The 56,583-nt window shown below is 68.3% G+C and carries 52 protein-coding genes, 9 pseudogenes and 1 other annotated feature (1 of these 62 only partly in view); of the genes and pseudogenes, 35 read left to right on the forward strand and 26 right to left on the reverse strand.

What is annotated here, in order from left to right:
• Nucleotides 1–593 precede the first annotated feature (593 nt).
• The 4 genes from OG936_RS00005 (at nt 594) to tpg (ending at nt 5,401) form a co-directional block, all read left to right on the forward strand.
• Nucleotides 594–2,981: a Helicase associated domain protein gene (locus tag OG936_RS00005; RefSeq protein WP_331755419.1), complete on the forward strand. Its 2,388-nt coding sequence runs from the start codon at nt 594–596 to the stop codon at nt 2,979–2,981.
• Between the two features lie 274 nt (nt 2,982–3,255).
• Nucleotides 3,256–4,176 (forward strand): hypothetical protein, encoded by a 921-nt coding sequence (locus tag OG936_RS00010; protein WP_331755194.1) that lies wholly within the window; start codon nt 3,256–3,258, stop codon nt 4,174–4,176.
• A 24-nt stretch (nt 4,177–4,200) separates the two neighbouring features.
• Nucleotides 4,201–4,752, forward strand: a complete 552-nt coding sequence (locus OG936_RS00015; protein WP_331755195.1) for a hypothetical protein — start codon at nt 4,201–4,203, stop codon at nt 4,750–4,752.
• Between the two features lie 220 nt (nt 4,753–4,972).
• Nucleotides 4,973–5,401: a telomere-protecting terminal protein Tpg gene (tpg, locus tag OG936_RS00020; protein WP_406491600.1), complete on the forward strand. Its 429-nt coding sequence runs from the start codon at nt 4,973–4,975 to the stop codon at nt 5,399–5,401.
• A 17-nt stretch (nt 5,402–5,418) separates the two neighbouring features.
• Here the strand turns inward: tpg and OG936_RS00025 are convergent, their stop codons facing one another.
• Together OG936_RS00025 and OG936_RS00030 are read right to left on the reverse strand one after the other, a co-directional pair.
• A complete protein-coding gene (locus OG936_RS00025; RefSeq protein WP_405680132.1) occupies nt 5,419–6,708 on the reverse strand; it encodes an IS256 family transposase in 1,290 nt (429 codons plus the stop codon).
• Between the two features lie 100 nt (nt 6,709–6,808).
• Nucleotides 6,809–6,952, reverse strand: a pseudogene (locus tag OG936_RS00030) (IS256 family transposase); the annotation flags it as partial.
• Here OG936_RS00030 and OG936_RS00035 point away from each other — a divergent pair.
• Nucleotides 6,942–7,160, forward strand: coding sequence for a hypothetical protein (locus OG936_RS00035; RefSeq protein WP_406491601.1), 219 nt, complete (start codon nt 6,942–6,944; stop codon nt 7,158–7,160). The pseudogene OG936_RS00030 and the gene OG936_RS00035 sit on opposite strands and share 11 nt — an antisense overlap.
• A 1,323-nt stretch (nt 7,161–8,483) precedes the next feature.
• On the opposite strand, the gene OG936_RS00040 is transcribed toward OG936_RS00035, so the two are convergent.
• A complete protein-coding gene (locus OG936_RS00040) occupies nt 8,484–8,909 on the reverse strand; it encodes a hypothetical protein (RefSeq protein WP_406491603.1) in 426 nt (141 codons plus the stop codon).
• A 54-nt stretch (nt 8,910–8,963) separates the two neighbouring features.
• Between OG936_RS00040 and OG936_RS00045 the strand changes: the two genes are divergently transcribed.
• The 3 genes from OG936_RS00045 to OG936_RS00055 all read left to right on the forward strand — a co-directional run bounded on the left by OG936_RS00045 (nt 8,964) and on the right by OG936_RS00055 (nt 12,368).
• Nucleotides 8,964–9,308 (forward strand): hypothetical protein, encoded by a 345-nt coding sequence (locus OG936_RS00045; RefSeq protein ID WP_406491604.1) that lies wholly within the window; start codon nt 8,964–8,966, stop codon nt 9,306–9,308.
• Nucleotides 9,305–11,008, forward strand: coding sequence for a leucine-rich repeat domain-containing protein (locus OG936_RS00050; protein ID WP_406491606.1), 1,704 nt, complete (start codon nt 9,305–9,307; stop codon nt 11,006–11,008). Before OG936_RS00045 ends, OG936_RS00050 begins: the two co-directional genes overlap by 4 nt.
• Nucleotides 11,009–11,585: 577 nt before the next feature.
• The gene (locus OG936_RS00055; protein ID WP_406491608.1) at nt 11,586–12,368 is read left to right on the forward strand and encodes a hypothetical protein; all 783 of its coding nucleotides are present in this window, start codon (nt 11,586–11,588) and stop codon (nt 12,366–12,368) included.
• On the opposite strand, the gene OG936_RS00060 is transcribed toward OG936_RS00055, so the two are convergent.
• Nucleotides 12,339–12,950 (reverse strand): hypothetical protein, encoded by a 612-nt coding sequence (locus OG936_RS00060; RefSeq protein ID WP_406491610.1) that lies wholly within the window; start codon nt 12,948–12,950, stop codon nt 12,339–12,341. The genes OG936_RS00055 and OG936_RS00060 overlap by 30 nt on opposite strands.
• Before the next feature lie 66 nt (nt 12,951–13,016).
• Nucleotides 13,017–13,214 (reverse strand): annotated as a pseudogene (locus OG936_RS00065) (IS6 family transposase); the annotation flags it as partial.
• A gap of 506 nt (nt 13,215–13,720) precedes the next feature.
• Here OG936_RS00065 and OG936_RS00070 point away from each other — a divergent pair.
• Nucleotides 13,721–14,593 (forward strand): hypothetical protein, encoded by an 873-nt coding sequence (locus OG936_RS00070; RefSeq protein WP_406491611.1) that lies wholly within the window; start codon nt 13,721–13,723, stop codon nt 14,591–14,593.
• A 97-nt stretch (nt 14,594–14,690) separates the two neighbouring features.
• On the forward strand, nt 14,691–15,353 hold the full coding sequence (locus OG936_RS00075; RefSeq protein ID WP_406491613.1) for a hypothetical protein: 663 nt from the start codon (nt 14,691–14,693) through the stop codon (nt 15,351–15,353).
• A gap of 37 nt (nt 15,354–15,390) precedes the next feature.
• Here OG936_RS00075 and OG936_RS00080 read toward each other — a convergent pair whose 3' ends face one another.
• The 9 genes and pseudogenes from OG936_RS00080 to OG936_RS00120 form a co-directional block, all read right to left on the reverse strand.
• Complete coding sequence (locus OG936_RS00080; RefSeq protein ID WP_406491614.1) at nt 15,391–15,687, reverse strand: hypothetical protein; 297 nt, start codon at nt 15,685–15,687, stop codon at nt 15,391–15,393.
• Nucleotides 15,684–16,088 (reverse strand): hypothetical protein, encoded by a 405-nt coding sequence (locus tag OG936_RS00085; RefSeq protein WP_406491616.1) that lies wholly within the window; start codon nt 16,086–16,088, stop codon nt 15,684–15,686. The genes OG936_RS00080 and OG936_RS00085 overlap by 4 nt, the downstream gene beginning before the upstream one ends.
• A 107-nt stretch (nt 16,089–16,195) precedes the next feature.
• On the reverse strand, nt 16,196–16,576 hold the full coding sequence (locus OG936_RS00090; protein ID WP_406491617.1) for a hypothetical protein: 381 nt from the start codon (nt 16,574–16,576) through the stop codon (nt 16,196–16,198).
• Nucleotides 16,573–16,704: pseudogene (locus OG936_RS00095) on the reverse strand (integrase core domain-containing protein); the annotation flags it as partial. The gene OG936_RS00090 and the pseudogene OG936_RS00095, both read right to left, overlap by 4 nt.
• A 32-nt stretch (nt 16,705–16,736) precedes the next feature.
• Entirely contained in the window at nt 16,737–16,952 is a 216-nt protein-coding gene (locus OG936_RS00100) for an IS3 family transposase (RefSeq protein WP_406500273.1), read from the reverse strand.
• A gap of 22 nt (nt 16,953–16,974) precedes the next feature.
• Nucleotides 16,975–18,045 carry an IS110 family transposase gene (locus OG936_RS00105; RefSeq protein WP_406491619.1) on the reverse strand — a complete coding sequence of 357 codons (1,071 nt, stop codon included), beginning with the start codon at nt 18,043–18,045 and terminating at the stop codon, nt 16,975–16,977.
• A 349-nt stretch (nt 18,046–18,394) separates the two neighbouring features.
• The gene (locus tag OG936_RS00110) at nt 18,395–19,594 is read right to left on the reverse strand and encodes an IS30 family transposase (protein ID WP_406500274.1); all 1,200 of its coding nucleotides are present in this window, start codon (nt 19,592–19,594) and stop codon (nt 18,395–18,397) included.
• A gap of 10 nt (nt 19,595–19,604) precedes the next feature.
• Nucleotides 19,605–20,456, reverse strand: a complete 852-nt coding sequence (locus tag OG936_RS00115) for an IS3 family transposase (RefSeq protein WP_406491621.1) — start codon at nt 20,454–20,456, stop codon at nt 19,605–19,607.
• Nucleotides 20,453–20,770 (reverse strand): transposase, encoded by a 318-nt coding sequence (locus OG936_RS00120; RefSeq protein ID WP_406491623.1) that lies wholly within the window; start codon nt 20,768–20,770, stop codon nt 20,453–20,455. The genes OG936_RS00115 and OG936_RS00120 overlap by 4 nt, the downstream gene beginning before the upstream one ends.
• Nucleotides 20,771–20,794: 24 nt before the next feature.
• On the opposite strand from OG936_RS00120, the gene OG936_RS00125 reads away from it, so the two are divergent.
• Both OG936_RS00125 and OG936_RS00130 read left to right on the forward strand, forming a co-directional pair.
• On the forward strand, nt 20,795–21,508 hold the full coding sequence (locus OG936_RS00125; protein WP_406491625.1) for a helicase associated domain-containing protein: 714 nt from the start codon (nt 20,795–20,797) through the stop codon (nt 21,506–21,508).
• 572 nt (nt 21,509–22,080) lie between these two features.
• Nucleotides 22,081–24,774, forward strand: a complete 2,694-nt coding sequence (locus OG936_RS00130; protein WP_406491626.1) for a tetratricopeptide repeat protein — start codon at nt 22,081–22,083, stop codon at nt 24,772–24,774.
• Nucleotides 24,775–24,863: 89 nt separating this feature from the next.
• Here the strand turns inward: OG936_RS00130 and OG936_RS00135 are convergent.
• Nucleotides 24,864–25,175 (reverse strand): annotated as a pseudogene (locus OG936_RS00135) (restriction endonuclease); the annotation flags it as partial.
• Between the two features lie 3 nt (nt 25,176–25,178).
• Here OG936_RS00135 and OG936_RS00140 point away from each other — a divergent pair.
• The 4 genes and pseudogenes from OG936_RS00140 to OG936_RS00155 form a co-directional block, all read left to right on the forward strand.
• Nucleotides 25,179–25,541 (forward strand): hypothetical protein, encoded by a 363-nt coding sequence (locus OG936_RS00140; protein ID WP_406491627.1) that lies wholly within the window; start codon nt 25,179–25,181, stop codon nt 25,539–25,541.
• 555 nt (nt 25,542–26,096) lie between these two features.
• A complete protein-coding gene (locus OG936_RS00145; protein ID WP_406491628.1) occupies nt 26,097–28,301 on the forward strand; it encodes an NACHT domain-containing protein in 2,205 nt (734 codons plus the stop codon).
• 33 nt (nt 28,302–28,334) lie between these two features.
• Nucleotides 28,335–28,568, forward strand: a complete 234-nt coding sequence (locus OG936_RS00150) for a transposase (protein WP_406491629.1) — start codon at nt 28,335–28,337, stop codon at nt 28,566–28,568.
• A 624-nt stretch (nt 28,569–29,192) separates the two neighbouring features.
• Nucleotides 29,193–29,327: pseudogene (locus OG936_RS00155) on the forward strand (transposase); the annotation flags it as partial.
• Between the two features lie 46 nt (nt 29,328–29,373).
• On the opposite strand, the gene OG936_RS00160 reads toward OG936_RS00155, so the two are convergent.
• Together OG936_RS00160 and OG936_RS00165 are read right to left on the reverse strand one after the other, a co-directional pair.
• On the reverse strand, nt 29,374–30,378 hold the full coding sequence (locus OG936_RS00160) for a hypothetical protein (RefSeq protein ID WP_406491630.1): 1,005 nt from the start codon (nt 30,376–30,378) through the stop codon (nt 29,374–29,376).
• Entirely contained in the window at nt 30,375–31,568 is a 1,194-nt protein-coding gene (locus OG936_RS00165; RefSeq protein ID WP_406491631.1) for a tyrosine-type recombinase/integrase, read from the reverse strand. The genes OG936_RS00160 and OG936_RS00165 overlap by 4 nt, the downstream gene beginning before the upstream one ends.
• 535 nt (nt 31,569–32,103) lie before the next feature.
• On the opposite strand from OG936_RS00165, the gene OG936_RS00170 reads away from it, so the two are divergent.
• The 4 genes from OG936_RS00170 (at nt 32,104) to OG936_RS00185 (ending at nt 38,231) form a co-directional block, all read left to right on the forward strand.
• Complete coding sequence (locus tag OG936_RS00170) at nt 32,104–32,382, forward strand: hypothetical protein (protein ID WP_405681875.1); 279 nt, start codon at nt 32,104–32,106, stop codon at nt 32,380–32,382.
• A gap of 252 nt (nt 32,383–32,634) precedes the next feature.
• The gene (locus tag OG936_RS00175) at nt 32,635–35,325 is read left to right on the forward strand and encodes a SpoIIE family protein phosphatase (RefSeq protein ID WP_406500275.1); all 2,691 of its coding nucleotides are present in this window, start codon (nt 32,635–32,637) and stop codon (nt 35,323–35,325) included.
• A gap of 276 nt (nt 35,326–35,601) precedes the next feature.
• Nucleotides 35,602–37,227: an FGGY family carbohydrate kinase gene (locus OG936_RS00180; protein ID WP_406491632.1), complete on the forward strand. Its 1,626-nt coding sequence runs from the start codon at nt 35,602–35,604 to the stop codon at nt 37,225–37,227.
• The gene (locus OG936_RS00185; protein WP_405681878.1) at nt 37,224–38,231 is read left to right on the forward strand and encodes an NAD(P)-dependent oxidoreductase; all 1,008 of its coding nucleotides are present in this window, start codon (nt 37,224–37,226) and stop codon (nt 38,229–38,231) included. The genes OG936_RS00180 and OG936_RS00185 overlap by 4 nt, the downstream gene beginning before the upstream one ends.
• A 79-nt stretch (nt 38,232–38,310) precedes the next feature.
• Here OG936_RS00185 and OG936_RS00190 read toward each other — a convergent pair whose 3' ends face one another.
• A complete protein-coding gene (locus tag OG936_RS00190; protein ID WP_331749874.1) occupies nt 38,311–38,946 on the reverse strand; it encodes a class II aldolase/adducin family protein in 636 nt (211 codons plus the stop codon).
• Nucleotides 38,947–39,013: 67 nt separating this feature from the next.
• Nucleotides 39,014–39,985, reverse strand: a complete 972-nt coding sequence (locus OG936_RS00195; protein WP_405681880.1) for a sugar-binding transcriptional regulator — start codon at nt 39,983–39,985, stop codon at nt 39,014–39,016.
• 176 nt (nt 39,986–40,161) lie between these two features.
• Between OG936_RS00195 and OG936_RS00200 the strand changes: the two genes are divergently transcribed.
• The 6 genes and pseudogenes from OG936_RS00200 to OG936_RS00225 all read left to right on the forward strand — a co-directional run bounded on the left by OG936_RS00200 (nt 40,162) and on the right by OG936_RS00225 (nt 43,879).
• Nucleotides 40,162–41,511 carry an MFS transporter gene (locus OG936_RS00200; RefSeq protein ID WP_405681882.1) on the forward strand — a complete coding sequence of 450 codons (1,350 nt, stop codon included), beginning with the start codon at nt 40,162–40,164 and terminating at the stop codon, nt 41,509–41,511.
• Entirely contained in the window at nt 41,508–42,254 is a 747-nt protein-coding gene (locus OG936_RS00205) for a serine/threonine-protein kinase (RefSeq protein WP_406491634.1), read from the forward strand. The genes OG936_RS00200 and OG936_RS00205 overlap by 4 nt, the downstream gene beginning before the upstream one ends.
• Entirely contained in the window at nt 42,208–42,492 is a 285-nt protein-coding gene (locus tag OG936_RS00210; RefSeq protein ID WP_406491636.1) for a DnaJ C-terminal domain-containing protein, read from the forward strand. The genes OG936_RS00205 and OG936_RS00210 overlap by 47 nt, the downstream gene beginning before the upstream one ends.
• A 155-nt stretch (nt 42,493–42,647) precedes the next feature.
• A pseudogene (locus OG936_RS00215) lies at nt 42,648–42,859 on the forward strand (hypothetical protein).
• Entirely contained in the window at nt 42,856–43,482 is a 627-nt protein-coding gene (locus OG936_RS00220; RefSeq protein ID WP_406500276.1) for a restriction endonuclease, read from the forward strand. The pseudogene OG936_RS00215 and the gene OG936_RS00220 overlap by 4 nt, the downstream one beginning before the upstream one ends.
• 178 nt (nt 43,483–43,660) lie before the next feature.
• Complete coding sequence (locus tag OG936_RS00225) at nt 43,661–43,879, forward strand: hypothetical protein (protein ID WP_406491638.1); 219 nt, start codon at nt 43,661–43,663, stop codon at nt 43,877–43,879.
• 90 nt (nt 43,880–43,969) lie between these two features.
• Here OG936_RS00225 and OG936_RS00230 read toward each other — a convergent pair whose 3' ends face one another.
• A complete protein-coding gene (locus tag OG936_RS00230; RefSeq protein ID WP_406491639.1) occupies nt 43,970–44,311 on the reverse strand; it encodes a hypothetical protein in 342 nt (113 codons plus the stop codon).
• A gap of 31 nt (nt 44,312–44,342) precedes the next feature.
• Here OG936_RS00230 and OG936_RS00235 point away from each other — a divergent pair, with 31 nt between their 5' ends.
• Both OG936_RS00235 and OG936_RS00240 read left to right on the forward strand, forming a co-directional pair.
• Entirely contained in the window at nt 44,343–44,984 is a 642-nt protein-coding gene (locus tag OG936_RS00235) for a hypothetical protein (RefSeq protein WP_406491640.1), read from the forward strand.
• Between the two features lie 292 nt (nt 44,985–45,276).
• Entirely contained in the window at nt 45,277–45,489 is a 213-nt protein-coding gene (locus OG936_RS00240; RefSeq protein WP_406491642.1) for a hypothetical protein, read from the forward strand.
• Nucleotides 45,490–45,566: 77 nt separating this feature from the next.
• On the opposite strand, the gene OG936_RS00245 is transcribed toward OG936_RS00240, so the two are convergent.
• The 4 genes and pseudogenes from OG936_RS00245 to OG936_RS00260 form a co-directional block, all read right to left on the reverse strand.
• Nucleotides 45,567–47,264, reverse strand: coding sequence for an IS1182 family transposase (locus tag OG936_RS00245; RefSeq protein ID WP_406491644.1), 1,698 nt, complete (start codon nt 47,262–47,264; stop codon nt 45,567–45,569).
• Nucleotides 47,265–47,548: 284 nt separating this feature from the next.
• On the reverse strand, nt 47,549–47,845 hold the full coding sequence (locus tag OG936_RS00250) for an integrase core domain-containing protein (RefSeq protein ID WP_406491645.1): 297 nt from the start codon (nt 47,843–47,845) through the stop codon (nt 47,549–47,551).
• Nucleotides 47,826–48,239, reverse strand: a pseudogene (locus OG936_RS00255) (IS30 family transposase); the annotation flags it as partial. The gene OG936_RS00250 and the pseudogene OG936_RS00255, both read right to left, overlap by 20 nt.
• Before the next feature lie 480 nt (nt 48,240–48,719).
• Nucleotides 48,720–49,499 (reverse strand): group II intron reverse transcriptase/maturase, encoded by a 780-nt coding sequence (locus tag OG936_RS00260; protein ID WP_406491647.1) that lies wholly within the window; start codon nt 49,497–49,499, stop codon nt 48,720–48,722.
• Between OG936_RS00260 and OG936_RS00265 the strand changes: the two genes are divergently transcribed.
• The 4 genes from OG936_RS00265 to OG936_RS00280 all read left to right on the forward strand — a co-directional run bounded on the left by OG936_RS00265 (nt 49,498) and on the right by OG936_RS00280 (nt 52,077).
• Nucleotides 49,498–49,815, forward strand: a complete 318-nt coding sequence (locus OG936_RS00265) for a transposase (RefSeq protein ID WP_406491649.1) — start codon at nt 49,498–49,500, stop codon at nt 49,813–49,815. The two genes, OG936_RS00260 and OG936_RS00265, sit on opposite strands and share 2 nt — an antisense overlap.
• Nucleotides 49,776–49,904: a sequence feature (AL1L pseudoknot), on the forward strand. It overlaps the preceding gene by 40 nt.
• Nucleotides 49,812–50,570, forward strand: a complete 759-nt coding sequence (locus OG936_RS00270) for an IS3 family transposase (RefSeq protein WP_406491650.1) — start codon at nt 49,812–49,814, stop codon at nt 50,568–50,570. (Overlaps the previous feature by 93 nt.) Before OG936_RS00265 ends, OG936_RS00270 begins: the two co-directional genes overlap by 4 nt.
• A gap of 198 nt (nt 50,571–50,768) precedes the next feature.
• On the forward strand, nt 50,769–51,839 hold the full coding sequence (locus tag OG936_RS00275; protein WP_406491652.1) for an IS110 family transposase: 1,071 nt from the start codon (nt 50,769–50,771) through the stop codon (nt 51,837–51,839).
• A gap of 22 nt (nt 51,840–51,861) precedes the next feature.
• The gene (locus OG936_RS00280; protein WP_406500277.1) at nt 51,862–52,077 is read left to right on the forward strand and encodes an IS3 family transposase; all 216 of its coding nucleotides are present in this window, start codon (nt 51,862–51,864) and stop codon (nt 52,075–52,077) included.
• Nucleotides 52,078–52,110: 33 nt separating this feature from the next.
• On the opposite strand, the pseudogene OG936_RS00285 reads toward OG936_RS00280, so the two are convergent.
• Nucleotides 52,111–53,148: pseudogene (locus tag OG936_RS00285) on the reverse strand (reverse transcriptase/maturase family protein); the annotation flags it as partial.
• A 239-nt stretch (nt 53,149–53,387) separates the two neighbouring features.
• On the opposite strand from OG936_RS00285, the gene OG936_RS00290 reads away from it, so the two are divergent.
• Both OG936_RS00290 and OG936_RS00295 read left to right on the forward strand, forming a co-directional pair.
• Nucleotides 53,388–53,723, forward strand: a complete 336-nt coding sequence (locus tag OG936_RS00290; protein WP_406491654.1) for a hypothetical protein — start codon at nt 53,388–53,390, stop codon at nt 53,721–53,723.
• A 553-nt stretch (nt 53,724–54,276) separates the two neighbouring features.
• Nucleotides 54,277–55,041, forward strand: coding sequence for a MerR family transcriptional regulator (locus OG936_RS00295; protein ID WP_405692320.1), 765 nt, complete (start codon nt 54,277–54,279; stop codon nt 55,039–55,041).
• A gap of 35 nt (nt 55,042–55,076) precedes the next feature.
• Here the strand turns inward: OG936_RS00295 and OG936_RS00300 are convergent.
• Nucleotides 55,077–55,568, reverse strand: a pseudogene (locus tag OG936_RS00300) (IS5 family transposase); the annotation flags it as partial.
• Between the two features lie 390 nt (nt 55,569–55,958).
• Here OG936_RS00300 and OG936_RS00305 point away from each other — a divergent pair.
• Nucleotides 55,959–56,583 carry the 5' portion of an IS110 family transposase gene (locus OG936_RS00305; RefSeq protein ID WP_406491655.1) on the forward strand. Its footprint extends 293 nt past the window's final position, so the window shows 625 of its 918 coding nt (coding positions 1–625); it begins with the start codon at nt 55,959–55,961; the stop codon falls past the right edge of the window.

A 56,583-nucleotide genomic window follows, 5' to 3' on the forward strand; every position in this document is an offset into this window, starting at 1 on the left:
ACCGAAACTGAAGCAGCATGACGGGGCGGATATGCAGCGGCAAGCCGCTGCATAGAGTGCGAATTGCGCAAGCGCAATTCGAATTCCCCCGCAAGCGGGGGAATGAATTCCGTAAACGGAATTCTGAAAGGGCGTCAATTCGCGCAAGCGCGAATTGCGGGGAGTCTCGCAAGCGAGACTCCTTGGGCTGGCTACGGGGTGAGGGTGCATCACGTGCGGGCCTGTGTAGCGACTGGGAATCCCAGCTGTCCCCCGCAACGAGGGTGACGGACCGTCGGTCTGATCGAGTGCCGGCCCACCGTAGTGACGGGCTCCGCTTGCGCTCCACCCGAACCACTCCCCCACCCTCGAAACCGGCCGCTCACGTTCACCAACACCTCGTCAGCATACAGGACAACCGGTTGTTTCGGGGTAAGATTCGGCCATGTATCACTCTGATGGTGAAAGTTGGGGCACGAGTGATGCATCACGTGTCATGACTGTGTACCGTATGGGACCAGACACCACATCCCCCGGGCCATACCATCGCGTCGGGATTCCCTTTCTGATTGCGCGCCACATTCCGAAAGAAGGAGCATTTCCCCGTGGTCATGATGAAAAGCGATCTGCACGCTCACCAGATTGAAACTGTTGACGCCATTAAGCGCGGCCTCGATATCCCTCCCGGAGGAATTCCGGTGAACGGCCTGCGTGGTCAGGTGATTTCCGCATGCGGCACCGGGAAGACCATCACTGCCGCTTTCGCTGCTCGCGAGATGCTGCCGAAGGGGCGCATCCTGGTGCTGGTGCCGACCCTGGATCTTCTGGCGCAGACGGTCAAGGAGTGGCACCGGGTCGGGCACAAGGGGCCGGCGGTTACGGTGTGCAGCCTCCAGGACGACCCGGAGCTGTGGAGCCTGAAGGTGCGCTCCACGACGAACCCCGTGCAGCTGGCGCTGTGGCACGGCACGGGGCCGGTCACCATCTACGCGACGTACGCCAGCCTCGGCGTCCTGGCGGAGGCGTTCAAGGGCGCCTACGGCCAGCAGCTGGCCCCGGTAGACCTCGCCGTGGTCGATGAGGCCCACAGGACAAGTGGCTCGATGGGCAAGGCGTGGGCGGACATCCACGACCAGGCCGTCATCCCGGCGCACCGCCGCCTGTACCTGACGGCCACGCCGCGGATCTGGCAGGAGCGGCCCAACTGGGAGGTCGCCGAAGGGGTCCGCGATCCGCTGCCGAAGGAGATGGCGGCGAGCATGGACGACGAACGAGTCTTCGGGCCCGTTCTCTACAAGCTCAGCTTGGCGTCGGCTGTCTCCCGCGGCTTGCTTGCGCGCTACCAGATCATCGTCCTGGAGCTCCAGGACCCGGTCGTCACCCCTGAGCGGCTGATGGGCGAGGAGCGGCGCAGCGAGGAAGTCCGCGGACAGCGGCTCGGGGCGCTCCAGGCCGCGCTCCTGCACACCATGAGCCAGCACAGCCTCCAGACGTGCATTACCTTCCACCACCGGACGATAGAGGCGCAGGCGTACGCGGAGGGTCTGGAGCGGGTGGCGGCGAAGCTGCACGCCGACCAGCCGGAGAAGTACCCCGAGCACATCTGGGCGGACTGGCTGTGCGGCGAGCACGTCCCGGAGCGCCGGCGGGAGGTCCTGGGCGGGTTCGGGTCCACGGCGCAGCGGGCTGTGCTTTCGAACTGTCGTGTCCTGGGTGAGGGTGTGGACATCAGGGCCGTGGACAGCGTCGCCCTGCTGGACCCGAAGGGCGCGCCGCACGACATCGTCCAGGCCATCGGTCGGGCGCTTCGCCAGAAGCCTGGACAAGGCAAGCTCGCCTCTCTGGTCGTGCCGGTATTTCTCCAGCCGGGAGAGAAGCCGGAGGACATGTTCACTTCGGGGTCGTATCGGCCTTTGGTGAAGGTTTTGGAAGGTCTGCGGGCTCACGATGAAGAGGCCGTCGAGTTGCTGGCTATTCCGCAGGAGCCGCAGAAGGACGTCGCGCAGCCGTCCGAGAACATTGGTGCAGCGCCCGAGGACGGTGAGGAAGAATCCCGCCTGTTGCTTCGTTTTGCGGCTCCCAGGGATCCGGTGATGGTCGCGGACTGGGTGTCCTTCAACGTGATCGACACGGAGAAGCAGGACTGGGCGCGCGGCTGGGCGTCGCTCAAGAAGTTCACCGAGCGCGAGCTTCACGCCAGAGTCCCATATGGGCACAAGGAGGGCGCGTACCCCCTTGGACAGTGGGTTGCCGAGCAGCGACGGGCCTACGGGGCGGGGCAGATGACCGGGCTTCGGGCGAAGCGGCTGGAGAAGCTGGGCATGGTCTGGAGCCTCGTGGATGAGCGGTTCCAGGAGAACCTGGAGGCCGCGAAGGCGTACTACGACCAGCACTGGACGCTGTGCGCGCCCCGGACAGCGACCGCTTTGGACCGGCCACTCGGGCAATGGCTGTCCAACCTCCGCCGCCCCGGCGCCCTGGACGAACACCCCGAATGGGAGGCGGCGCTGCGGGAGGTCGACGAGGACTGGAACCCGCAGTGGCCGGCGGACTGGCAGCGCCACTACGCCGCCGTGCGGGAGATGCTCGTGGAGGAGAGCGCGCTCGCCTACGTCGAACCCGGCGTCACCGTGCACGGCATGGACATCGGCCGATGGCTCCAGAAGCAGCGTCAGCACACCGTCTGGCAGGGGCTGATGGACGGGCAGCGTGAGCGCCTGGAGCAGCTCGGTGTCGTACCACTGCCCCCGGAGCAGAAAGCGCCCACGAAGGCGTCCAAGGGCGGCTCTGGGGCGTTCGATCGGGGTGTTGCGGCCCTGGCGCAGTACAAGGCCCGCACTGGCTCTGTGACGGTCCCGAGGGCCCACGTAGAGCAGCTGGAGGACGGCACGGAGGTCAAGCTCGGGGTATTTCTCAGTAACAGCAAGAGCAGGCGCGGGAAGCTCACCGCCGACAAGCTCCAGGCGCTCGCCGACCTCGGGCTGGAGTGGGCGGCGGCGTAGCGACGGGCGGTACAAGGTCTCCTCGGAGTGACATTGCCGGCAGCCTGCAACCGCAGCGTCTCCTGACGTGTCGTGAGCTACGAGGGCGAAGGCCGACGGCGGGCGTGCCGAGCCGACATGGATCCGATTCCGGTTCGCTGGTTCGCACCCTTTTGGCCTACTGCGCAGGTTTACGATCTGTGCAGCAGACCGTGACCGACTGTTGGTCGGACGTATAAGCATGGCTTGCTGCTGTCGGCACGAGTGAGGGGGCGCCTTGGCAACGCTGGGCCACATGAAGGAACGCACGGTCGGCTTTTACGAGGTGGTCGTCCTCAAGGATGGCGAAGCCCGACGCATCCCCGAGCTGATGGACTGGGACGGCACACTCTCGGATCTCTCACAGGCACCCGTCGCAGCCCGAACTTTCGAAGCTGATTCACAGATGGTGGGCACCATCGCCACCTACGACATGCAGGACCATCTTCTCTTGCATCGTGTGAAGGACGCCGGCGAGTGGTTGTCTGTCATGAACTTCGACACAGGATCTTTGCGCGAGCTGGAACAGTCGGCGCAGGAGGGCTACCTGGACACGTCGGTGATCTGCTTCCTGCCCTTCGGCAACGTTGTGGGGATCATGCAGGGAGGTGTGTCTGCGCCGTCGCATAAGGCGCTGGAGACGTGGCTCAACGGGATCCAGATCTTCCCTGGCAGGCAGCTGCAGATCCGCCCGGTGGTAACGCATGCAGAGGTGGAGAAACTCAAGACCGCCTCTGGCGCGAGCCGGGTAGAAGTGAAGATCATGGCCAACAAGATGGGTGCTCTGAGCAAGCGTCGCGGTGGGCTGGCCCGGACTCTCCGTGTAGCCGGGGAATCGTACGGGGAGATCAGCGTGACCATGATCATCTCTGTGCCTAAGAAGAAGGAGCTCAGGGAGCACCGCGAACATCTCCTGGCTGACCTGGAGGAGATCTCCGATGTGGTCACAGGTGCCGAGCGGGCCCGGGCCCGGCTGGTCTTCTCCGAGCCGGGCGGGCCGGAGCAGACTCGGCTCGTCGAGCTAGTAGAACACAGCATTACGGCTAAAAAACGCGTACCGGCCACAGATGGAGAAGGTAGGTCAATCCGGATCATGTCAGCGGTGGATGCCATCCTGGGAGCAGCGGCCGAACACGAGGACGTTTTGCGACTCGCAGTGGATGCCGGGGGTTCATGACCTGGGCATAGACGAGGGGGGCCTGTGGAGGTACGCGACACCATCGCGGATCGGTGGGCAGAACATCTTTGGATCGACTACCTCGTAGCAGCGCTCGTACTCTGCGCTCACATTCTGGCGATCCGCACGACCGAATCAGGAGACTGGCTGTCGTGGATCGACTCATCGCAGCGAACTGACCTGTACGCCGCCGCTGCTGGTGTGGTGTCAGCAATCGGCGGACTGAGTGCCATCGCGATCTCCATCTACACCGCGGCGAACGGGGAACGCCTACGCGCTGTCCGCCGCCACCATCAAGTCGGCCTCCGCAGAAGCTGGCGCAGCCTGCTGCGCGGCACCGCGCTGGTATGCGCCCTGCTGCTGAGCGCACTCGCACTCGACAGAGACAAGGACCCCGCATCCGCACGGTTCATCTTCGAATTCGCCATGACCTTCGCGGCACTACGCTTCTTCCGCCTCATCTGGCTGTTCGACAGGATGATGCAGGTATCAGACGCGGACTCAGCCGAGCCTGAGCCAGTAGCCACACCAGTGCGGGACCCTGACTGGCTGCGCCGGCACCAGAACACATCGTGAACAAGGTGCTCGCTGTTGCCCAGCCCGGCCGGCCTGTGGCCCCGGGCTGGGCAACAGAACCTCAGATTGAGGGCGGTAGCTGAAGTCGGCTACCGCAGTCACCAGTACGCGGAAACAGATCGGCGCGGGGACGAGAATGTGGGATTTCTGGAGCGGTAGGTAGTCGGCGCGGCGAGCGGACGGGGTCTTGGGCGAGATCAACGAAGGATTAGAGCGGGCCTTGCGTACCCGGCCTGTGCCGGTCAGTGTCCGTGCCCGTCTGGGCTTCCTGTTCAGGGCCGAGAAGGGGTCCACGAAGAGGCTGGCGGCTGCTTTGGGAGTCTCGCAGCGGACCGTGCAGCGGTGGGTCACCTCCGGCCCCGGGATGCGCCAGCCGGGCCCTGTGCAGGCGCAGGTAATCGAGGATGCCGTCCGAGCACGGTGGCAGCCCCGGATTCGCGAGCGGTTACGAGCGGATGCCGAGGCCCGCGGCTTCTCCCTGCACACCCGGGCGCGGTTCGGGTTCGCGTCCGCGGTCGGCTCCTCCGATGACCCCCGTCGGCGGCTGATCACCCAGCGGCTGTCGGGCGCGGTCGCGCGGGAGCTGTTCGCCGCCCGGGACGCCGGTGCCGGCGAGGCGCAGCAGAGGGTGTGTCCAGTAGACGGCTGATCCAGTTTTTGTAGGGGTCAGTTGGCGGCCGGGGTGAGCCGGCCTTCGAAGGCGATCTGGAAGGCGTTCAGGGGTGCCTTCCAGCGGATGGTCCACCGCTTGCGGCCCTTGCCGGTCGGGTCCAGGCTCATCAGTGCCATGTAGACGCACTTGAGGGCCGCGGCCTCGTTGGGGAAGTGTCCGCGGGCGCGGACGGCCTTGCGGATGCGGGCGTTGACGGACTCGATCGCGTTCGTCGAGCAGATCACCTTGCGGATCTCGACGTCGAAGGAGAGGAAGGGGACGAACTCGGCCCAGGCGTTCTCCCAGAGCCGGATGACCGCCGGATACTTCTTCCCCCACGCGTCCTGGAACTCGCTGAACCGCTCGGCCGCGGCGGCCTCGTTCGGGGCCGTGTAGACGGGCTTGAGCGCCTTGGCGATCTTGTCCCAGTCCTGGCGGGCCGCGTGCCGGAAGCTGTTCCTCAGCAGGTGAACGACGCAGGTCTGGACAATCGTGCGAGGCCAGACCGTCTCAACCGCCTCGGGCAGGCCCTTCAACCCGTCGCAGACCAGCATCAGGACGTCGTCCACGCCCCTGTTCTTGAGGTCCGTGAACACGCTCAGCCAATACTTCGCGCCCTCGCCGCCGTCGCCGGCCCAGATTCCGAGGATGTCGCGGTGGCCCTCGGCGGTGACCGCCATGACGACGTAGATCGGCCGGTTGGCCACCTGCCCGTCCCGGATCTTGACGTTGATGGCGTCGACGAACAGCACCGGATAGACGCGGTCCAGCGGCCGGTTGGACCATTCGGCCATGCCGTCCATGACCTTGTCCGTGATCGTGGAGATCGTGGCCTTGGACACGCTCGCGCCGTAGACCTCGGCCAGGTGCGCGGAGATCTCACCGTGCGTCAGGCCCTTCGCCGACAGGGACAGCACCATCTCGTCCACGCCCGTCAGGCGCCGCTGCCGCTTCTTGACGATGGCCGGCTCGAACGTGCCCGCCACGTCCCGGGGGACCTTGACCTCGACCGGGCCGACATCGGTCAGCACCGTCTTCGCCCGGGTCCCGTTGCGGGAGTTGCCGCTGCCCCGGCCCTCGGCGTCGTGCTTCTCGTAGCCGAGGTGATCGGTGATCTCGCCCTCCAGGGCGGACTCCAGGACCCGCTTGGTCAGCTGCTGGAGCAGCCCGCCCTCCCCGGTCAGCTGCAGACCCTCGCTGCGGGCCCGGTCCACGAGCATCGCAACCAGCTGCTCGTCACTCGCCGGCACGGCCACCGCCGCCGGCTCGCTGCCCGGTATCTGCTCGATGGTGGTGTCGCTCATCTGGCGTCTCCTTGATCATCGGATCCGCCGTTCATTGAACACTCCCGCCGGCCGGCCGGCGGGTGTGTCCAGTAGACGGCTGATCCAGTTTTTGTAGGGGTCAGTTGGCGGCCGGGGTGAGCCGGCCTTCGAAGGCGATCTGGAAGGCGTTCAGGGGTGCCTTCCAGCGGATGGTCCACCGCTTGCGGCCCTTGCCGGTCGGGTCCAGGCTCATCAGTGCCATGTAGACGCACTTGAGGGCTGTGGCCGAGGCCGCGGTAGGCGCCTGGGAGCGTGACGAGTTGGGTGACCTCGGAGAGGAGACCCATGAGCAGTACGCGCTGCGGGACCAGGCTGGTGATCTGGCACTGATCGGTCTTGTGTTCTCGGAGCGTGGCCGCTGGGAGGGTGAGGATGTCGTGATCGACCTGGATGTCGTCTTCGCGGGGGCAGCCGTGCGGGCGTCGCTGTAGTCAGGCCGCGGCGGCCACCACCATCGGGACGATGGCGAAGAGCGGAAAGTTGCCCTGCGGCGTCGGCAAGGGAACGGTTGGATGACGGTGAAGGTCGTCGGGAGGGACGGATGGGGCGCTGAGGAGTGTGTGGGGATCGGCTGGGCACGCCGAACCGAGGGCCAGGCCGAAACCCCGGACGAGTGACGGACGGCTGGGTGCCGTTCCGCAAGGGCCCGCGCCCTGAGTAGGGTCCTCGCGAAGCCGGCAGCGCGCCGGTCTAGACGTGAAGCTCACCGGCCACTCCGCCCGCCGCGGACACTCGTCACGGCGGGGTATAAGCCCGCCAAGCGCACCGGAAGCTGCGCAAGCAGGGCGGCTGGGCACCGGACTCGCCGGTCTTCTGTGAGTACCTCGACGAGGGCTGAACGCTGGGAGGACACCGCCACCGGGGGCATCAGGGTGCAGTCCACCGGTGGCGGCGACGCCACCCGTGGAACCGCCCGGGGAATGTCGACGACCAAGTAGTGGGGCTACGCGAGCCCCAGGAACATCAAGCCGCCGCTGGCGGACCAAGGTGCCACGATCTTGCGGTGGCCGGCCCAGGAGCAGGAGTGAGATATGCGTTGCGTCAACTGTGGACAAGAGACTGAGTATGAACACCAGCCCCTCATGGGGGGCTCACCGGAGATAGGGTTGGTGCACGTCAGCAGCGGTATGATGGCCTGCTTTCCGGAGCGTGGTCCGGCAAGCCCGTTTGTCGAAGCTCCGGTGCCACCGCACATCCGCCGCTTTCTGGAGCAGAGACCGCGGTTGCCTCCGCCGCCACCACCCGGATTCCCGATCGAGGAGGACGGGCCCGGTTCGGGGGCTTGCAGTCCAACGGCACTGTGACGTCCGTGTCAGCGGGCTGCCCCAGCCGTCGGAGCGCTGTCCGACCCGGACCGTAACCCTGGCAGGTTCTCTTCGATCTCCGTGGCCGGGCCGGGGCTGTGCTGCGGGTAGCGCAGGCGCGAGCCGGCCGGGCCGTTCGGCGGTGTGCCGATCACCGGTGTCACGATGCTGGTCCGTCTCACGGGCCAACTCGCGTACCCCCGCCCCCGTCGGCTCCTGTGCGTTCTTAGTGGTCAACGTCGGAAGTCCTTCGGGGGTTGACGCAGAGTGGGACCTACGCGGGGCCTTGACCACATCTGCACGCCCACGGACGGACTGGGCGCCTACCGGGTATGGGTGTACGAGAAACCGTCCTCGGGTTTGTGGGCCGGATCGGGCAGCGTGATACCCCGGCGGAAGGGTGCGTGACCCGCGAGCGTGACAGCGTTCAATCGCGTAGATATACACGGTTCATGCTGAGCCGAGCAGGCTTGCCCCGCTGGCTACGTCAGTGGCGCGGTCCGGTGCGACGAGCCGTGCCATCGTCGCGTCGAGATCGGGTATGTGGTTGATGCGCTCGGCGGCGCCGGCGATCAGTGCTTGGGGCCGCGCAGCGAAGTCCATGCGGAACGGCGAGGTGACGACGACGAGCCGGGTCCGGGTGCTGCTGCGCACCGTCAGTTTTCCGTCGTCGCCCGAGTCCGAACAGCACGTGTCATGGCCTTGGTTCGAGCCGTGGACGGCCCCTGTCGCTTCCAGGTTCCCGCGCACCACGACATCCGGGCGCCCGTCGAGGATCACGTGGCGGGCCCGCAGGTCTCCGGTGACCAGGACGAAGCCGCCCTCGGTGTAGGAGAACCAGTCCAGGTCGCCGTCGACGGTGAGGTCCCCGTCCACGATGACGTTGTACTGGACCCAGTGCTGTCGGTGCCCTGGCCTAGCGTGGTCGACATGCACGAATTCTTCGCCGATGCCGCTGCACAGGCAGCCGCCCGCCCGCCAGGTCGCCCCCGCCACAGCGGCAGGCGGCATGTGTCATTCAAGGAGCACCAGGTCATCGAAGCCGGTGCGGCGGAGGAACGGTTCGCTCTGTCCGCCGATGTGAAGTGTCCGAACGACGGGTCCGGACTGCCGGTCCGCCTCTACGGCGGAGATCTGCGCATTCGGGGCGACCTGGACTCCGAACGCACGCCTCCGCACTGGCCGGCCCATGTGATCGTCGACGGGGATCTCGTCATCGACGGCGGCCTCGACTGGGGGAGGGTGACGGCGGGCAGTAAAAGCTCCTGCTGGTGACCGGCGATCTGCGGGCACACTCCGTACACATCAGCGGCTGTGTCGACGTTGTGGTGCGCGGCGATCTGCTGGTGACCGGCGGTGTCTCCTGCGACAGCCTCGGCGACGACCCCCTCGACGACGGCGCGACCCTGACAACCGGGAACCTGCACGCCCGCTTTGTGTCGCTGCACGGCCATGTCGACCTGATGGTGCGCGGCGATCTACAGGCGGCCGACGGCATCCTGGGCCGTGGCTGGGACGACCGGGGATCGCTGCGCGTCGCCGGTCCTCTCCGCGCCGCGGCCGTTGTCACCACCGAGGAGTTCACGGTGACGTCGGGCAGTCCCGCGGAGGCCGGCCGCCGTGTGGCGATCGACCCGCGCAACCGGGGGGAGCTGGCGGAGCTGATCCGGCCCGAGCTGCTCGACGACGCCAACGACCCGCTCGGCCGGGAGCTCGGTGACCGCATCGAAGCCGCGCTGGCAGCCGGGATGCCCGTCCTGCGCGACACGCCCGGGCCGCACCTGGCGGCCACCGCAGACGAGGTGGCACGGCTGCGGGCCCGGCCCGCGGAGGTCACCGAACTCGACCTTGCGACGCACCGGGCCCTGTGGCAGGACCCGGAACGAGTGCTGGACTTCACCGCACTGCGCAGGCTCCGGCTCGCGGGCAACCGGTGGTCCGGCGCTGACCGGCTGCTGGCACGGCTCGGCGAGCTTCCGCATCTGGAGGAACTCGACATCTCGAACATGGCGCTGGCACAACTGCCCGCAGAGATCTGCCTGCTGCGTGGCCTGCAGGTGCTGAACATCGCCGACAACCCCCTGCGGGCCCTGCCCGACCAGCTCGGTGACCTCTCCGAGCTGCGGGTACTGCGTACCTGGAAGCTGTCGTGCCCTCTCCCCGACGCCGTGTCCCGGTTGCCCGCCCTCGAAGAACTCGACCTGTCATGGCTGCACCCGGCACCGGCCGACCGCGTCGAGGACGACCCGAAGCTCGTCCCGTTCCCGCGACTCGCCACCCGGATACCCGGATTGCGCAGGCTCAACCTGTCGGTGGCAGTGCTGGATTCGGTCCCCGACGACCTGCTGCTCGCCACCGCGCTGGAGGAGCTGAACCTCGACAGCGCCCTGGGCCGGGTGGAGCGGCTGCCCGACCTGTCACGGCTGCCACGACTGCGCGTCCTGCGTATGAGCGGCAGCAGCGGCAATGCCGACCACTACCCCGGTCGACGCCTGCTCGACCGCGTGTGGGCGATCACCACGCTCGAAGAGCTGGAAATCGGCCGCTGGGGCGAGCAGACCCAGTACAACGAACGGACCGGACATAGGGAAGGGGTCCGGCCACCCTTGACCCTGCCGGACGACGCCTTCGCCCGGCTGTCCCGCCTACGGGTACTGGACCTGGGGTTCAACGGTCTGACGACGCTGCCCGAGTCGTTCTACGCGCTCACCGAACTCGAAGACGTCACCATCGACTTCGGCCTTCTGGACCCGCCCGTCCGGCAGCGGCTCGCCGCCCTCGCCCGCAGCGAGCCCGACAACCCCGCCCGCGACTGGATCCGCGCCGTACAGGTCAAGCTGCTCCTCAAGGCGGACCGTACGGACGACGCCTACCAGGCCGCCACCCGGACCCTCGCCCGCCGCCCGGACTTCCGCGGCCTCGCCGACGTCGCCGCCTCAGCCGGCTACCGGACCTGGCGAGGCGACGCCGCCTGACGGCGCGTTGAGGCCGGCCGACGGCTTCCCGTCGGTCCCGTCGGCCCACCACCGGTGCCCGCCGCGTGCGGCACCACCGGAACGAGACCGCAAGAAGACCGCAAGATGAATGGAGCAGAGCGTTGATACACGACAGCCTGGCGATCCTCCGCCGCGCCGCCGGGGACGGAACCGTCACGATCCCGGCATCGGAGCCTGCCTCGGCCGAGGCCGTAGCGAACCGGGAAACGGGCCTTGAGCCACACTTCGGAAGCGTCAACTGGACGGCGCCGCCCATTTATCGGGCCTTCCTCTCCGAGCACAACGCCTTCAGTTGTGGACGCGAGACGGACGGCGGAGTTCACCATCGTCGATGACAAAGCCATCGCCGAGCGTTCGCGGACGAGGCACGGCCGGACTCTTCCTCGTTCGCGGCCTGGCTGGGCGTGCGCGATGACTGCCGCGTTCACCGCACGCCAGCCGCCCAGCTGGTTCCAGGATCTGGGCGCGCCGTTTCTGAGGTTCCACAACGCCGCGCGCTGACGGCCCCCTGGGTCAGATCCGGCGCGGCATGGCGTGAGTACAGGATGGAGGCGGTATGGCAGGAGAATCACCGACCGCGGAGTGGCCGTCGGGCGGACTGTCGCTCGACGCATGGCGGATCAGGGCGGCCTACGAGCGGGTGAGACCGGCGCTGATAACGGATCCGCCGTTCGCCGAGGACGCCGCGGACTTCGACGTCAGCGTGGAGGAGCTCGACCGGCGGATGAGCCGCCCGCCCGGCTGCCTGGACGGTGACACGCTGTGGGACTGGCTCGGCGGAGCCGATCAGTACCGGTGGGCGGGCCTGCGGGTGCTGGCCGAAGCCTTCGCCGGTCCCACATCGCTGCGGCTCGCCGGGCGGGTCACCGTTCCCGAGGGCGGCATCCGCGTTGCCACCGGCGACGTGGTCGTCGACGGGGACCTGGTGCTGGAGGAGCAGGCGGCGGTGCTGGTCCTGGGCCGGCTGACGCTCACCGGAGCGCTGGTCGGATCCGTGTGGGACTACTCGCTCGTGTGCGCCGCCGAGGTCAGGTGCCGGGACGGGGTGACGTCCGGCGAGATCCTGGTGTTGAACGCCGTCCGGTGCACCGGCGCTCTCTACCTCAGCGGCAGCGACCACTCGTGCCGGGCGCCCCTCTTCGATGGTGGGATTCTCGTCGACTTCGAGCGATCCAACGCGTTCGGCCGCGTCGACGCCGACGAGCGGATCGCCGAGTGGGACTTCCACACCGCGGCACGGGCACTGGGCCTGTCCGCGGACGACGAGCTGGCCGAGGCGTACGCCGGCAGGCTGCTGGGTGCCGGCCGGTCAGTGGCTCCCGACACGCGGTCCGGGTGACAGCGGCCACGGCCGTGTCGGAGTGGCGGCCGGGGTGAACTGGAAGTAATTCGAGTGGGCCCAGGGACCGGACCTGGTTTCGCCGTGCAGCCGCTGGTGGATCCCGGTCAGTTCGATCTGCGCCGCGCCGGAGCAGTCGTAGGCGTGTGACAACAGGTCGAGGGTGAGCTCACCGGTGTGCAGATAGCCGTACTCGGCCGTCCACAGCCCGATCAGGAATCGCGTGATGTGCGGGTCGCGCGGCGCCGCGAGCGCCAGCGCCTCGAACAGCGCGCGGGCCGACTCGGGTTGACGGTGGAGCTGGTCCAGCGGCCACTCCACCACCGGGGCGGGTACGACCACGGGCTGGGACAAGCACAGCATCGGGTGGCCTTCGTCCTCCACGACGGCTGCCGAACCCGTGCCGAGCAGGTCGGCCGCCCCGGCGAGCAGGTCCGGGGCCTGCCCGCGGCGACCAGCCGTACGCTGCGGCACCGCCCTCTCCACCAGATAATTGAACCCGGCGACCAGCGGGCCCTGCCCCCGTGTGAACACCTCATCTACGGCGGGAAGCACACCCACCACCTGGGAAGGTGCTGTCACGTTGTTGGGTTGCAGGTGCCTGACGGTGCGTCGTGGCCTGGTGGGGCCCGCGGTCCGGGCCTGTGGTCAGGCCGTGGTGGGCCGGCCGGCAGCGCCGGTGATCTGGTCCCAGATCGCGAAGCGGACGGTCATCTCGGCTCGGTGGTCGGAGGCTGTCATCAGGTGGTGGTGAGGGCGGAAGTGGGGTGAGATGCCGCTGAACGCGGACAGGAACCGCTGGGCCCCGCCGACGGAGCGGAATCCCTTCATGGCGCGTTCGCGCTGGCACGGAAACGTCTACTTTCCGGCCGGGAAGAGGGCCTTGGCGGCCCTCGGTGTCGTGACGTTCTGCACGCAGTGCCACGAGAAGGAGACCCTGCAGGAGGAGTGGCCGGCCGCACCGGCCACTCCCCGGGCACCGTCAGGTCCAGCGAAGTTGCTGGTAGCGGACGTAGGACCGCCTCAAGGCGGCGGTCGTGAGACAGGCGGCCACCAGGACGATGTCCGCGAGCTGACCCGCACCTGAGCCTCGCGGACGTCCAGTGGGTCCTCGGACATGCCCATATCACCACAACTGAGCTTTACCTTTCGCCCGCGCAGGACGAGGTCGTCGCCCAGATCCTCGCCCATCACGCGCGTCAGCGCGCGGAACGGGAGAAGCCGCCAGCTCCACCCGCCCCCGGCTATCGGCCCGAAGTGCTTGAAGCGCTGCTCGGCCCGTCGGCCCCCGGCGGAGGCAACCGGTGAGCATCACAACGGAGAATGCGGGCGCGAAGCCCACGCGGGAACGAATGCGACCACCGCATCAGGACCGGCCGGAGGCATGGGTGGCCCGGCCTGCTGCACAGGAGTGGCCGCAGACCACACTCAACCGCGCGGAGGTCACCGCGAGGCTCCTGGAACTGTTCACCGACCCAGCTCACGGCCGCCCGCGGGACACCGTCCGTCGGCGCGGGCTGAACCGTCTCCTGGACTGGCTCGAACGGCAGCCCGGGGTCACTTGGCAGGACCGGTGGCTGGCCAGCGGCGCCGACGACGCCGGAAGGGATTGGACCGACCTGGCACTGGGGCCGCAGGCAGCCGGCTACCACCGCGGGGACTTGAGCACCGGAGTGCTGCTACTGGTCTGCGGCCAGGTCATCCGCCCCTCCTACCATTGGCTGCTGGCCCAGCGGCAAGCGAAGATGCTGGCCGAGGCACGAAACGCGATCGACCCGCGCGGCTTCGCCCGCCTTGAGGCCCTTCGCCCCGCTGGCCTCATCCGGACCGATGCTCTGAACAGGATCACCTGGATCGCGCTCCACAAGGGCGGCCGCGTCGAGGAGATCACCGTGGGCGACTGCCTCGAACTCGTGGTCGCACTGGAACAGCACCACTACCGCGGCAGCGCGGGCAGGCCACTGTTCTACGCCCTCCTGGCCGAGAGCGGCGTGCTCCCCGCCGACGCGCCGCCCAGACTCCGAGCCGCAGTGCTGCCCGCAAGCGAAGCATCGAGCAGATGCCCGGCACCCCGACCTCCCCGCGGCCGCGGCCGTCGTCGCGGTCCACGTCCCCCGGCGGCCTCTTCTCGGTCGCCTGGTCCGGCGACGCCCGCGCCTCCCTCCTGCTCACCGACGACCACAACGCACGCCGCGCCTACGACGGCCACGGGGACCGCAACCTGATCACCGCCTGCCTCGGAGCAGGCCACGACGATGAACAGACCGAACAGCTTTTGGGGCTCCGGTCCGCCGTTCCATCGCCGCGTGATGGGATGGCCCAATGAACGCTCGTGATCTCGCTCGCCGGCTACCGGATATCGCCTCCCTGCGCAACCTGTGCCGTTCGATGGCGATGCTGGACGCGATACTCCAGCCCGGTGTACCAGAGCTGCGCCACCACCGATTCGACGCCCACTGGTCCGCGACGCAGGAGCTGGCCGCGATGGAGAATGGCGGGGGAGACGCGTACTCCGTCGTCTTCTCGGCGGCCGGAGCGTACATCCGCGGGTTCGACCACGCGTCCCCGATGAGCCCGTACGCGAGCGACGGGACGCCGTGGCCTGGTGTGGTCGACACGGTCCCGGAGGCGTTCCGGTCCTGCGTCGAGGATCCGGCCTTCCGGCTGGAGGGTATCCAGCACATCACCGTCTGCCTGTGGCGGGAGACCGCTGACGAGCAGTGGCGGACGGGAAAGGTCGATTTCGACGGCGGCCGTTCCGTTCCGGACGGATCCGACTGGCTCTTTCACCGCCTGGTCGAGGGGACGCCAGAAAAGTACCAGGCATGGGCCCAGAGGTACTACGGCAGGCCGGTGGACCTGGACGCAGTCATCGATGTGTACCAGGTGCGGCCTCTCACGCCGGATGCGGTGGCTGCCCTGAACCCCGCCGTGACGCTGGCGCAGCTCGGTGACACCATCGCGTCGATCGGCTACCCGACCTGAGCGCGGCTCTTCGCGGGCCGCCCCCGCACGTCTCCCGCTACCGGAACCGCTCTACGGGTGTGCGCCGGCCGGCCCGGAAGTCGATCAGGGCGGCGCTGATGTCGAGCGCGGAGCCGGAGAAGAGCACCGACCGGTCGGCTGCCACGAGGATCGTCCCACCGCCCCGCGCACGGTGAACGACAGCCACCGCGTCGTCCTCGGGCAGCAGCATGTGACCGGTATCGGCGTCTGCAGCGATGCGACGGTACAGCGCCTCGCCGAACTCGATGAGGCTCTGCTGCTCCGGCGTGGGCGCCACGGCTTCCGCGGCCTTACCCGTGCTCCCCTCGGTCATTCCGCTGCCACCTCTCCGCCGTGGACCGCCGCGAGCTCAGCGATCAGGTCCGCGTCGCGCATCCCGGGCAGGGCGTACCCTTCGGCCTCGTCCCACGGGACGTCGAGGTCGTCCATGTGCACACGCCACTCCGCATCCGGCATGGCCCGGCGCAACTCCGTCATGCTGTCCAGCACATGGGCGATCACGGGCATCAGGCGACCGGGATCGAGCGGCATTTTGGTGGACCCGGCCACGATCTCGTGCGGACCGGCCGTACGCCGGTCGTACAGGTACAGGCTTTCCTCGTCGTCGTACGGAAATGACGCCGTGTGCGCGGCGACGACGCGCGCGACCGAGGCCGACTCGGCCTCGGTCAGCGGTGTCGTACGGTGCGCACTGTAGTAGAGAGAGACGCTCATGACGGGAAGCGTATGACGGGGGTGTGACAGCGCGGGACCGAGCGCCCGGCAGGCCGTGCCCGGGACGGAAGCCGACCGGGCGCGGAGCAGCCCTTCCCTGCTCGTGACTACGCTGTCGGCGTGTTGCGCTCAAGACGGGCCCGGAGTTCGTCCTCGGCCGCGGCGCACTCGGCCGGTAGCCCGGGCAGGAGGGCAAGGGCGGCAGCGATGAGCTCCACCGACGCCCGCAGGTCCTCCCGGACCGCCCGGAACAGCACGTCCGCGTTCATCGGGGCCAGTTGGTAACGCCACGCGGGGTGGGCGTGCGTTGCCGCGTAGTGGTCGGTCAGGATCTCGACTGGGGACAGCTCGGCTCCGCAGCGACGCAGGAGCATCGCCAGACCGTACTGGTTGATGAACCCGCAGATCTCCCCGGCGTCGGCCTGGTTGCGGCGGTGCGCGTCGTGGATCTCGGGGCTTTCCCCTTGATCGTGGACACCGGTTGTCATGCGGCGGTGGCCAGCGTAGTTGATCGTTGTTCGTAGGCGATCGGGCTGATCTGGCCGAGGCGGGAGTGCCGTCGGCGGGTGTTGTAGCGGGTTGCCCATCGGAAGACCGAGAGGCGGGCCTCACGGGCCCTGTCAAGCCCCGGGTTTCGTGGAGACTGAGTTAGGTGGTTTTCTGGAGTGACGCAGGGGGTTCGGCCGCGTAGTGGGCGGCTTCGTGCTCGGCGGGGGTGAGGTGGCCGAGTTCGCCGTGGAGGCGTCGCTGGTTGAACCAGTCGATGTACTCGGCGACGGCGATCTCGACGTCGTTGATGCCGGTCCACGGGGCTTTGTTGCGGATCAGCTCGGCCTTGAACAGGCTGTTGAATGCCTCGGCCAGGGCGTTGACGCTCCTATAGTTGTCAACTAGCTGTGGGGACGGTCCGTGGTGCGGGTCGGATCAGGTGGTAGACCTCGCGGATGACGTAGCGTTTGAGGCAACGGATTATCTCGCGTTTCGTCTTGCCCTCGGCGGTGCGGCGGGTGACGTAGTCGATCGTCGGTTGGTGGAATCGCATGCGGACGATGACGGTCCGGTAGATCGCGGCGTTGAGCTGGCGGTGGCCGCCGTGGTTGATGCGGTGCCTGCCGCTGGTCATGCCGGAGCCGGTGGGCACAGGAGCGATGCCCGCAAGCTTGGCGAGGGCGGCTTCGGACTTGATGCGTTCAGGGTTGTCGCCGACCACGACGAGGATCTCCGCGGCGGTGTCCACACCGATGCCGAATGGTTCGAGTAGTTGCGGGGCGGCACGGTGGACCAGCTCAGCGATCGTTTTCGTCAGTTCCTTGGCCTCGGCGTCGAGGTACTGCCACCGTTTGGCCAGTGTTCGAAGGGCGTGACGCAGTGCGTCCTCGGGGCCCTCCAGCTGTCGAGGACGCAGGCCCGCCAGGTGCCGGGCCAGAGCGATTTGCGTTTTGCCCGCGGTCTCGTTGCGCAAGGGATCAGGAGCGTGGACAAGCATCGCTTTCATGGTGACCATCGCCGCCGAGCGCTGTTCGACGGCCTGGTCATGGGCGATCTTGAGCTGCCGGATCATCTCGGCTTCACCGTCGGCGCTCTTGGGCGTGGCCGTCGCGAACCCGGCCAGGACGGCTCGGGCGGCGTTCTCGGCGTCCAGGGTGTCGGACTTGCCGTTCATCCGTCGCAGCCGCCGGTCCGGGCGGCCGGCCTCGACCACCTTGTGCCCGGCCCGTCGAAGGAACGAGGCCAGGGTGGCGCCGTAGGAGCCGGTGCCCTCGATTCCGAAGGCCAGAATCCTGCCGTATGAGCCTGCCCAGTCCAGGAGTTGCTGGAATCCGCCGGTGTCGGTGGGGATCGTCAAGGTCGCCAGGATCCCGCCGATCGTGTCCATCACTGCAGCGACGTGCACATGCTTGTGTGTGTCGACGCCGATCACGACGTGCCCGGACCTGTGCTGCTCGTTGTTATCCACCGCGTGCCCTTCGGTCGGTAGCGTGGGATGCACGCTGTCGCCGGCCGGAGGGACAGGACTGTCACGGGGACGCTTTGACGAGTTGGCTCCAGGCTCCTATGAGGTCACGTCCGTCCGGCGGCAGCGCTTGTTGCGTGCCCGGCCGGACGGTCGACAGATCAACGCCAGGACACCCGTGGGGTCGGTCGTAAGCAAGAGTCAGACCGTCACGGCCGGGACTACCCGATCCTTGCGGGATCCGGTACGAACAGACTGACAGTCGTACGAGTCGCCCTTGGAACCGACCGAGGCCACGACGTCCTGCTGTTCCAGGCGTTCGGTGTAGCGAATGGCACGGTATTGCCCGGACTCAATCGGTTGTCGCAACACCGGCTTCTTGAGTCAAGAGTAGGTGTTCGTTGAGGGCTTCAGCGGGTGTCTTCCATCCGAGGGTTTTGCGGGGGCGGCTGTTGAGGGCGAGTGCAACGGCTGCGAGGTCGTCTGTCTGCCATCGGGACAAGTCCGTGCCCTTCGGAAAGTACTGCCGCAGCAACCCATTCGTATTCTCGTTCGTGCCGCGTTGCCACGGGCTGTGCGGGTCCGCGAAGTAGATCTCGAGGCCGGTGTCGACGCGGAGCCGGGCATGCTGTGCCAGTTCTTTGCCGCGGTCCCAGGTCAACGAGCGACGCAGCTGCTCGGGCAGCGTGGTGATCGTGGAGGCGATCGCGTCCCTGACGGCCTCGGCACCCAAACCGGCCAGCGCCGGCCCGTTCTTCACCCTCGGCTCGGTGCCAAAGCCTTCCATCCGGGGCAGGTACAGCAGCATGGTAAACCGGGTCGTGCGCTCGACCAGAGTACCGATCGCGGACTTGCCGGTGCCGATGATGAGGTCGCCTTCCCAGTGTCCCGGGACTGCACGGTCCTCGGCCTCGGCCGGCCGTTGGCTGATCATCACCTCGGGGGTGACGTGCCCGTTCGCCCGCCGTCGGGCTCGGGCGCGGGGAACCCGCAGCGCACGCCCGGTACGCAGACAGCCGACCAGCTCACGCTTGAGGGCTCCGCGTCCTTGGATGTAAAGCGCCTGGTAAATCGCCTCGTGCGAGATGCGCATGGACTCATCATCGGGGAAATCCGTCCTGAGCCGGCCCGCGATCTGCTCGGGACTCCAGGCCGTCGCCCACCGCCGGTCCTGACGGCGGGGCTTGTTCCGTCCCTTCCACCGAGGCGTCTTCGGCCCGGTGACCTGTGTTCCGTCCGGACGGCGTACGTCCCCGGCGAGCCGGTCCTGCACATACTCACGCAGCCGTTCATCGGCCACGAGCTTCGGCGTCTTCGGACGCCGTGCCGCCAGTTCCGCCTTCCACTGGGCGATCGAAGCCCGGTAGGCGAGCTGCCCGCCGCGGGTCGCCGCGTTGCGTCGCAGCTCCCGCGAGATGGTCGACGGATCCCTGCCCAGGCGGCGTGCGATCTCGCGGACTCCCAGGCCCTGGGCATTGAGCAGCGCGATTTCTTCGCGTTCCGTGAAGGACAGGTATCTGCCCGAGGGCGTGCTGAGCTGGATCGACGGCATGCCGCCACGTTCACGGAACCAGCGGGACCCCACCACTGGGGATACGCCGCACGTGACCGCCGCCGCCTCGCTGGTCATCCCCTCGGCGATCTTCATCCAGAAAGCCCGCTCCACCTCCCGACGGATTGGGGGCCGCCCCGGCGACCGCATCGCCGGACGCCCCGTCAGCCGTGTGGCCCATCCCGCTGGCCGGCCCATCCAACACCTCCAGGGTCGAGGTGTTGCGACGATCAGTTGAATCCACCTTGACGCCGCGGTCGGAGTGGTGTATCAGCCCGGTCAGGTCGCCGCTGGCGTGCCGGCGCCGCCAGATGGCCATCTCCAGGGCGTCCAGGGCGAGGTCGGTGTAGAGGGAGGTGGCGACCTGCCAGCCGACGACCATGCGGGAGAAGACGTCGATGACGAAGGCGGCGTAGACCCAGCCGGAGAAGGTTCTGATGTAGGTGATGTCGGCCACCCATAGCTGGTTCGGTGCACTCGCGGTGAATGCCCGCTCGACCAGATCAGCCGGCCGTGCCGTCTCGGGCGCGGGGCGGGTGGTGCGCGGGCTCTTGGCCCGGATCACGCCACGCAGTCCGGCCCGGCGCATCAGGCGCTCGACCGTGCAGCGGGCAACCTCGTGCCCCTCGCGCAGGAGGGCGGCGTGGACCTTGCGGGCCCCGTAGACGCTGTAGTTGGCCTCGTGGATCCGGCGTATCTCCTCGGTGAGGTGCTCGTCTCGCAGGCTGCGGGCCGAGGATGGACGGGTGCGGGCGGCGTAGTAGGTGCTCGGCGCGATCGGTGCGTCCGTCTCGGCGAGGACGTCACAGATCGGCTGGACGCCGAACAGATTCTTGTACTGGTCGATGTAGGCGACCTTCATCGCAGTGGACGGTCCAGCTCCGCGGCGAAGAAAGCCGAGGCGGACTTCAATATCGCGTTCGCCCGCCGCAGTTCCTTCGCCTCCCGCTCCAGCTCAGCGATCCGTGCAGCGTCGGTGCTGGAAGTGCCGGGAACGATGCCTTCGTCGGTCTCAGCCCGCTTGACCCAGCCACGCAGGGCTTCGGGATGCACGTCGAGCTGGTCGGCGACGCGCTTGATCGCACCGGCCCGGCCAGCCGGGTCCTTACGGGCCTCGATCGCCAACCGCGTCGCACGCTCGCGCAGTTCATCGGGGTACTTACGGGGAGCAGCCATGATTGGCATCCTTCCGGGTCTTCGATGTCTCCATCAAACCCGGGGCGGTTCATGGTCTGGTCTCCGGCCGATGAACGGTTCCAGGAGAGCCTGGAAGCCGCGAAGGCGTACTACGACCAGCACTGGACACTGTGCGCTCCCCGGCCCGCGACGGCGCTGGACAAGCCGGTTGGGCAGTGGCTGTCCAACCTCCGCCGCCCCGGCGCGCTGGCCGAACACCCCGAGTGGGAGACGGCGTTGAAGGCGATCGACGAGGACTGGAACCCGGTGTGGCCGCCGGAGTGGCAGCGGCACTACGCCGTGGTGCGGGAGATGCTCGCCGAGGAAAGCATCCTTTCCTACGTCGAGCCGGGCGTCACCGTCCACGGGATGGACATCGGCAAGTGGCTAGCCCGGCAGCGGAAACCGGAGGTCTGGACGGCCCTGTCCGACGGGCAGCGCGGGCGCCTGGAGGCCATCGGCGTCGTACCAATGGCGGCAGAGCTGGAGGCGCCCACGAAGCCGTCCACCTCGCCCGTGGGGGCCTTCGAGCGCGGCGTGGCAGCCCTGGCTCAGTACAAAGCCCGCGAGGGCTCACTGAAGGTCCCCAGGGCCCATGTGGAGCGGCTGGAGGACGGGAGCGAGGTCAAGCTCGGGGTATTCCTGAGCAACACCAAGACCAGGCGCGCCAAGCTCACTCCTGACAAACTCGCCGCCTTCGCCACGCTGGGTCTGGAATGGGCCACGGCTGGAGCCTGATCTCAGGCGTTGAGGGCCTCCGGGAGGGGCTCCCAAAACCCTCAGGTACAACGTCAAGCTGGAGGTATGTGAAGGACGGCCTGCTGATGGTAGGCGTCGAGGTCGCCGTTGCGGCAGGAAAGCATGGCTTGGTTCCGCCGCTGAACGCTGTCGGGAGGCAGGATTTTGGCCGTTTGGCTGGTGTCTAGGGAAGAATTCGGGGTCAGAACGCTGAGGAACTGCGTCTGAGAGCAGGAGCGGGCTGATATCTGACGGGCTAGTGCCCGGCGGGGAGACCCGGCAGTTTGAGTGACGGGGGCGAGATGTCGAGGTCGGGAAATAGGCGTCGGTCGCGGGGTGAGCTGATCCGGCAGCGTGCTCAGGCACAGTTCGTGGGGCGGCGGGCGCAGTTGTCGCTGTTTGCGGAGAATTTGTCGAAGGATCCGGAGTCCGAGGAGGTTCAGGCGGAGTTTTTGTTCCATGTGCGTGGGGTGGGTGGGGTGGGGAAGTCCACGCTGTTGCGGCAGTGGCAGGGAGCAGCCCGGCGGGCGGGTGCGGTGACTGCCGTGGTGGATGAGAACGATGCTCATGGTGTGCAGCAGGCTTTGGCGGAGTTGGCCCGGCAACTGGCCGACCAGGACGGCCCGCTCAAGGAGTTCGACAAGGCGTTGGAGCAGTTCCGGCGGGAGCAGGAGGCGCCTGCCGAGCCGGTGTCTGGGGAAGGGGAGGCGTCGGTGTCAAGCCGGGTGGTGACGCAGGCAGCTCTGGGGGCAGCGTCGCTGATCCCGGGGGCCAACCTGATTACCGCGATGGCGAACCCTGACACCGCTGCCGAAGGGCTGGACCGGTTGCGGTCCAGCGTCCGGAGCCGGTCGCAGCGGCGTGGGGGTGACGAGGCGGGTTTGAGCCGGGCGTTTGTCTCAGAACTAGATCGTTTATGCGGGCGGCATCCATGGGTGGTCCTGTTTTTCGACACGTGGGAGCAGACCGGCCGCTACCTGAGCGAGTGGCTGCTGGGGCTGTTGGATGAGCAGTTCGGTCCGGTGCCGGCGAACGTCATGTTGGTGCTGGCTGGGCGGGATGAACTGGCGGAGCGGGAGTGGGCACCGCTACGAACGCAGGTGGCGGATGTGCCACTGGAAGTCTTCACCGAGGCGGAGACACGGGACCTGCTGACCGCCCGGGGCGTGACCGAGCCGACGGTGGTGGAGGCGGTGCTGCAGCTTTCATTGGGATTGCCGCTGCTCGTAGAACTCCTCGCCCTGGCCCGTCCCAGTGCTGTCGAGGAGGTGGACGTGAGCGGGGACATGGCGGACGTGGCGGTCGAGCGGTTCGTGCAGTGGATCACGGATCCGCACCAACGTGAGGCGGTACGGGCATGCGCCCTGCCACTGCAGTTGAACGAGGACGTCTTCGCCGCCGCAGCGCAGCCGGAAGCTGGAGGGCTGTGGGGGTGGTTGTGCGGGCAGCCGTTCGTCAACGGTCGCGGCGACTTCAGGCACTACCACGCGGTGGTGCGGGCCAGCCTAATCCGTCAGCAGCGCGCCCATTCTCCGCAGCGATGGACCGCAGCGCATCTCCGGCTCGCCGACACCCACGCCGCTTGGCGCGCCACGGTCGAGGGAAGTGTTCCCGAGGTGAAGCGCTGGGGGGATCCGGAATGGCGCCGACACCATTTGGACGAGACCTACCACCGTCTGTGCGTGCATCCTGCGGGCCATTTGACGACGGCCCTCGAACAGGTCGTGCAGGCTGCGGGCCAGGAGACGGCGGTACTGCGGCAGTGGGTCGAGACGCTTGAACAGGCTGCACACGACACCGCCGATGCTGCCTTGCTCCGCTGGTCCGGCTGCCTTCGAAACACTCTCGCCGACAACGATCCCGCTCTTGCGTGCCTCACCGCCCTGCTGGCTCACGGCCAGCTGAGCACCGAAGCTCGGAGCTGGGCCCAGTCCCACCGCGGCCGCCTTCTCCACAACGCTGACCGCAGTGAAGAGGCCCTCGGTGCATTCGACCAGGCCATCGCCACCAACTCTCGCAACTCCCGCGCGTTGGCCCGCCGGGGGCATGTCCATGGACGGCTTGGTCACTTCGACCAGGCTGTCACCGACCTCACCGCCGCTCTCGAACTCAACCCCACCTACGCCTGGGCCCTCGCCCAACGAGGCGTAGCACACCGCCTGGCAGGACGTCACGACCAGGCCGTCACCGACCTCACCGCCGCCCTCGAACTCAACCCCACCCTCGCCTGGGCCCTCGGCTCCCGCGGCGAAGCACATCACCAGGCAGGCCACTACGACCAAGCCGTCACCGACCTCACCGCCGCCCTCGAACTCAACCCCACCCTCACCTGGGCCCTCGGCTCCCGCGGCGAAGCACACCGCCAGGCAGGACGCCACGACCAAGCCGTCACCGACCTCACCGCCGCCCTCGAACTCAACCCCACCTACGCCTGGGCCCTCGCCCGACGAGGCGAAGCACACCGCCTGGCCGACCACTACGACCAAGCCGTCACCGACCTCACCGCCGCCCTCGAACTCGACCCCACCCTCGCCTGGGCCCTCGGCTCCCGCGGCGAAGCACACCGCCTGGCAGGACGTCACGACCAAGCCGTCACCGACCTCACCGCCGCCCTCGAACTCGACCCCACCTACGCCTGGGCCCTCGCCCGACGAGGCGAAGCACACCGCCTGGCCGACCACTACGACCAAGCCGTCACCGACCTCACCGCCGCCCTCGAACTCGACCCCACCCTCGCCTGGGCCCTCGGCTCCCGCGGCGAAGCACATCACCAGGCAGGCCACTACGACCAAGCCGTCACCGACCTCACCGCCGCCCTCGAACTCAACCCCACCCTCACCTGGGCCCTCGGCTTACGCGGCCAAGCACACCGCCAGGCAGGCCACTACGACCAGGCGCGAACGGATCTGGAACGTGCTGTTCAAGCTGACTCGGAGAATCGCGGCTACGCGTTCGAGAAGCTCATGCTCGACACAGTGGAGTCGGGGATCGGATCGTGTGTCGAACAGTGGAGCCAACTACTCGCCTCCCCGGTGAGTGCGCCGGAAGGTGACGCGACCAGATTCTTCAGCTTGTTCCGGACGCTCCTCCTCAAACCAGAAGGCGACGTGCCAGAGGCAACCGGGTTGTTCCTCGCTGGCGGCCCGGATCACGACGCCACCACGGACCTACTGCACTACCTGGCTGAGCTTTCCGCTTTGGGTGGCGAACTGGCGAACCGCGCGCGTCAGTGCCGCCAGCTCATCGCGGAGCACGCTCCGGGTTGATTCGACAGACTATGCGCCGTGTCAGCGTCAGCGCTGCGCCGCGTATCCGGGTCCGTGGTCGCGCCCGGGTACGCGGCAGTTCGTACGGCAGAAACGGGCGCGGCCTCCAGGCGGTCCAGCCTCGTGTAGAGGGCCCGTACGAGGCGGGCGCGGTTCTGGACACAGCGGGCGGTGCCCTTCGGCCGTACGGACAGGCGTCGGTCGGCTTCCCGGAGGACGACTTCGGCGAGGGCGCCGCGGCCGTCGCTCTTGGGCAGGGCGGCAGCGTGGCGGCGGACGTCGGCGGCCATCGCGCGGGCGTGCCCGGTGAGCTGGAGGGCGATCTGCTCGTAGCTCGGGCTGGAATGGGCAGCAGCGGCAGAGGAAGGAGCAGCGTGATGGCCGCACGCGAAGAAGAACAGCGCGTGCAGGCAGCCGTACAACGGCACGTCCGCACCAATGCCTTCGCGGAGGCGGACAAGGTCATCTCGTTCGTGCTGTCCGACCCGCAGGTGCAGCAGGCGAGGGCACAGATCGAGGCGGCGGAGACGGAGCTCGGCATGGAGTTGTGCGCCCGCCTCCAGCCGTTCCAGGACTGCTACGAGCAGGCCGTGCGCGATGGCGACGCGGCCCGGCTCACCGGGATCTGTCCGGGCAAGCACGGCCGCTGGGGACGGATCTGTGTCCTGGATGACGGCCACGAGACATCGATAGAGGAACCGCACTGGGGCCACAACAGCGAGGGGCAACCGATCGCGTGGGTGGGCAGCGCGCCCGACGACTGGTGAGTCCACCAGGCCGTGCCGCCGCCCTCGGACTGGAGCCGGCGGCGTGCGTGAGGCTGTTGCGCGTGCCCCGGGCTGGCTGTGTGCCCGGGGCATCGCGGGGCCAGCGGCATCGCACTGGAGTGCGTGTAGTCCCTGGGATCCGGGGCTGCTCCCCTGCGGGCTACGTGACGGCGGGAAGGGGCTCCGTGAGGCGGTCCAGCCGCGTGCAGGGCGCCCGCACGAGACGGGCACGGTTCTGGGCGCAGCGGGCGGTGCGCTCCAGCGCTGCGGGTAGGCGTCCGTCGCGGGGCCATAGCGCGGTGGTGCCGGCAGGTTGAGTAGCCGCGTCCAGGGGCGTGGGGGGCGTTCACGAAGCGAGCCGAACGGGTCACGATGTGTCCGGCGAGGCGGCATGATCGGGGGATGCTCGAATTAGGGGAGCGCCGTGATCGGCGTAAGTGGCAGGTTGTGCGCGTTGCTTGTGCGGTGTTGGTCGTGGCGGGCGTGGCTTTCGCCGTATGGAGCATCGCCGGTGGGCGTGGGCTTAAGCCCGCTGATGTTGCGACTCTTATTGGTGTGCCGATCGCTGTGACCAGTCTGGTGGTCGCTGTCGTGGCGTTGCGTAAGCCGGTCGAGGACAACGGTGTTGAGCTCGCGCGTAGTCGTGCCGGACGGCTCGCCCGGCAGGTCAGGGAGAGCGAGAGCCGGGTGCGGTCGCAGTTGCTCGGTGCCGACACTCGGCGAATCAATCTCACCTATGTTCTGCATTCCGCGACCGCGCGGGTCGCGGCGGCTCCGCCGGCTGGGCGTACGTTCGCTGACGGTCCCGCTATCTTGCCCGATGTTCTGGAGTACTACCGCGCCACCCGGCCCCGGCGTCTGGTGATCACGGGGGCTGCCGGGGCGGGGAAGACTGTCCTGGCCCTGGAACTCATGCTCGCCCTCATCGACCACCGTGCCGAGGGCGATCCCGTCCCGGTCCGGATCCCGCTGGCTCAGTGGGGCACCGGTCAGCCCCTGACCACCCTGCTGGTGCAGCGTCTGGTCGATGCCTATAAATGGCCTGCCGGTATGGCTGCCGGACTGGTCGCTCACGGGATGGTGCTGCCGGTCCTGGACGGGCTGGACGAGATGGATCCCCTGCGTGCGGACGGCACCCCCGACCCCGAGGCGCCCCGTGCCCGCGCGGTTCTGGAGGCGCTCAATGCCTACCAGGACGGCCGGGAGGCAGGCCCTCTCGTACTGACCTGCCGCACCGGGCACTACGACGCGCTCGCCCCCGTGTCCCGGCTGATCGACGCCGCCCGCGTCGCCATCGCCCCCATCGACACCCGCCACACCGTCGCCTACCTCCGTGACCGGGCCCTGGACACACCCCGTTGGCAGCCCCTGATCGACCACCTCGACACCCAGCCCGCCGGCCCGCTCGCCACCACCTTGTCCACGCCCTGGCGGCTGTGTCTGACCGCCACCGTCTACCACCGCGACGGCAACCCCTCAGAACTCCTCCACCACACCGACGGGCACGACCTCGACCAGCACCTCCTGGCCCGCTACCTCCCCGCAACCATCGCCAACACCCCCAACCCCCGCCGCTACCGGCCCGAAGACGTCCACCGCTGGCTCCACCACCTCACCGGCCACCTCGCCGGCACCACCACAGGCGCCCCAGCCACCGACATCACCCTCCACCACCTCTGGACCCTCGCCGGCACCACCCGCGTCCGCATCACCGACCTCGCCCTCACCACCCTCGCCCTCACCCTCACCGGCGCTTCCTTCTTCACCCTTTTTCTATTCCTCCTTAGGGACGTCGTCGGGGTCAGCATCGGCACTGTCATCTTCTTCCCACTGTTCGCTGCAGTCTCAGTAGTCGCCTTTCGTCCAACGCCCAGGCCCAACCGTCTCCGCATTAACCGGGGAACACTCCAGGACGGCTTCAAAGCCAGGTTCTGGGCCGGATCCAAGACCTACTTCGCCGTCGGCTTCGCGACCGGCTTCACGATCGGCTTCACGATCGGCTTCACGTCCGAGCTCCCGAGCCAGAGCCCGGACACCGTGTTCGGGCTCTGGCTCGGGCTCGGGATCGGGATCGGCCTAGGCATCGGGACCAGCCTCATCGGCGGATTCATGGGCGGGCTGGGAGGTGGGTTCGCAGACGGATTCAAGGCCTGGTTCAGGATCTGGTTCACGGTTGGGCTTGTGGTCATCCTCGGGCTCAATCTCGGGCTCGATGTCGGGCTCGGGCTCGTCGAAGGGCCCTCGCTCTGGCTCGGGATCGGGCTTGCCGGCGGGCTCGCGGGTGGAATCATGCGTGGGCTCACAGGGGAACCATCCACCGTGTCCAACCCTCGGGACATTATCCGCGACGACATGGTCTACGGACTCCTGATCGGGCCCCTGACCGGACTCCTGGCCGGACTCCTCGGCGGACTCACGGGCGGACTCACGGGCGGACTCGGGGGCGTACTCACGGGCGGACTCGGGGGCGGGCTCCAGAACGCACTCAAGGACGCGCTCCTTGGCGTACTCACGTTCGGATTCACGGCCGGGTGCATGGTTGGACTTGTGGTCGGGTTCGCGAGCGGTTTCGCTGGTGCGGCGCGGAGGTACGGGGTGTTCTTGCTGTGCTCACGCGGCAAGCTGCCCTTCCACCTCGGCGCCTTCCTCGACTGGGCCGTCACCGCCGGTCTCCTACGCTATAACGGGCCCGGCTACCAATTCCGTCACCGCGAACTTCAGCAATGGCTCAACCAAAACCCTGAACCGCCCCGGGTTTGATGGAGACATCGAAGACCCGGAAGGATGCCGATCATGGCTGCTCCCCGTAAGTACTTCGACGAACTGCGTGAGCGCGCGACCCGGATGGTGGTTGAGGCCCGTAAGGACCCTGCCGTGCGGACCGGTGCGGTGAAGCGGATCGCTGACCAACTCGATGTGCATCCCGAGGCCCTGCGGACCTGGGTCAAGCGGGCCGAGACCGACGAGGCCGGCCCCTACAAGATGACGACCACCCGCAACGGCACGGTCATCCACGGCGCCAACTGAGCCCAGCCCGTTCACGCCCCGCGACGGCTGTCTCGCCGCGGGGCGTACGCGGCCCAAACTGCCGCGGTCTGGGTGGTCAGGTCCAGGTCAAAGCGAGCCGAACGGATTGACGTGGGTCCAGAACACCGCAGGGCCCGCCGGTCGGCGTCGGTGCGGGTGTCGGCCTACTTCTCATCGGCAGGGGCCTGCTGCAGCAGTAGCGTGTTGACAGGTACACCCGCGCGGACTGAGGGTTAGCCGAGGGGACTGTGCTGGGTATCGGGCACCGGCGGCATCCAGTGCACCGCGTTCTCGCGGAAGGAAGCGTTAACCGGCATGAGGTCCGCGCCGCTGGTGTCGTCGAGGGCCGGGACGTTGATGCCGGTCTCCGGGATGTCGCAGTCGACCGCCGCGACTCGGGTGCCGCAGGTGGGACAGAAGCCGCGCTTGGCCTTGCCCGGGAACGTCTCGAACCAGGTCGGCTCACCTCCCTCGCCCGTCCACGTAACCCGCTCGAAGCCAGCCTGAGGTTCCCCCGAGATGCGGAGTGTGGTGACAGAGGGTCAGATGGTTCTCATGAGAGGAACATCGACCATGGCTGCCCCCAGGAAATACTCGCTCGAGTTGCGTGAGCGTGCGGTACGGATGTACCGCACCGCCGATCCGAAGCCGCAGATCAAGAAACTGGCCGTCGATCTCGGCGTGCATCCGGAGGCCCTGCGCGGTTGGATCCGGCAGGCCGAGGCCGACGCCGGCGAGCGCGATGACCGGCTGACCACCGACGAACGCGCCGAGCTCACCGCGCTGCGCAAGGAGAACGCCCAGCTCAAGCGGGCGAACGAGGTGCTGCGGACGGCCTCGGCTTTTTTCGCGGCAGTCGCAGGTAGCGGAGCATCCTGCGGGCCATTCTGGCCGAGTGCATGCGGCACTGGTCGAGGTCGAGATCGACCAGGGAGATGGCGTCCTGGCTGCGGCAGTCGTTCGCCAGGCGCTGGATGAACAACACCGGCCAGTCAGGGGCGTCGGGCTGCTGGGTGTGGTGGAACATCGCCCACTTGATCTCGGCCTTCAGCAGCGGCTGGAGCCCGAGAAGAGAAAGTTTGCCGTTCGACCGGCTGATCGGCGCGGTAGTGCTGCACCAACGCCGGAAGGTGTTCTCGTTGCTGAAGTCGAGACCGATGGCCGTGCCGCGGTCGAGCAGCCAGCGGTCCCAGTTCTCCGGCAGCCGTGCCCCACCGGGCTGCCCTTCCCGCTCATAGCGGTTCTTGTGCCGACGACACATCCCCAGGGGATGGTCGGCCTTCTCGGGACAGACCACGACCTGGCACTTGCCGAACGAGGGAAGGGGCCGTCCTGCGGCGATCCATGCCTCGAAGTCGGCGGCCTGTCCGTACTTGCGCCGCTGGTAGCTGCTTCGTTTGTTCCAGCGGTCCGCGTGCAGGAAGCACAGCCCTGACTTCTGGCTCCAGGCCGGGACGTCAGGGCAGATCAAGCAGGCGGGCGCGTCGGCCCAGGCATGCGTCGGCAGCGGTTCGGCGGTCCGCAGGAAGTCGACGACGCTTCCGCCGGCGTTCCGGTGGGCCCGCCACTGAGCCTCGTGGACGTTGCAGTATTCGTGCATCGCCTCCTCGCCCTGGCGGCAGCCGGGGACCTGGCAGATCCAGCCGAACGCGCGGTGGTCCTCGGGAACCTCGATGGTGTCCGGCCGGAGCACCGGATCGAAGGCCGGGGCCGCGATCAGCGTCTGGAGCAGCTCCAGCCGGTCGCCGACCTCCCGGCTGGCCGACCGTTGCGGGCCGATCGGCAGCAGCGGCAGAGGCTGAAGCGTCACTCGTCCTCACCCCAGACCGCTTGCAAGGCCGACTGGAACTCCGGCGAATGCAGATCCGGGTGCCCGTAGACCTCGTCGACCATCTTGGCCGAGGCCCAGTTCCCGGCGGCCTTCGCGATGAACGTATCTCCGCTCGTGACGTCGAGGATGTTGTTGGTGAACTGGTGCCGGAACGCCTTCGGAGTGATCCGCCCGGCCAGGTTCGCTCGTCGGCCAGCCCGGCGGAGCATGCCCCGAGCGGCATCGGCCGTCCAGGGCTCGCCGCGGTTGGGCCCGGCGAGCTGGATCAGCAGCATGCCGTGCCCGGTGGCGTGCTTCGCGTACTCCGTGGTCATGTACTTGAAGTAGCTGCTGACCATCGCCGGGCTGGCGCGGTAGATCTCGCCCTTGGTGACGACTCCGTCGACGATCGCCCAGTCAGGTTTGATCTTCGCGGCCGCTCGGTTCGGGTTGCCCCATCGGTGACAGACGTGCAGGTGGGGGCTCTTGCAGTCGCCGCAGGGCGCGTTCTCCCGCAGGTGCAAGTCGACCAGGTGCAGCCCGGTCAGCCCGCCGACGCGAAGGCTGGTGTCGGACAGCCAGGTCACGACCATCTCGTCGCGGGCGGAGTTCACGACCTGGAGCAGTTCCGGCCTGGCTCCGTCGGGCAGCATCTTGGGATGCCTGGGCCGGGTGCCGCGCTTCGGCGCCGGCGGGTTGGCCGGCATCGACTTGATCGCATGCCCCAGCAGGGCCCGGTCGCGGTCCGCCTGCGTCGGCAGCCGCCGGGTCTCCAGACCCGCGCGCAGTTCGTCGTTGGCCCCGGTCGACGCGCAGTGGTGCAGGTAGAAACCCTTCAGGCAGGCTGCCGCGACCTGCAGGGCCGAGGCGCCGTAGGGGCGCCTCGGCGGTGTCCGCCACGGTTGGCCCCAGGGCATCGGAACCTTGGCCCCGACCGCACCCATGTAGCGGTGGAGATCCAGCAGGCGCACGGTCTCGGTTGTCAGCCGCTCCCGGAGCCGCCACCGCAGGTGGTCAACCAGGCTGTAGGCGTACGTCTTCTGGGTCCCGATCCCCTCGTGCGTACGCAGGAAACTGTCCGCCTCCTCGTGCACCGCTCCGTCCGGCCACACGATTGTGTAGGACCACCCGCCCCCCGACCGCTTGATCGGCTGGACCCGAAGGTCCCCCAGCACCATCCTGCTTCGCACAAGGCCTCCCTGCCGCGCGTCTGCCACGCGACGAAAAGGCTTGCCACGATCGGTAAATGAGAACGTGATGGCGCCTCAGACCGCCCAAACGAGTGATCCGGACGCTGGTAGAGCAGTCGGAAAATTCCAGCTTGAGCAGGTGGTGGGCGACGGACTCCAGGGCGAGCGCGCAAGTGGGGGAGCCCGGGGCGTGGGCGAAGAACCGTAACCCCGCGCGGGAGGTCTTCGCGTACATCGCGTGTCCGCACTCGTCGCACGTCAGCGGCGCGGGCGGGCGTACTTTCCACACCTCATCCCAGGCGCGTCCGCAGTCGAGATCGGGCAGATGCGCGAAGACGGTCCCCCACTGCGCGTGCACAGCCCTGAACGCCATCGGCCTTCTTGCTTCATTGGCGAGGAGCCCAGTGTGGCGCGGACCACTGACATTGCATGCGGTGGGTGGCCCTTTGAGGTTCCCCCGAGATGCGGGGAAAGGTGACAGCAGGTCAGACAGGCGCGCGAGTAGGCAGCCACCTCCAGCGGCATGATGGTAGAGGTGACGGCATACTTCGGATTCGCTTGCAAGGGCAGCTCGGACGACGGCCGCGAGCGCACCATCACCACGCCGATCTCACCCACCTACGCCGCGCAGATCCTCCAGCTTCGGGAGGATGGTGCGACGGAGGAGGAGCTGCATCCGATCGTCGCGGGGGTCATCACCGCGTCGTATTTCACGGAATGGGGCACCAGCGCCGCTGGCCTGCGTGCGGATTTTACGCACGTCCAGTCAATAGATTTCCGGTTCTGGCACGGTCGAATTTCGGGCCTGCCATAAACCATATTCGGCGGGCCGCCGCACAGCGCTCTGGCGGCGGCCCGCTCCCGAATCCGCACGACGAATACGAGGCCGAAGATGACCACGCCCTGGCCGCCCCGGCGCACCGCGCGCCGACAGCTCGCCCGTCGGTTCGCTGGTTGGCGTGCGCGGAGGCGGCGTGAGGTTCTACGTCCGGGAGCGGAGCAGCCGACTCGTCCCGCGGACGAACGGGAGATCCAGCACCGGTCGCCCGGGCGGCGCCTGCGCTCCCTGGTGAGCGCGCGGAGCGTCGCCGGTCAGGTGTTCCTCCTGCAACTGGCGGTCGTGGTGCTGCTTGTGGCCGCGGCGGTGGTGACGCTGGTGGTCCAGGCCCGGCACCAGGGGACGGAAAAAGCCCGCGACGAGGTGCTTGCCGTCGCCGAGGCGTTCGCGAACTCCCCGGGGATCGTGCAGGCGCTGGACAGCCGCGATCCGAGCGCGGTGCTGCAACCGCTCACCGAGAGGGCCCGAAAGCGGTCCGGCGTCGACGGCATCGTGGTCATCAGCACGGACGGGATCCGGTACACCCACCCTGACCCGCATCAGATCGGGAAACACGTAGTCAAGGGCGACCCCTACCGGAAGGCGCTGAGGGGCACGGCCCTCACGGACTCCGAGGTGACTCCGCTGGGCGTTTCGGTCTTCGCGGAGGTCCCCGTCTTCCGGCCTGACGGCTCGGTCGCCGGCATCGTGTCCCCCGAGATCAAGGTCAAGAAGGTGAACGAAGCGGTGGCCGGGCAGCTTCCGGTGCTCTTTGGCGCCGCGGGCGGCGCGCTCGCCCTGGTCGCGGGCGGGTCGGCGCTGATTGGCCGGCGGCTGCTGCGCCAGACCCGCGGACTGGGCCCCGCCGAGATGACTCGCATGTACGAGCATCATGACGCGGTGCTGCATGCGGTGCGCGAGGGCGTGCTCATCGTCGGCGGTGACGGGCGGCTGCTGCTGGCCAACGACGAGGCGCGGCGGCTGCTGGAGCTTCCGGCGGACGCGGAACAGCGCCAGATCACCGACCTCGGCCTGACCCCGGGCGCCGCCGAGCTGCTTTCCTCGGGGCGGACGGCCACCGACGAGGTCCATCTGGCTGGCGACCGGCTGCTGGCCGTCAACGTCCGACCCGTCGAGCGCTACGACGGCCCGGCGGGCAGCGTGGCCACGCTGCGCGACACCACCGAACTGCGCACACTCGCAGGCCGGGCCGAGGTGGCCCGCGAGCGCCTGCAGTTGCTCTACGACGCGGGCGTGCGGATCGGCACCACACTGGATGTGGTGCGCACCGCCGAGGAGCTGGCGGAGATGGTCGTCCCGCGGTTCACCGATTTCGTCACTGTGGAGCTGCTGGATCCGGTGCTGCGTGGCGAGGAGCCGGCCGAGGCAAGCACCGAGATGCGCCGCACCGCCGTCAGCGGCGTCCGTGGCGACCCGCCTCTCTACCCCGTGGGGGAGCTGATCCGCTTCGCCTCCACCACCCCCATCGCCGCCGGGGCGGCCGTCGGCCACGCTGTGCTGGAGTCGGACCTCGCCGACTCCGACGGCTGGCGGGCCCAGGACCCGGAGCGGGCGCGGCGGGTCCTGGAGTACGGAATCCATTCCCTGATCTCGGTGCCGCTGCAGGCCCGCGGGGTGGTGCTAGGGATGGCCAACTTCTGGCGGGCGGACGCCTCCCCTCCCTTCGGGGAGGAAGACCTTTCCCTCTCCGAGGAGCTGGCCAGACGTGCTGCGTTGTGCATCGACAACGCCCGCCGCTACACCCGCGAGCACACCCTGGCGGCCACTCTGCAGCGCAGCCTGCTGCCCCGCACCCTGCCCGAGCAGACCGCCGTCGAGGTCGCCCACCGCTACCTGCCCGCCCAGGCCGGGGCGGGCGGCGACTGGTTCGACGTCATCCCCCTGCCCGGCACCCGGGTGGCCCTGGTGGTCGGCGACGTCGTTGGCCACGGCCTGCACGCCGCCGCCACCATGGGTCGGCTGCGCACCGCCGTGCACAACTTCTCCGCCCTGGACCTGGCCCCGGACGAACTCCTGAGCCACCTGGACGAGCTGGTCGCCCACATCGACCACGACGAGGCCGATGGCCAGGGGGTCACGGGGGCCACCTGCCTGTACGCCATCTACGATCCCGTCTCCGGCCGATGCACTGTGGCCCGGTCTGGCCACCCCGGCCCCGCCCTGGTCCACCCCGACGGCACCGTCACCTTCCCGGACGTACCAGTCAGTCCCCCGCTGGGCCTGGGCGGCAGCCTGCCCTTCGAGACAGCCGAACTCACTGTGCCCGAGGGCAGTCAGCTGGTCCTCTACACCGACGGGCTGATCGAGGACCGGGACCGCGACCTCGACACCGGAATCGAGCAACTGCGCACGGCCCTGGCCGATGCTGTGGACCGCACCCCGGAGGCCACCTGCCAGACCGTCTTCGCCACCATGCTCCCCGAGCGCCCCCGCGACGACATCGCCTTGCTGGTGGCCCGGACCCACCTGCTGGACCCGGCCCGGGTCGCGGAATGGGAGGTGCCCTCCGACCCGGCGGCCGTCTCCCGCGTCCGTACCGACGTCACCCGCCAGCTGGAGACCTGGGGCCTGGACCAGGCCGCCTTCACCACCGAGCTGATCGTCAGCGAACTGGTCACCAACGCCATCCGATACGGCACCCAGCCCATCCGGCTGCGCCTGCTACACGACCGCAACCACCTGATCTGCGAGGTCACCGACGGCTCCAGCACCTCCCCCCACCTGCGGCAGGCGGCCACCACGGACGAGGGCGGCCGCGGGCTGTTCCTCGTCGCTCGGTTCGCCCAGCGCTGGGGCACCCGGTACGGCGCCCGCGGCAAGGTCATCTGGACCGAACAATCCCTCCACGACGCCGCAGCCGAACCCGGTGCAGGCCTCGGCGACAACCTGTTGGATCTATGGACTGACACAGAGCTGTGACGGCGGCGTATTCGGTTGCAGCGCAACTGGACGCCACGGCTGAGGCAGCCCCGAGCGCCCTGCCCCTTGAACTGAGCCGCACGCGAGGACCCCGCCCCCGGGCGGGGTCCTTCGGCATGCCCGGGCCTCGGCGCCGCCGCCCGGACCTGCCGAAGGGGCCGGCCGGGTCTGCCCGGGCGGGGGCGGTTGACTGCGGCAGTCTGCCCGCCTAAATTTGCTGCACTTTAGATCGTTCGATGAACCAATGTTCATAATGCGGTTGCGGGAGGTTCATCAGTGGCTCGGCAGGCAGTGGTCGGTATCGACGCGGGCACCACCGCGGTCAAGGCCGTCGTCCTCGCGTGGGACGGCAGGCAACTCGGCTGGGCGCGCGCGCCGCTGGGGGTGACACACCACGGCGACCGGGTCGAACAGGACATGGACGAGGTGTGGTCCGCCGTCCGCGACACCGTCCGCTCGGCAGTCCGGCAGGCGGGCGACAGCGTCGAGATCGCCGCCGTCGGGGTCACCGGACAGGGCGACGGCGCGTGGCTCGTGGACGCCGACGGCCGCCCCTGCGGCCCCGCGCGGATCTGGATGGACGGCGCCGCCGCCGACCGGGGCGCGCGCTGGGAGGCCGACGGCCGGGGCGCGCTGGTCCACGAGGTCACCGGCTCGTCCCTGTTCCCCGGAGCGCTGCCGGTGCTCCTGGAACAGCTGGAGGCGGACTACCCCGAGCGGCTCGCACAGGCCGCCCACCACCTCAACTGCAAGGACTGGATCCGCTTCCGGCTCACGGGCGAGGTCGCCACCGACGCCTCCGAGGCATCCCGCACCTATCTCGACGTGGCCGCCGGGAAATACTCCGACGCCCTGATCGAAGGGCTGGGGCACCAGCGCTTCCGCCGGCTGCTCGCCCCGGTGCTGCCCCCCGCGTCCCCGGCGGGCCGCATCACCGCCGAGGCCGCCGCCGCCACCGGTCTGCCGGTCGGCGTCCCGGTCTCCGCCGGTCTGGTCGACGCCGCCGCGGGCGGGGTCGGCCTCGGGGCGGTCCGGCCGGGCGACGCCTACCTCATCGTGGGCACCACCGCGTTCACCGCTACCGTGCACCGCGACAGCCGGGACCGCCGAGCCCAGGGCCAGATCACCCTGGCGACCGGCCTCAACGGACAGGCCCTCGCCTGCCTCGCCCCCATGACGGGCGCGCCCAACCTCGACTGGGTGCGCCGGGTGACCGGGCTGGAGGACAGCGACTGGCCCGAGGTGGAGCAGGTCGCGCGCACCGCGGGCCCCGGCGCGGGCGGTGTCGTCTATCTCCCCTACGGCTCGCCCAGCGGGGAACGTGCCCCCTTCATCGACAGCGCGGCCTCCGCGTCCTGGGTGGGGATGAGCGTCCGCACCACGGCCGGGCAACTGCTGCGCGCCGTCTATGAGGGCATCGCCCTCACCCTGCGCGAGTGCCTCGGCGCGCCCGTCCCCGGGCGGGTGCTGCGGATCGCGGGCGGCTCGGCCTCCTCGGATCTGCTCTGTCAGGTGCTCGCCGACGTCACCGGCGAGCCCGTGGTGCGCTCCACCGCGCCCGAGCTGGGAGCCCGGGGCGTGGCCGCCCTCGCCATGGTGACCGGCGGGGTGACCGAGGACCTCGACGCAGCGCTCACGGCGCTGGCCCGCCCCACGGACGCCTTCCGCCCCGACCCCGCCCTGCGGGAACCGTACGACCGGCAGGCGCGGGTGTTCGCCGCCGCCCGGGACGCGCTGCGACCCGTCTGGCCCGCGCTGCGGGAACTGCGGACCGAGGCCGAGGCCCCGCCGTCCGTCTCCCCTGCCACAAACACCACCAGCACCTGTGACCTCTCTGACACCTCTGACACCTCTGACAAGGCTGAGTCGGCGTATGACGCCGATGGATGGGAAACCCTGTGACCAGTGCGTCGCCGCGACCGCGGCTGCTCATCACCGCACCGTTCGATGCCGCCGCCGCCGCGCGGCTGGCCGATCTCTTCGACATCGAGACCGTGGAGCCGTCCATGGCGGGCGACTCCCTCGCCCGGCCCCGGCTCGCCGACCGGCTCGCGGCGGCCGACGCGGTGGTCTGCGAGGTCGACCGGGTCGACCAGGCGGCCCTGGACGCCGCTCCGGTGCTGAAGTTCGTGGTCACCTGCCGGGCCAGCCCGGTCAACGTCGATCTCGCCGCATGCACCCGCCGGGGCATACCGGTGGCCACCACTCCGGCGCGCAACGCGGAGATCACCGCCGACCTGGCCTTCACCCTGATCCTCTCCACCGTCCGTCACACCAGCGCCGCCGAGCGGTGGACGCGCGCGGGCAACTGGACGGCGGACGACGTCTTCGAGCCGTACGCCCGGTTCCGCGGGATCGGTCTGGGCGGCCGGACCCTGGGCATCGTCGGCGGCGGCGCGATCGGCCGCCGGGTGCTGCGCCGGGCGCTGGCGTTCGGCATGGACGTCCTGGTCTACGACCCCTATCTGGAGCCGGGCGCGCTGGGCGTCGACGCCGAGATCGTCGCCCTGGACGAACTCATGCGCCGCTCCGACGTCATCACCGTTCATGTGCCCCTCAACGACGCGACGGTGGGGCTGATCGGAGCGCCCGAGATCGCCCTGATGCGTCCCGACGCCTATGTCGTCAACGCGGGGCGGGCCGCCGTCGTGGACGAGACGGCGCTGCTGTCGGCCCTGCGGGAGAAGCGGATCGCCGGGGCGGGCCTCGACGTCTTCTGGACCGAGCCGCCGCCCGCCGACCACGAGCTGTTCCGGCTCGACAACGTCACCCTCACCCCGCATATCGGCGGCGCGTCCGACGATGTGGTCACCGAGCACTCCCGCATCGCCGAACGGGCGCTGCGGGCCTGGGCGACGGGCGCGGAGCCCGCCGCGGTGGCCAATGCGAGGGAACTGGCCTCCTGAACACCCCTCCGCACAGACTGTGGGCGGGCCCCGTCGGGGCCCGCCCACAGTCTGTGCGGAGGTGAGAAGGAAGCAGAGGTCACACGTGGTGCAGCGCGGCCAGGGCCGAGGACGGGAAAGCGGCGGTCGCGTTGCCCAGCGTCAGCGCGCGATAGGTCGCCACGGCGGCCTCCTCCAGGTTCATCGCGCGGCGGAACGCCATGCCCACATCCGCACCCAGCGAGGAACTGCCGTGGTGGGACAGGACGACACAGTCGTGCGTCAGCGCCTGCTCGGCCGAGGCGTCGGCGAGTTCGTCCGACCCGTTGGGGTGGTACGGCACCGTGCCGATGGAGCGGACGTAGTAGGCGTGGTCGAGGGTGATCAGCCGTATCGGCTCGCCGACGGCGTCGAGCAGCACCGCGTGCTGCGGGTGCAGATGGACCACGCAGTTCACATCCGGCCGCACCTGGTACGTCCGCTGGTGCAGCTTCCACTCGCTGGACGGCCGCTCCGCGCCCCCGGTCCGCTCCCCGGCGAGGTTCATCACGGTGAAGTCCGCGACCTCCAGACGGTCCAGCCAGGTCCCCGCGCCGGTGACCACGTACTCGTCGGAGCCGGGCAGCCGCGCCGACAGATTCCCGCCGCTGGCGAGCACCAGTCCGCGCTCCACGGCGAGCCGGCCGACCTCGGCCAGTTGCTCACACAGCTCCTCGCGCGTTTGTACGGGCTTCACATCGTGTCCTTTCGTAGCGTCGCTCGGATGCCCCTGAGGGCGTCGCCGCGGAACTCCCGGCGGCGGCTCATGAAGGGGCCCCCTCGGGGGCGTCGGCGTCGGCCAGCAGCGCCTTGGCGGTGCTGACATCGGTCACCAGCACATTGATCAGGCCGTGGCGCAGCGCGACCGCCAGGGCCCGCCGCTTGTCGGCCCCGCGCGCCACGCCGATGCGGACGGGGACCGCCCGCAACTGCTCCAGGCTCAGCCCGATGAGCCGCTCGTCCACCTCGCCCGGCACGGCGGCGCCGTCCGCGTCGAAAAAGCGCCCGGAGATGTCGCCGACCGCGCCCCGCTCCCGGATGCCCGCGAGTTCCGCGGCGCTCAGACCTTGGACGAGCAGTCCGGCGTCGGCGGCGGTGCCGCCGATTCCGGCGATCAGCACATCCGCCGATACGGCCCGCTCCAGCGTCTCCTGGACCGCCGGGTCCTCCCGCCACACCCGTGCGGCCTGCGTGTTGCGCGCGAGCAGCGGAGCGGGCAGGTGGTAGGCCCGCCCGTCCACGGCGGCGGCGAAGGAGAGGGCCAGCTCATGGGGGCTGGCCGCGCGGGAGACGCCGCCCTTGCTCCCGGTGAGCGGGACGATGCTCAGATCCAGCCCGGTCGCCTCCCGCAGATGCCCGGGGATCGCGGCGACCGACCCCGACAGGCCCACGGCGACGGTGGTGCCCTCCGTCAGGAAGGCGGTGACGCAGTCGGCGGCCACCGCCCCCAGGGAGCGGAGCGCGCGGCCCTCGTCCTCGAACGCGGGGCCCACCCACGCCTGGCGGAGCGGATAGGCGTGTCCGAGGGCCGATTCCAGGCCCACGAACAAATGGTCGTCGCTGTGCACCGTGATCTCGACGATCCCGACCAGGCGGGCCTCCGCCAGCAGCCGGGTGACCTTGATCCGGGACAGCCCACAGAGATCGGCGATCTCCTGGTGGGTCAGACCATGCTCGTAGTACAGCCGCGCGATCTTGCCCAGCGGCGGTTGCTTCTGACCATTTGTTCTCTCCATTGATCCTCCGTTCGGATCCTGTCCTCGCCGCCCTCCGCCGGTCAAGGCCCGGCGGACCGGAGAACGCGCACCCCGGCCAAGGGTTGACACCCGCAGAGGCGCCACTCATATTACATGCACTTTGGTTCGAATTTTGATCAGATGTTCACGCGTCTGTTGTGTACGCCGGAGGACACATGCCCACCTCGCCTCATACCGCGGCCTACGCCGCCGTGCCCCGCCCCGGACTGCTCGAACGGCAGGGGATCGTCCGCCCGCTCGCCTTCGGCTACCTCGCCGTCATGCTCTTCATGGTCGGCGACGGCATCGAAGTCGGATTCCTCTCGCCCTATCTGGAGTCGCGCGGGCTCTCCGGCAGCGAGGTCGCCCTGCTGTGGAGCGTCTACGGCTTCGTGGTCGCCGTCGCGGCCTGGCTCTCTGGCGCGCTTGCCGAAGCCTGGGGCCCCCGTCGGGTGATGCTGCTGGGCCTGGGGATCTGGGGCGTCTTCGAGGTCCTCTTCCTGACCGTCGGCGTGGCCGCCGGAAACTACCCGCTGATGCTGCTGACGTTCGGCATCCGGGGCCTGGGCTACCCCTTCTTCGCCTATGGCTTCCTGGTCTGGATCGCCATGGAGACCCCGAGCGAGAAACTCAGCCGGGCCGTCAGCTGGTACTGGTTCGCCTCCACCGCCGGACTCGGCGTCATCAGCTCCTACTTCGCGGGCGCGGTCATCCCCGTCATCGGCGAGATGGCCACCCTCTGGCTCTCCCTCGCCTTCGTCGCCGCCGGCGGCGCGCTGGTGCTCTTCCTCGTCCGGGCCCGGGTCACCAAGGGGCCTCCGGCATCGATGAAGGACTCCATGTCCCAGATGGTCAAGGCGCTCACCATCGTCAAGACGCACCCCCGCGTGGGCGTCGGAGGCGTGGTCCGACTGATCAACACCCTGTCCTTCTACGCCTTCGTGGTCTTCCTGACGACCCATATGGTCAACGAGGTCGGCTTCTCCACGGCGCAGTGGCAGACCATCTGGGGCACGATGCTGCTGGCCAATGTCGTGGCCAACCTACTCTCCGGCTACGTCGCGGACTGGATCGGCGGCGTCAACACCGTCGCCTGGGTGGGCGGACTCGGCTGTTTCGTGACCGTGCTCGCGCTCTACTACGTGCCCGAGGCGGTCGGCCCCAGCTTCGGCATCACGCTCGCCGTCGCCGTCGTCTACGGGCTGGCCCTCGGGGCGTTCGTACCGCTCTCCGCGATCATGCCGCTGCTCGCGCCCCGTCATATCGCCAGCGCGGTCGCCATCCTCAACCTGGGCGCCGGCCTCAGCCAGTTCGTCGGCTCGGCCGTGGCCGGACTGGTCGGCCCGATCGGCATCGAGGGCACCGTCTGGGTGATCGCCTCCGTCTATCTGGTGGGTCTGGTGCTCACCTTCACCCTCAAGGAGCCGAAGTCCGCCGCAGACGACGCGGTGGCGGACAGGCTGCTCCCTCCGTCGCCGGTCAAGGAGCCCGCCGGGGCGGCGGTCGTCGCGCGATCGGGGGAGTGAGCGGGACGCAGACCGGGCCGCCGACGCCCGCCGACCGCCTCGCCGCCGCGACGGTCGGCGGGCGTCGGCCGTGGATGACGCGGGGTGGCCACTGTGTGATAACCGCGAGCGAAGCGGACGCGGAACGGACCGGGGAGGAGTACGACCTTCTGCCCGACGAGCAGGCCGTGATGACTGGCATCGCAGCGACAGGATCAGCGTACGCCGCGCACGAGGCGGGCTTGACCCACCGGGACATCAAGCCATCCAACATCATCGTCCGCTCCAGCGGCAAAGCGACGGTCGTCGACTTCGGCATCACCAAGGGCAGCGACGAGCACGACATCACTACCACCGGCGTCTTGATCGGCACCCCGGCCTACATGGCGCCCGAAGCGCTGTCCGGCACCTTCGACCACCGCTCCGACCTGTACTCCCTCGGATGCGTGCTCTACGAGATGGTCACCGGCCGCCGGCCTTTCACCGGCACGTCCTGGCACCTGGTCAACCAGCACCTCAGTGAACAGCCCGCCGCGCTGCGCACCCTGCGCCCCGAGTCCCCCGTGAAGCTGGAGCGGTTGGTCGGCCGACTCCTGGCCAAGACCCTGCCCAGCGGCCGGACAGCGCCGAAGAGATCTGCTACCGCCTCGAAGAGATCAACGACCGTCACTTCGGTGACACTCCGCCCAGCCGCGGACTCGACATCACTTCCGAGGTTTGGCTCTATCCGCACGAAGCCACCGACGGCGCGATCATCCCCCTGAGTTCACCTCCCACAAAACCTGTCCCGCCTGCGCCACCAGGGAAGACGAGAAAGCGGCACGGGCCTGCACCACATGTGAGGGGGAGGGCAGGGTCGTCCGTGAGCAGCAGACCTATAAGGTCCGCATCCCCGCTGGCATCAGGGACGGGCAGAAGGTCCGGATCCGCGAACTCGGCGGCCCCGGCAAGCACGGTGGCGCGCCCGGGGATCTGTATGTGACCGTGCACGTCGCCGACTGATCCGCCGCGCGGTATTCGGCCAGGTCCGATGGCTTTGTGCCATTCGTCAGCAACCCGCCTCCAACATCACTGACGCCCGGCTACATAAGAAGGCTGGGGTTGGCGTGCTGCCGTCATCGTGTGGTGATGGCCGTCGGTGGGGGAGCTCTGGACGGTTGCTGACGATCAATGTGGCTGTGCTGCTTGCGGTCATCGTCTTTTTCCGGCTGCGCCGGCGTACGGAGGCCAGGAGCCGGTTGGACGAGAAGTTCACCGTGGTCATCGTTCTGGCGCTGGGCGTGCTCATCGCTCCGACCCCGGTGGGACGGGGGGCCTGGATTTCTTGGGCCAGCTCGCAGGCGGCGGCAGCGCGCAGACGACCGACTGATCGGGCTCCTCGTAGCCGCGGCCCTGGCCATCGCCCTGGCGGTGGCCGTCGTCAACTGGCTTCTGGCCCACTGGTGGGTCCTGGTCGTTATCGGCGCGCTCGTGGCACTGGCTGGCGGCGGCTGGCTCTACCAGAAGCAGCAGAGAGCGCGGTGGGAGGCGGTCCGTGCGCAGGGTCTGCGGTACGGGCTGTCCCAACTGGACGCCCTGCACCACTCCCAGTTCGAGGACGCGGTGCGGGACCTGATGCACCGTGACGGCTGCCCGGACGCCGTCCGGGTGGGTGGCGGAGGGGACCTGGGTGCTGATGTGAAGGCCACCGATCCCTACGGGCGGCGCTGGGTGATCCAGTGCAAACACCGCCGCAACGGCCTCGCCGGCTCCGCGGTCGGCACACCGGAACTTCAGGTTCTCAACGGCACCGCCCGCCAGGTCCACGGCGCCGACATCGCGGTCATTGTGACGAACGGCTGGGTCACAGCGCCCGCCGTGGCCTTCGCCAAGCAGCAGCGCCTCCACGTCGTCGACCGCCACACCCTCGCCGTGTGGGCGTCCGGCTCACGCCCCCTGTGGGAACTGCTGCGGGCCGTCCCGCCGCCCCGCAAACCGACCGCCCTCTCCTGAGCAGACCGGGGGGCAGCGGGCTGCCTCCCCGATGCCCCCGCGCCGGGCCTGGCAAAAAACTGCCGGAGCTGTCGCCTGGCAGCGGGGTTCGATGGGTTGGAGTTCGGTGTCCGGTGCCCGCGATATCGTGAGGCTTCTGATGTCTGTTGTTTTTCATGATCTGGCGGGAGCGTGCCGCGTGCCTGAGGACCCCATCGCACACAGCGAGCTCGCTGCTCTTACCCGGCGGTTCGAAGAGGTCGCGGAGAAGCACGACCGCGAGTTCGGGATCATCAAGTCCGACCTCACCGCGGTGCGTCTCCAGATCGGCAACCTGGACCAGAAGATCGACCGCAACCAGGCCCAGATCATCGAGCTGCTCACGCAGCTGGTCGGCCAGCGCCCCGACGCCGGCTGATTCCCCCGGCCCGGCACCCGGGCCTTACCTGTACGCGCGACGGCCCCGAACCAGATACATCCTGGTTCGGGGCCGTCGCGCGTACGGGGGTCAGCTGCCGGTGCGGAGGTGTTCCTGCCGGGTCTGGACCATGCGGCGCCATGCGGAGCGGACGTTGTCCTCGCTCTCGGTCCAGCGGATGGCGGATGGTCCGGGCAGGGGCAGGCCGGCCATGAAGTGGGCGATGTCGGTGAAGTAGGCGAAGTCGCCAGCGGCGGTGAGCGCGCGCAGCCGGCTGATGGTGGCGGCCAGGTCCTGGTCTTCGCCGCGGACGGCGTGGTGGAAGGCGAGGGCGAGCTCCACGAAGCGGTGGAGGAAGGGGAGACCAGCGGCCTCGATGTCGGTGTGCAGGCTCTGGGCGCGGTCGGTGAGGTCGTCGGTTCCTGCCTCCACGATCAAGGCGACGACCTGGGCGAGGAGGGTGTTGGAGCGCTGGTTGAGGTTCCCCCGAGATGCGGCGGGCGAGAGCGAGCTCGTCGTCGGCCCGGCCGGGATCAGCGAAGGAGACGGCGAGGGCGAGGCGGACCTGCATCATGGCGCGTTCGCCCGCGGCACCGTGCTGCTCGGCTTCGGCGCGGCCGGCTTCGAAGGCGGCGACGGCCTGGGTGGTATCGGCGTGGGACCAGTGGATGTCGCCGAGGACGCGGTGGTGGCGACCTTTCCAGCCCAGGGTGGGGACGGCGGCCAAGGCGGTGGGGAAGTCGCCGGCGAGGCGGGCCAGGTTGGCCAGGCCGCGGCGGGCCTTGGGAGCAAGGCGGCCGTCGGCATCGGCAACCTGTTGCATCCCGGTGCGGGCGGCGTCGTTCTCGCTGAGGTCCTTGTGGGCCTTGGCCCGGTAGTACAGGGCCATCTCGGTCAGCTCGGCGGGCAGCAGACCGGTGTCCAGGACGGCGGTGAGACGGTCGACTGTGCGCTGGCGGTGCTCGCGCTGGCGGCGGGCGATCGCGGTCAGCAGCTCGATCCTGACGATGTCGGACTCGGTGAAACTGTCCGCCGGGAGCTCCTGCGGGTCGACCTGGACGGTAACCGTCTCGCTACTCATGGCGAGGATCGTAGAACGCGCTGAGCACCCGCAGAATCCTGTCACCTATGAGGTCCACAGCCCATTTCCCCAGGTAGACGCGCTGACTCATGAGGTTGTGAGGCTGTGAGGTGCGGCGTGACAACGCGTATCCACTGCCGTATCCAGCGCTGTGCAGGGCGCGCAGGACCACCCGATCCGGTGAACCGCTGATCTGCGGATACCGCTGACTACTCCCTGCGGGCGACACGGTGTCAGTCCCGCTTCCTACCGTCCGTTCCGTGACCACTTCACCGCGCCGCCCCTGGTGGCGCGCCTACCGAAGGGCGGCCCCTGCATGAGCCTCAAGAGCGGAGTCGACAACCCCCGCAGCCCGCTGCGCCGCTTCCTGGATCGCGAACTGTCCGCCGGAGCCAAGCCGCTGCGCGAGTCCTTCCGCGCCGACCGCGTCCTGATGCCCTTACCCGGCGTCGGCACCGAGGCCGGCACCGCCGGGACAGCGATCGACACCCGACTGCGCCTCGCCTTCACCGCGGCCCGCGTCCAGTGAGACAGGAATCGTAGGTGCGCGCTGGCCGCCCCCGCGCGCTTTGAAATCTGTGAGGACTCTGCTGCGCAATTCCGGGGTCAGGCCGTGAGCCGGTAGGCGAGGTGTTCGAGGCGGCTGCTACGGGTGTGGTGCTGGTTGTGTCCGGTCCAGTGGGCGTCGAGTCGGATCACGTTGAGGGCGGTGGCGGAGAAGGCGTGCTGGAGGCGGACTTTCGGCAGTCCGCGGTAGCGGGCCCGGCGCATGCCGGTGAGGTCCAGGGCCTGGTTGATGGTGCCCTCCACTCCTGCGCGCAGGGCGTACTTGGCCTTCCAGGTCTCGGTCTTCTGCTCGGCGCGGGCCCGGACGAGGGCCTCGTGCGGTTCCCTGGGCCGCAGGGTGAGCATGCGCCGGCCCAGCGCGGAGCTGGTGCACTGTTCCTGGAAGGGGCAGGGGCGGCAGGTGAGAACGCTGAAGGTGATGACGATCGCGTCCGCGCCGTGCTGCTTCACCGGGTTCCAGTGCGCGCTTCTCTTCCCGGCGGGGCAGCGGACCTGGCGGGCCTTCCAGTCAATGGCGAAGGCGTTCTTGTCGAAGCCGGCGTGCGCCTTGGCCTGGGCCGAGTGGTCCAGCAGGACCGGGGTGACCATACGGGTGCCCCGCTCCAGCGCGGCGGTGATCAGATCGGCGGAGGGGTAGCCGGAGTCCAGGTAGTGTTCGCCGGGTTTCACCCCGTGCTCGGCCAGGCGCCGTTGAACAGGCCCGGTCGCCTTCACATCGGGCACGGTGGCGTCGGTGGTGAACACGTCAGTAATCAGGTTCGGTGCCGCCCGGACCCCGGCTGCGGCGGGAGTGTCGCAGGTCTCGGTGAGGTGGACCTTGTATCCCATCCAGAACAGCTCTTCGCCCTTGGCCGCCCAGCGTGCGTCGGGGTCGTAGGGGGAGGCCAGGCGCAGTTGGCCGGGCGGGACGCCCTCGTCATCGGCGTCCCGCTTCTTGATCACCTCCCGTCCCCGGGTGTCGGTGTGCACGTAGTAGGTCTGCACAAGGACTTGCCGCAGGAGGCGCATGGTCTCGATCCCCCGGATCCATTCCGGGGCATCGGGCGCCCAGGCCGCCCGGCACAACGCCAGCGCGTCCTGTCCGAAGACCTGCGCGAGCCGGTCGCGTTTCGTCTGCGAGGACGGCATGCGCCAGCCGTCCACCCGGGGCCCGTAGCGGTGGGCGAACTCGGCCACGTCGACCTGTCCGGCCAGCCAGGACGGTGCCGCGACCGCGAGGGCCTCCAGGGCCGCCCGCACACTCTCCCCGGCCAGCTCCATACGGTTCAAGTCCCGCACCGCGCTGATCACATGGGTGGAATCGGTGCGCTGCTTACCCCCGGCGGCCACCAGTCCCTCGACCTTGCAGTGCTCCAGGAGCCGGTCGAAGACCACCCGTTCCATGCCGTGCCCGGCCAATCGGGCACGGAACCGGCTCAGCACGCTGGCATCGAAGCCCGTATCCGTCAGCTCCGCTCCGAGCGCGTACTTCCAGTCGATCGCCCGCACCGCCATCGCCGCGGCCTGCCGATCGGTCAGGTCCTCAGCGAACTGCAACACCGTGACCAGGCACAACACCCCCGGCGACAGCCCCGGGGCACCACGTACCCCGAACGCGTCGGCGAACGGCTCATCGGCGAAGACTTCCGCGAGCCGGTCCCGCACCCGCATCGCCAGGCTCCCCCTCGGGAACGCCGCCCGGGCCACCGCCGCGGTCTGCTCCGGGACCTCCGGCAGTCCCTTCGGCCGCATCGACATCGCACCACCCCCACGGCCGCACGACAGGAAACGGCCGCACAGACGATCATCCCGCGCCCGCCATCACCCCCGCACGGAATTGCGCAGCAGAGTCTGTGAGTCTCACAGCCCATTTCCCAGGTAGGCGCGCTGCTCTGTGAGGTGCGATAGCTGTGAGAGCAGCCGTCGGCCAGGGCCTGCGGCTGCTGCATGGTGCTGCTGGTGGTGGCTGGGATGTCAATCCCCTGGTTTCGTAGAGACCTTGGTTATGCAGCCTGGCCCTGGTGACGGGTGTGGCTGCGTGCTTATCGGATGGTTTTCTCGAACGTGATGGGTGACTGCCCGCCAGCCGCGCTGTGGCGGCGCCTGGTGTTGTAGAAGTCCGTGATCCAGGTGGCGATCCTCAGCCGGGCCTCGGCCCGGGTGGTGAAGCGGTACCGGTGGACGTACTCGACCTTCAGTACGGAGTGGAACGACTCCGCGGCAGCATTGTCCAGCGCGGACCCGACGCGCCCCATGGATTGCACCACGCCCCAGCGGCTGCACAGTTGCCCGAACGCCTCACTGGTGTATTCCCCGGACTCAACCGGTCGTCGCAACACCGGCTTCCTGAATCGATAGTAGTTGCTCGTTGAGGGCTTCGGAGGGTGTCTTCCAACCGAGGGTTTTGCGGGGCCTGTTGTTGAGTGCGGTAGCAACGGCCTCGAGCTCCTCGGCTTCCCATCGCGACAGGTCCGTGCCCTTTGGGAAGTACTGGCGAAGGAGTCCGTTCGTGTTCTCGTTGGTGCCCCGTTGCCAGGGGCTGTGCGGGTCGGCGAAGTAGACCTGCAGGCTGGTGTCGATGCGGAGTTGGGCGTGCTGGGCCAGCTCCTTGCCGCGGTCCCAGGTTAGCGAGCGGCGCAGCTGCTCGGGCAGCGTGGTGATCGTGCCGATGATCGCGTCTTTCACGGCCTCGGCGCCGCGGCCGGCCAGTGCCGGGCCGTTCTTGACTCGTGGCTCGAGAGTAGTGACTCTCGGCGATCGCGTCATGAGCCCGGCGCTTGGGGCGGAACCCGTAGGAACACGGGAGGAAATCCGCCTCGAAGATCGGCTCCAGAACCAGTTTCAAGGAAGCCTGGACCACCCGGTCACGGATCGTGTTGATCCCCAGATAGCGGACCTTGCCGCCAGCCTTGAGAATCCCACGCTGCCGCACCGGCAAGGGCCGGAAGGTGCGGGCCTTCAACTCCGCCCGCAGTTCCGTAAGGAAGCCCTCCAGCCCACGCACGTCCTCAACGTAGTGGGCGGTCACGCCGTCCACTCCAGCCGTGCGCGCACCCTTGTTGCTCCGCACCCGCATCCACCCTGCAAGCAGGAAGGCCGGGTCACAGAACACCGGTAGGCCGCTGGCGAGGTGCCGTGTTACCACGGTCCTGCTCCAGCGGCCCCCGGTCCGAACCACGCGGGCACCTTTCGGTGCACGTAGCTCTCCAGCGACTACTCCGTGAATTGCGCGGTTGGTTGCCCCGTATGGATGGCCTCATGACAGCGGGTGCAGACCACGAGGGTTTTTCTCCGCTTCTTTGCCATGTGTTGGGCCCACGGGGGCTGTGGTCGTCCGGACTCGGTGAGATCGGCGAGTTTTCGGACCTGGTGGACTTCCACTTGGCCTATCTGCTCGCACAGTTCACACTTGCCCATGCGGATCCGTGTAATCAGCTCTTTGCGGGCAACGGGTCGGACTACCGGGCGGTCCTGTAGTACCGCCTTCTTCTGCCGCTTCAGCGGGATTTCGCCGAACCTTCCGACCAGTGGTTTCCTGCCTGCTCGTTGGACGCTGGCCTCATAGCATGTCCGTGGTCCATCTGGTGTCGAGATCTTGGCCCTGTATTTGCGGGCCATCGCCGACACCGTCGAACGATGCTTGGCGGCGAGCGTCTTGAGCATTGAGGTCTGTGCGACCCATTTCAGTCGGCTCAGTCTCCAGACGTCGCCAGCCAGCAGGTAGTACTGGATGAGCCCCCTGTATTCCGCTCCGTATGTGCTGATGATCGTGAGGTCGTCACGATTGAACAGCTCGGTGCGGCGCTCGGGTTTTCCGTGCTTTAGGTAGGGGGTGCACTTGGCTTTGATCACTTGCCGTGGGACACGCAGTGCGACGCTGCCGTTAACAGACGGGCGGGTCGCGCTGTGCTGGACAGTGATCTCGTAGCCGAGGAAAGATGAATCGCCCCGGGTTTGATGGAGACATCGAAGACCCGGAAGGATGCCGATCATGGCTGCTCCTCGTAAGTACCCCGACGAACTGCGTGAACGTGCGACGCGCTTGGCGGTCGAGGCTCGCAAGGATCCGGTCGGCCGGGCTGGCGCGATCAAGCGCATCGCCGACCAGCTGGACGTGCACCCCGAGGCCCTGCGGGGGTGGGTCAAGCGGGCCGAGACCGACGAAGGCACCGTGCCCGGGACCACCAGCGCCGAGGCCGCCCGGATCGCGGAGCTGGAGCGGGAGGTGAAGGAACTGCGGCGGGCGAACGCGATATTGAAGTCCGCCTCGGCTTTCTTCGCCGCGGAGCTGGACCGTCCACTGCGATGAAGGTCGCCTACATCGACCAGCACAAGAACCTGTTCGGCGTCCAGCCGATCTGCGACGTCCTCGCCGAGACGGACGCGCCGATCGCGCCGAGCACCTACTACGCCGCCCACAACCGCCCACCGTCGGCCCGCAGCCGGCGCGATGCGGAGCTCACCGAACAGATACACCGCATCCACGCCGACAACTACAGTGTCTACGGGGCCCGCAAAGTCCATGCCGCCCTCCTGCGCGAGGGGTTCGAGGTGGCCCGCTGCACGGTTGAACGCCTCATGCGGCAGGCCGGGCTCCGCGGGGTGATCCGGGCCAAGAGCCCGCGCACCACCCGCCCTGCCCCCGAGACCGACCGGCCCACAGACCTGGTCGAGCGGCAGTTCACCGCCACCTCCCCCAACCAGCTGTGGGTCGCGGACATCACCTACATCAGGACCTTTTCCGGCTGGGTCTACGCCGCCTTCGTCATCGATGTCTTCTCCCGCATGGTCGTCGGCTGGCAGGTCGCCACCAGCCTCTACACCGACCTCGCCCTCGACGCGCTGGAGATGGCGATCTGGCGCCGCCGGCACACCGGCGCCGACCTCACCGGCCTCACTCATCACTCGGACCGCGGAGTCCAGTACCGAGCTCTGCGCTACACCGAACGCCTCCAACAGGAGGCAGCCGTGGCCTCGGTCGGCTCCAAGGGCGACTCGTATGACTGTCAGTCTGTTCGTACCGGATCCCGCAAGGATCGGGTAGTCCCGGCCGTGACGGTCTGACTCTTACTTACGACCGACCCCACGGGTGTCCTGGCGTTGATCTGTCGACCGTCCGGCCGGGCACGCAACAAGCGCTGCCGCCGGACGGACGTGACCTCATAGGAGCCTGGAGCCAACTCGTCAAAGCGTCCCCGTGACAGTCCTGTCCCTCCGGCCGGCGACAGCGTGCATCCCACGCTACCGACCGAAGGGAACGCGGTGGATAACAACGAGCAGCACAGGTCCGGGCACGTCGTGATCGGCGTCGACACACACAAGCATGTGCACGTCGCTGCAGTGATGGACACGATCGGCGGGATCCTGGCGACCTTGACGATCCCCACCGACACCGGCGGATTCCAGCAACTCCTGGACTGGGCAGGCTCATACGGCAGGATTCTGGCCTTCGGAATCGAGGGCACCGGCTCCTACGGCGCCACCCTGGCCTCGTTCCTTCGACGGGCCGGGCACAAGGTGGTCGAGGCCGGCCGCCCGGACCGGCGGCTGCGACGGATGAACGGCAAGTCCGACACCCTGGACGCCGAGAACGCCGCCCGAGCCGTCCTGGCCGGGTTCGCGACGGCCACGCCCAAGAGCGCCGACGGTGAAGCCGAGATGATCCGGCAGCTCAAGATCGCCCATGACCAGGCCGTCGAACAGCGCTCGGCGGCGATGGTCACCATGAAAGCGATGCTTGTCCACGCTCCTGATCCCTTGCGCAACGAGACCGCGGGCAAAACGCAAATCGCTCTGGCCCGGCACCTGGCGGGCCTGCGTCCTCGACAGCTGGAGGGCCCCGAGGACGCACTGCGTCACGCCCTTCGAACACTGGCCAAACGGTGGCAGTACCTCGACGCCGAGGCCAAGGAACTGACGAAAACGATCGCTGAGCTGGTCCACCGTGCCGCCCCGCAACTACTCGAACCATTCGGCATCGGTGTGGACACCGCCGCGGAGATCCTCGTCGTGGTCGGCGACAACCCTGAACGCATCAAGTCCGAAGCCGCCCTCGCCAAGCTTGCGGGCATCGCTCCTGTGCCCACCGGCTCCGGCATGACCAGCGGCAGGCACCGCATCAACCACGGCGGCCACCGCCAGCTCAACGCCGCGATCTACCGGACCGTCATCGTCCGCATGCGATTCCACCAACCGACGATCGACTACGTCACCCGCCGCACCGCCGAGGGCAAGACGAAACGCGAGATAATCCGTTGCCCCAAACGCTACGTCATCCGCGAGGTCTACCACCTGATCCGACCCGCACCACGGACCGTCCCCACAGCGAGTTGACAACTATAGGAGCGTCAACGCCCTGGCCGAGGCATTCAACAGCCTGTTCAAGGCCGAGCTGATCCGCAACAAAGCCCCGTGGACCGGCATCAACGACGTCGAGATCGCCGTCGCCGAGTACATCGACTGGTTCAACCAGCGACGCCTCCACGGCGAACTCGGCCACCTCACCCCCGCCGAGCACGAAGCCGCCCACTACGCGGCCGAACCCCCTGCGTCACTCCAGAAAACCAGCTAACCCGCTCTCCACGAAACCCGGGGCTTGACAAGACGCTGCCCGGGTACGGGCTTGCGTGACCAGCGTCTTGTCCGGGTTCAGTTCCAACTTGAGTTCGTCTCGAAGGAACTGCGCCAGACGCTGTTTGATTTCCTCGGCCTCGGCCTTCGGTCCGGCGAAACCGAGGAGGGTATCGTCGGCGTACCGGCAGTAGCGGAGTCGCCTGTAGCCCGGATCCTGAGGATCCTTGCTGGACGTTCCCCGTAGCTGTCTACGCAACTCGCGTGCTGCGGTCATATTGCCGCGTTTTCGAGCGCGCACCGCCGCCATTCGCACCCTTGCGTAGGCAGGGTTGTTTGCCCTGCTAGCTCCTCGGGTGTACTGCGGTATAAGAACCGTTTCGATGAACTTGTCCAACCGGTCCAAGTAAATATTGGAGAGGATCGGCGAAACGACACCGCCCTGTGGGGCTCCACTGAGCGTTTCGTTCCATACCCAGTCCTCCAGGTATCCGGCTTGCAGCATCTGTTCGATCAGCCGGAGGAGCCGGTTATCGTGGATTTTCTCAGCCAGCGTCGAGAGCATGACCTCGTGGTCAAGACTTCCGAAGCAGTCTGTGGTATCACCCTCAATTAACCATGCTGTGCCAGTCCAGAGGTCTGCCACTTCACTGAGTGCAGTGTGACAGCCCTTGCCGGGACGGAAGCCGTGTGAACGGTCAGAGAACCGCGGCTCATAATACGCCTCCAGCAAGAGGCGGATCACTTCACCGACGAGCTTATCCGACCACGAAGGCAAGCCGAGCGGTCTCTGCTTCCCATTCTTCTTCGGGATGTAGATCCGTTTTACTGGCTTAAATCGAAAACGCTCGTGACGCAGGGCGTCGATGATTCGTTCAATCTTTGCCAGCGACATGCCGTCTGCGGTTTCTCCGTCAGCCCCGGGCGTCATGGCTCCATGGTTGGAGTACAGGCGCCCGTAGGCCATCAGATACATCTGCGGATTGAACAGTTGTCGGAACATTTCATTGCACGGCAGACCACGCCTACCGCGATCACGGAGGATGCTCAGTACTGTTTCGGCGCTCTGCATTACGCATACCCCCCAGTCTTCGAATATCCGATCACCTGGCCCCCTTGGCCCTGTGGACGGCCTTCCCGTCCCCCTTGGTAGGGCGTTACTCCTACGACTACTACGGGGCCTCTGTCACCTTAGGGCTCGCGCCCCTTAGGCGATCCCACGTTCGTCCCTGTCATACGTGATAGTGCGACTTAGGATCCTCATTCATCTCCTTGAATGCCCTCGTTGGGCATCGCTCCACATCCCGGAGGATGTATCAGCCACCTCGTGATGCCGATACAGGGTGTGGCGCCGCTCAGCGGGAGCAGGCCCGCAAGCGCCAGCAGGAGCGCGAAGCCGCGGCCCGCGAGGCGCAGCGGCCCGTGTGCAGGCGCTGCGGAGCGAAGTTCACCGACGACCGCTGGGACACGGTCCGGCAATACCCGGCGCACAGCCACCGTGAGCTGTGCGGGCCGTGCCTGGACGAACACTACGAACAGGTGCAGGCGGAAAAGGCCGCGCGGCGGCAAGCAGAGGAAGCCGCGGCCCGCGAGGCGGCCGAAGCGGAGGCGAAGAAGAACCGCGGCCTGTTCAAGCGACGCCGGTAGTCGCGGGCACGTGGGCAAGCCGCCCTCGGACGGCGGCTTGCCCACCCCGGCCGGGGTGGGCTGAGGTGGGCAAGCCGGGCCGGACATCCCGTCCCCCGGCCGGAGGAGGATGCGGTGCGCAGTTCCGAGACAGGCCAGACGGTCGTTCGGCGAGACGTGCACCGCGCCGGCCAGGTGTGGAGCGAGCAGGCCCTGCGGGTCGTCGCTGACACCGGCGAGGCGCTGGTGACCGCCTGCGCGCCCGGAGCGGAGGCCCGGTGGCCCGCCCTGTACGCGCAGGCCCGCGCGGAGGAGGACCGGTCGGTGCGCACGGAGGCGTTCGACGCGATGGCGACCGGCCGGTGGGAGCTCTCCGCCGCGGTGTGGCAGGAGACCGACCTGCTGCTGTGGAAGCCGCCCGCTGCCTGGTTCAGCGTCAACGCCTTCTACGTGCCCGACGGGTCAGGCCCTGGTGCCTGTCCAACAGGACTTTGGGCTTGCGCTTTCCGTTGCGGCAACTTCTACGGTCATGTGTGTGGCCGGAGAGACCGGCCCGGCGAGGGAGGCACCGGCAATGGCCTGGTCGATCGCGGAGGTGGCGCGGATGTCCAAGGTGACGTCGCGGACGCTGCGGCATTACGACGAGATCGGCCTGCTGCCGCCCGCATGGATCGGGAGCAATGGGCACCGCTACTACGAGGAGGCCGATCTGCTGCGGTTGCAGCAGATCCTGCTGATGCGGGAGCTGGACCTGGGGCTGCGCGAGATCCAGGCGGTCCTGGACAGCCAGCTCGACCAGGTGGCCGTGCTCCGTGAGCACCACCAACGGCTGCTCGCGGAACGGGACCGGCTGGAGACGCTGGCCCGTACGGTCGGCCGCACCATCGCCGAACTGGAAGAAGGAAAGGACAAGGGCCATATGACGAAGATCAACAAGCCGGAGAACCTGTTCGAGGGGTTCCAGCCCCCCTCCGAGGCCGAGGCCGAAGTACGGGAGCGGTGGCCGCAGGCGTGGGAGCAGTCCCGGCAGGCCGTCGAGGCGATGACCTCCGAGGACACGGAGCGCTGGCAGCGTGAGGTGACGGCGCAGATGATCCGTATGGCGGAGTTCATGGTGGCTGGCACGCCGGTATCCGACCCGGCGGTACAGGCCGAGGTGGATGCCAACTACCAGGGCATCTGCCGGTTCTGGACCCCGACCGCGGCCGCGTACAAGGGAGTGGGCCAGACCTATGTCGACGACCCGCAGATGCGGGCCAACTTCGACAAGATCGCCGACGGTCTCGCCGTCTACCAGCGCGATGCGATGACCGTGTATGCCGATGCCCGGCTGAGCTGACCGCACGCGCCTAAGGGCTGTTCGGTGGGGCATGAGCGCAGCCAGAGGCGAATGGCTGCGACGGTCACGGTGCCGTGGAAGATGTATGCCCTCTTATCGAATCGGGTGGCTACGGCACGGAAGCCCTTGAGGGCGTTGATCGTTCGCTCGACTTCATTCCTGCGCTTGTAGAGCGACTTGTCGAAGTCGGTGGGCCGACCGCCCCGGCTGCCACGGTGCTGCCTGTTGGCCCGCGGGTTTCTCGGTTCGGGAATGGTGTGCTTGATCTTGCGCCTGCGCAGGTACCGGCGGTTACGACGGGATGAGTACGCCTTATCGCCGCTGAGGTGATCAGGCCGGGTGCGCGGGTGACCGCCACCCGGCCGTGGTACGCGAACGCGCTCAAGGACCGGGATCAACTGAGGTGCGTCGCCCCACTGCCCTGGCGTGATCAGCACCGCCAGGGGCCGGCAGCCGCCGTCTCCGACGAGATGAATTTTCGTGGTCAGACCTCCCCTGGACCGGCCGAGAGCCTCGTCGGGGCGATGCCCCTGCACCAGTTTCGCTACGTTGCGGTACATGCGTCGATCGCCTTTTCGTTGACATGCATCGGCAGCCTTGCGCGCCAGTGCAGATATATCGTTTGCACCCCAGCCAACTACAACGCTGTGAAATACAGACCACAGCAAAGGCGTGCGAGCGTTGCGAAAATTCGCTACTTCCCTTCGGGTACGCCTTGCGGGCGTGAAAACATGGCTGCGGCGCCTGCCCGCCGATGCCGGTAGCTTGTTGGGACGTTGAGCCCGTAGGTCAGTCTGGTGCCGGGGCCGCAGAGGGGCCACTCACTGTTGCCATCGAGCACGACGGTCAGATTCTCGCTCCCCCGCGGCCCCCTAGGCAGGCGTCATCCCGTACGGATCGAGACCTGGGAGTGGCGCATGACGGACACCGACGACAGCGGTGGCATCGAGGAGATCGAGCAGGCCGAAGAGCTCGTGGCGCGGGTCGCCGCGATCGACATCGCCAAGGCGTCCGGGATGGTCTGCGTGCGGCTGCCACACGAGGACCAGCCCGGCAAGCGCGTGCAGCGGGTCTTCAACACCGTCGCGACCAGCGGCGCGATCCTGGACCTGGCCGACCACCTGATCTTCCAGGGCGTCACCCGGGTAGTGATGGAGGCCACCTCGACGTACTGGAAGCCCTACTTCTTCCTGCTCGAATCACGCGGCCTGGAGTGCTGGCTGGTCAACGCCCGGGACGTCAAGAACGTCCCCGGCCGGCCCAAGACCGACCGCCTGGACGCGGTTTGGCTGGCCAAACTCACCGAACGCGGCATGCTCCGGCCCTCCTTCGTGCCCCCGAAACCGGTCCGTGAACTGCGTGACCTGACCCGGGCCCGGGCGGTCATGACGCACGAGCGCACCCGCCACAAGCAGCGCACCGAGAAGCTCCTGGAGGACGCCCAGATCAAGCTGTCCACCGTGATCTCCGACATCTTCGGCGTCTCAGGGCGCGCCATGCTCGAAGCGCTGATCGCCGGTGAGCGCAGCCCGAAAGCCCTCG

The organism is Streptomyces sp. NBC_00846 (assembly GCF_045207325.1).
Classification (GTDB): domain Bacteria; phylum Actinomycetota; class Actinomycetes; order Streptomycetales; family Streptomycetaceae; genus Streptomyces.

What these genes read in the sequence shown, in the direction of transcription:
- OG936_RS00240 (WP_406491642.1), top strand. Translation starts at nt 45,277, where the DNA reads ATGAGCCTCAAGAGCGGAGTCGACAACCCCCGCAGCCCGCTGCGCCGC.
- OG936_RS00295 (WP_405692320.1), top strand. Translation starts at nt 54,277, where the DNA reads ATGGCCTGGTCGATCGCGGAGGTGGCGCGGATGTCCAAGGTGACGTCG.
- OG936_RS00245 (WP_406491644.1), bottom strand. Translation starts at nt 47,264, where the DNA reads ATGTCGATGCGGCCGAAGGGACTGCCGGAGGTCCCGGAGCAGACCGCG.
- OG936_RS00085 (WP_406491616.1), bottom strand. Translation starts at nt 16,088, where the DNA reads ATGAGCGTCTCTCTCTACTACAGTGCGCACCGTACGACACCGCTGACC.
- OG936_RS00120 (WP_406491623.1), bottom strand. Translation starts at nt 20,770, where the DNA reads ATGGCTGCTCCCCGTAAGTACCCCGATGAACTGCGCGAGCGTGCGACG.
- OG936_RS00125 (WP_406491625.1), top strand. Translation starts at nt 20,795, where the DNA reads ATGTCTCCATCAAACCCGGGGCGGTTCATGGTCTGGTCTCCGGCCGAT.
- OG936_RS00150 (WP_406491629.1), top strand. Translation starts at nt 28,335, where the DNA reads ATGGCTGCTCCCCGTAAGTACTTCGACGAACTGCGTGAGCGCGCGACC.
- OG936_RS00115 (WP_406491621.1), bottom strand. Translation starts at nt 20,456, where the DNA reads ATGAAGGTCGCCTACATCGACCAGTACAAGAATCTGTTCGGCGTCCAG.
- OG936_RS00045 (WP_406491604.1), top strand. Translation starts at nt 8,964, where the DNA reads ATGCACGAATTCTTCGCCGATGCCGCTGCACAGGCAGCCGCCCGCCCG.
- OG936_RS00010 (WP_331755194.1), top strand. Translation starts at nt 3,256, where the DNA reads ATGAAGGAACGCACGGTCGGCTTTTACGAGGTGGTCGTCCTCAAGGAT.
- OG936_RS00075 (WP_406491613.1), top strand. Translation starts at nt 14,691, where the DNA reads ATGAACGCTCGTGATCTCGCTCGCCGGCTACCGGATATCGCCTCCCTG.
- OG936_RS00080 (WP_406491614.1), bottom strand. Translation starts at nt 15,687, where the DNA reads ATGACCGAGGGGAGCACGGGTAAGGCCGCGGAAGCCGTGGCGCCCACG.
- OG936_RS00070 (WP_406491611.1), top strand. Translation starts at nt 13,721, where the DNA reads ATGCGACCACCGCATCAGGACCGGCCGGAGGCATGGGTGGCCCGGCCT.
- OG936_RS00260 (WP_406491647.1), bottom strand. Translation starts at nt 49,499, where the DNA reads ATGATCGGCATCCTTCCGGGTCTTCGATGTCTCCATCAAACCCGGGGC.
- OG936_RS00270 (WP_406491650.1), top strand. Translation starts at nt 49,812, where the DNA reads ATGAAGGTCGCCTACATCGACCAGCACAAGAACCTGTTCGGCGTCCAG.
- OG936_RS00025 (WP_405680132.1), bottom strand. Translation starts at nt 6,708, where the DNA reads ATGAGCGACACCACCATCGAGCAGATACCGGGCAGCGAGCCGGCGGCG.
- OG936_RS00055 (WP_406491608.1), top strand. Translation starts at nt 11,586, where the DNA reads ATGGCAGGAGAATCACCGACCGCGGAGTGGCCGTCGGGCGGACTGTCG.
- OG936_RS00195 (WP_405681880.1), bottom strand. Translation starts at nt 39,985, where the DNA reads ATGGAGAGAACAAATGGTCAGAAGCAACCGCCGCTGGGCAAGATCGCG.
- OG936_RS00265 (WP_406491649.1), top strand. Translation starts at nt 49,498, where the DNA reads ATGGCTGCTCCTCGTAAGTACCCCGACGAACTGCGTGAACGTGCGACG.
- OG936_RS00200 (WP_405681882.1), top strand. Translation starts at nt 40,162, where the DNA reads ATGCCCACCTCGCCTCATACCGCGGCCTACGCCGCCGTGCCCCGCCCC.
- OG936_RS00005 (WP_331755419.1), top strand. Translation starts at nt 594, where the DNA reads ATGAAAAGCGATCTGCACGCTCACCAGATTGAAACTGTTGACGCCATT.
- OG936_RS00290 (WP_406491654.1), top strand. Translation starts at nt 53,388, where the DNA reads ATGTATCAGCCACCTCGTGATGCCGATACAGGGTGTGGCGCCGCTCAG.
- OG936_RS00110 (WP_406500274.1), bottom strand. Translation starts at nt 19,594, where the DNA reads ATGCCGTCGATCCAGCTCAGCACGCCCTCGGGCAGATACCTGTCCTTC.
- OG936_RS00090 (WP_406491617.1), bottom strand. Translation starts at nt 16,576, where the DNA reads ATGACAACCGGTGTCCACGATCAAGGGGAAAGCCCCGAGATCCACGAC.